This window comes from Devosia marina, from assembly GCF_009758415.1.
Taxonomy (GTDB): Bacteria; Pseudomonadota; Alphaproteobacteria; order Rhizobiales; family Devosiaceae; genus Devosia; species Devosia marina.
In genome coordinates, this window is record NZ_WQRF01000002.1 from 559,487 (window position 1) to 613,858 (window position 54,372).

The following is a 54,372-nucleotide window of genomic DNA, read 5'->3' on the forward strand; positions in this document are numbered from 1 at the left end:
TGGCCGGCGCCATGACCATCGGCCACGGGCTGCAGATCGCATTCCTGATGTGGCTGGGCTTTGTGCTGACCTCGATGATCCTTAACCACCGCTACCAGGGCAAGCCCTGGTCGCTGACCGCCATCGATAGCGGTTATATCCTGGCGGCCCTATTGGTGCAGGGGCTGGTGCTGGGCCTGTTCGGCTGAATGTCAGCTTTCGACCACGACCGGCGGGGCCTTTACCGGTTCCGCCGGCGGCGCATATTTGTTGAGCAGCGGAAGCTGGCTCATCGAGAAGATCACGGTCAGCGGCATGATGCCCCAGACCTTGAAGGCGACCCAGAAGTCGGTCGAAAAGCTGCGCCAGACCACTTCGTTGAGCACCGCAAGCACGATGAAGAACAGACCCCAATTCAGGGTCAGCTTCCACCAGCCCTCGGGCTTGAGCTTATAGACATCACCAAACACATATTTCAGCAGCGACTGCCCGAACAGCAGCCCGCCCAGTAGCACTGACGCAAACAGCGTGTTGGTGATGGTGGGCTTGATCTTGATGAAGGTGTCGTCCTGCAGCCAGAGCGTCAGGCCGCCGAAGACCAGCACCACGACGCCGGTGACCAGCGGCATGACGGCGATCTTTTTCAGGATCAGCCAGCTCAGCGACAGTGAAATGACCATAGCCGCCATGAACCAGGCCGTTGCGACGAAAATGTCGGCGCGGCCATTCATGATGAAGAACACCACCAGAGGCCCCAGTTCGAGCGCCAGCTTGATGATCTGAGGGCGTGTCTCGTCCCAATTGATTTCGGGTTCGGCTTTTTCGGTCATTCCAGCTTCCGTGTGTTGCCGACAATGTGAGGGGTGCGGCGCCCTGTTGCAAGGCGGTAGCGGACAAGAGTGGTCAGATTTTGTCGCGTCCAAATGTCTATTCCTCGCCCCATCGGAGAGAGGTGGCTCGGCGAAGCCGAGTCGGTGAGGGGCTCTCCGCGCCACTCGAGCGTAGCTCTCATTGCCTTCTCGCCTCAAATCGTTCCACTGGAACGATTTGCCGCTACGCGGACGGCTCGAAGCCCGCTATAGCCTTGGCAAAATCGGTCGCCTCGAACGGCTCTAGATCGCCCACGCCCTCGCCCACACCGATGAAATGCACCGGCAGGCTGAATTTTCTGGCGATGGCGACCAGGATGCCGCCGCGGGCCGTGCCGTCGAGCTTGGTCATGACCAGGCCAGTGACACCGGCGCGCTGGCCGAAGATTTCCACCTGCTTGAGCGCATTCTGGCCCGTGGTGGCGTCGAGGGTCAGCAGGGTCGCGTGCGGGGCCTCAGGATCGACCTTCTTGATGACGCGGATGATCTTTTCGAGCTCATTCATCAGCTCGTCCCGGTTCTGCAGGCGTCCGGCCGTGTCGATGATCAGCACGTCGCGCCCTTCGGCCCTGGCCTGAGTGACAGCGTCAAATGCGAGGCCGGAGGCGTCGGCGCCGGCCGGCTTGGCGATCACCGGGGCACCGGTGCGCTCGCCCCAGACCTGCAATTGCTCGATCGCTGCTGCGCGGAAGGTGTCACCTGCCGCCAGCATGACCGACTTGCCTTCAGCAGCAAATTTCTGCGCCAGCTTGCCGATCGTAGTGGTCTTGCCCGAGCCATTGACCCCGATCATCAGGACGATGAAGGGCTTTTTGCTGGTGTCGATCAGCAAGGGCTGGGCGACAGGGCGCAGGACCTGTTCGACCTCGGTGGCCAGCACGGCGCGCACATCTTCGCCCGACACATCCTTGTCGAAACGGTCACGGCGCAGGGTCTCGGTGATGGCGATGGCCGTATCTATGCCCAGATCGGCCTGGATTAGCACATCTTCAAGTTCGTCCAGCGTGGCCGCATCAAGCTTGCGCTTGGTGAAGACCGAGGTGATCGAATTGGTTAGATTGTCCGAGGAGCGCTTGAGGCCGGAGGCCAGGCGCGCAAACCAGCCTTTGGGCTGGTCCGGCTCGGCCACGGCCTGTGGCGCGGCAGCCAGATCGTCCTCGACATCTTCGATATAGTCGGGCGTGGATTCCGGCGGCCCGGGCGGCAAATCGTGTTCGGGCGCCTGGGGCGGTTCTGCCAGATCGGGTGGCTCGACCGGCGCTGGTGGCTCGGCCTCCGGCTCTGGCACATCAGGAATGGCGTCGGGCGTAACCGGGGTTTCCGGAACGGTTTCTCCGGGCGCGGGTGTCGGTTCGGGCTGATTGCCGCCAAACAGGCGCTGGAGAAAGCCGGGTTTCTTTTCGCTCATGCGATGTCCTTGATAATCACGCGGCGGCCTGCAAGGGGTCGCCGGCCAGTCCGTCATCGCTCAGGCCGGAAATCCGAACGCAGAGCAGATCGCCCGCCTTGGTTCCGGCAACGCGTACGGGAATGAAGTGTTCGGTCCGCCCCAGGCCGTTGCGTTCCATCAGGACAGATTCTGTCTGCCCGATGCGGCTGTCGCACAGGGCGCGGAACTGTTTGTCGCCCGCAGCGCGCAACTGGGCCGCGCGCCGCCTGGCCACGGCCTTGCTCACCTGCGGCATGCGGGCGGCGGGTGTGCCGGGGCGCGGCGAATAGGGGAAGGCGTGAATATAGGTCAAATTCGCCTCGCGGATAAACCGCAGCGAATTTTCAAACATGCGGTCTGTTTCTGTAGGGAAGCCGGCAATAATGTCAGCGCCGAACACCATATCGGGGCGGATGGAGCGTAATTTTTCGACCACAGACAACGCGTCATCGCGCAGATGGCGGCGCTTCATGCGTTTCAGAATCATGTCGTCGCCCGACTGCAGCGATAGATGCAAATGCGGCATGAAGCGCCTGTCGTCGACCGCCTCGTAGAGAGCCGGGTCAGCCTCGATGCTGTCGATGGAGGAGATGCGCAGACGCTGCAGGTCCGGGACATGTTTCAGGATCGACTGGGTCAGGAGGCCCAATGTTGGCTGTCCAGGCAGGTCGGGCCCATAGGAGGTAATGTCGACGCCGGTCAACACAACCTCTTGGTGGCCGTTCGCTACCAGTGCCTTGATTTGCTCGACCACTAGACCCATGGGCACTGAACGTGACGGGCCGCGGCCAAAGGGGATGATGCAGAAGGTGCAGCGGTGATCGCAGCCGTTCTGCACCTGTACAAAGGCGCGGGTGCGTCCATCCATGCCCTCGATGAGGTGCCCGGCGGTTTCACGCACGCTCATAATGTCGTTGACTTGCACCTTGTCGTTGAGTGGCGTGCCAAGGACCATGGGCGTGTAGCTCTCGGATTTGAGCTTGTCGGCATTGCCGATGATCAAATCCACTTCCTCCATGTCGCCGAATGACCGGGCCTCGGTCTGGGCGGCGCAGCCGGTGACGATGATGCGCGTCTCGGGGTTATCGCGGCGAGCTTTGCGGACGGCCTGCCGCGCCTGTTTGACCGCCTCGGCGGTGACGGCGCAGGTATTGATGATGATGGCATTGTCGAGACCGGCCTTCTCGGCCTCGGCCTTCATCACTGCGCCTTCATACGCGTTGAGGCGGCAGCCGAATGTCAGCGTTTCAATGGCCATCAGGCCGCCTCGCTGCGCGTCCAAGCGCCTGTCGTCGGGTTGAGGTCACCGCGCCATTCGAACTCGGCCGGGCCGGTCAGGATCACGTGGTCATTGTCCAACCATTCCACGATCAAGTCGCCACCGGGCACGGTGACCGTGGCCTTGCGTGCGGTGCGCCTGGTGCGAGCGCCATTGACCAGGGCGGCGCAGGCGGCAGTGCCACAAGCTTGGGTAAGGCCCGCGCCGCGTTCCCAGGTCCGGAGCACGATGTGGTTGGGCCGGGCCACCTGAGCGATGGAAATATTGGCCCGCTCGGGGAAGAGCGGGTGGTTTTCCAGCAGCGGACCGAAGCGGTCGAGCGCAAAGCTCCACACATCGTCCTTGACCCAGAAGGTCGCATGGGGATTGCCCATGGATACAACCGAAGGCGAATGCAGCACCGGCGCGTCGATGGGACCGATCTGCAGCTCGACATAGCGGGTATCGGCAAATTCCTCATTGAGGGGAATTTCGTACCAGGCGAATTTTGGCGTGCCCATATCGACCGTTATCTGGCCATCTTCGGCTTCTTCGCCGAACAGGATCCCGGCGATGGTTTCGAAGGTAAAGCGCTGGCGGCCCAGTTCGGCCGTCAGCGCCTGGACAACGCAGCGCATGCCATTGCCGCAGGCCTGGGCGCGCGAGCCATCGGAATTGATGATGTCGACATAGTTGATGGTGCCCGGCGTCCTGGGATCATGAATGGCCATGATCTGGTCGAAGCGGGTTTCGGGGCGTGCATTGATGGCATTGGCGGCCTCGGGCGCGATACGCGCATTGGTGCCGCGCAGATCGGCCACGATGATCTGGTTGCCCAGCCCGTTCATCTTCAAAAAGGGGACGTCGCTCAACTCGCAAATCCGTGCTGTTGCTGCCTTCGAGGCAGGGTTGTCGCCCTATATGGCGGAATTGGCCTTCAAATGCCAGTCCGGCGGCCTGCATACGGCTTATCCTGCAGGCTGGTACCTGTTTTTGACTGGCGCAATTTTCTATTCATCTTAACCACTTGGGTTAGGCCGGCTCTTAACCAGGCTGGCAAGTTTGAGGTGCTTCGGGACGGTGATGGGATAGTGTAGCCGGCGAAGATTATTGCTCGTGCCGCCTTTGGGGAGTTCCGACGATGAATATGCCGCTCATCTCCGACCAGATCATTACCGACTGGCAGCCGCACTATCCGCAGGTCTGGGGCAATCAGGCGCTGCGCCTGCAGCACCGCCTTGCCAGCTCGGATCTGTTTACCGATGAAGCGCTGGCAGCGTTGATCGAGAGCAGTCCGCGCGAGACTTATCACGTTAATTATTCGCAGAAGACGCCAGGCAATCCGCCCAAGCGACGCGAAGGCGAGATCAAAGGGCTTTCGGGCGCCGAAGTGATCGAGACGGTCAGACAAGGCAATATCTGGGTCAATCTGACGGCCCCCGCCAGGACCAACCCGGCCTATGGCGCATTGCTGGATAGCCTTTATGCCGAGTTCGAAGAGCGCGTGCCCGGCTTTGCGAGCTACAAGCGAAACCTGACCATTCTGATCTCTTCGCCCAATGTCTCTGTGAAATATCATTCGGACGTGCCGGGCCAGAGCCTGTGGCAGGTGCGGGGCACCAAGAAGGTCTATGTCTATCCCGCCCAGGCGCCGTTCATTTCACAGCCGGCGCTGGAAAAACTGATCCTGGGGCAGTTGCGCGAAACCGACATGCCGTTCGAACCCTGGTTCGATGATTTCGCCCAGGTCTATGATCTGGAAGCAGGACAGATGCTGCATTGGCCGCTTAATGGCCCGCATCGCGTGGTCAATCACGGCATGCTCAATGTCAGCTTTACGACCGAGCACTGGACTGACGATCTGCGCAAGCATTACGCGGTCAACTATGCCAATGGCATTCTGCGCAACACGCTGGGGATGCAAAAGCTCAGCCAGCAGGTGACGGGCCTGAGCTATATGGCCAAGCTGGGCATCGCCGGCGCGGTGAAGTTTTCGCCGCTCAATCCGCAAAAAAAGAAAGTCTATACTGTCGATTTCCAGGTCGACCCGGCGGCTCCCGAAGGCGTGCGGGATATCCCAGCGCATAGCTTCGCGAAATGACTGCGACCGGCGCGCTTGCCGGCCGGGAGAACCGCCGCGCCAGGGGAGCGGACGCGGTCAGCTATGGGCTGACCGCGTCCACCATCCGGGATCGCGCCGGAATCGAGGTAATCGCCGATTGCTGGCTTGGTCTGGAAGCACGCGGCACCGGCTTCAATCTGTTCCAGAGCTTGGGCTGGGCCCTCGCCATCTTCGATTTCGAGCGCGAGCGTGGGAACGCAGCCTTTGATCCGGTGATCGTCACGATCCTGGACGGACACCAGCTTGTCGGCGTTTTGCCGCTTGAACGCATCCGCACGGGGGTCCGATCTCTGCTTGTGCCGCTGGGAAACGGCTTTGCCCAAGCGACCGATGCCCTGCTCGATGCCGATCTTGATCCAGGCGCCGCGGTGACCCGGCTGTTGCGGGCGGCCGTGGCGGCTGCGCCCTGTGACGGGATCAGCCTGCTGAAGGTGCGCGATGGCTCGGCTTTGGCCCAAGGTCTGCCACGGGCCAGCTTCCAGACCGGAGAAAAGCAGGGCGCACCCTATGTGGCGCTTGATGCCTTTCCTGATTTTGCCGGCTATTTTTCGACAATTCGATCCAAGACCCGTAAAAACATCCGCAATGCCCGCAACCGGCTGGAGCGCGAGGGGCCAGTCGAACACCTGGTCGTCGCGGATGCCGCAGAGCGTCAGGCGTTGATCGAGCGCACGCTTGAGGCTCGCGCCGAGCGTCTCAAGGAGCAAGGGCTGACCTCGCGTGCCTTCCTTGATAGCGGGTTTCGCGATTTCTGCACGAGCCTTGTGGCACGCAACGACATCGATTTGCGGGCCTTTTCACTGCAATACCAGGGGCGCCCTTTGGCGGAGCAATGGGGCTTTGTGCATGGCGGGCGCTACTATGCCTATGTCGCCAGCCGCGATTTCTCCCATTCAGACGAGAGCCCGGGCAAATTGCACCTGAGCGACATTATCCGGAGCTGTGCCGAGCAGGGCATGAAGGGGTGCGACCTGGGTGTGCCAGCGATGCCGTACAAACTCACTTTTGCCACCGAAACCATGATAGTGCGCGACTATGCCTTGCCGGTCACCCTGCGCGGCCGGGTGTTGTTTCAGGCCTGGGACGTGTGGCTGCGGCCGTCATTGAAGCGGCTTGTGCTGGCCCTGCCGGCCGGTCTGCGATCAGCACTGATGCGGCTGGCCGGGCGCGGGCATTTGTCGCGCTCTTTCTTGACTCGGCCCCGGCTTTGACCTAAAGCCAGCGCGTTCATCAGGCTTTTTGCTCCTGACCAGCCGACCGGGACCCCCTGAGGTATAAACCGATCCCGGAGGCCAACACCCGCCAGCGCGTTGCGCCCGCGGGTGGGTTTTGCATTTGGCCTGCCGGACCCTATCTCTTGCGGGATTGGCCCGCGAGCGAAAAGGAAACAATATGTTTGAGAGCTTAAGCGACCGGCTTGGCAAGATTTTCGAAGGACTGCGTGGACGCGGCGCGCTGAACGCTGCCGATGTCGACGCTGCCATGCGCGAAATCCGCCGGGCGCTGATCGAGGCCGACGTTTCGCTCGAAGTGGTGCGCGCCTTTGTCGAGCAGGTGCGCGAGCGTGCCGTGGGCGCCGAAGTGACGCGTTCGGTGACGCCGGGCCAGCAGGTGGTCAAGATCGTCAATGACGAGCTTGTGCAGGTCCTGGGGTCCGACGCCGTCACCATCGACCTCAATGCGCCTGCGCCCGTGACCCTTTTGATGGTGGGCCTGCAGGGCTCGGGCAAGACCACGACGACGGCCAAGATCGCCAAGCGGCTCAAGGACCGACAGAAAAAGAAAGTCCTGCTCGCCTCGCTCGATACGCGCCGCCCCGCCGCCATGGAACAGTTGCGCGTACTGGGCGAACAGGTTGGCGTCGACACGCTGCCGATCGTGACCACGGAAACTCCAGTCGAGATTGCCCGCCGCGCCGAGCGCGAGGGTCGGCTGGGTGGCTATGATGTGCTCATTCTCGATACGGCGGGTCGCACCCATATCGATGAAGAGCTGATGGAAGAAACCGTTGCCATCAAGGACATCGCCAAGCCGCATGAAATCCTGCTTGTCGTCGATGCGCTGACCGGCCAGGACGCGATCAATGTAGCGCGCTCTTTTGACGGACGGCTGGACGTCACCGGCATTGTGATGACCCGCGTCGATGGCGATGGACGCGGCGGCGCGGCGCTGTCGATGCGCGCGGCCACCGGCAAGCCGATCAAGCTGATCGGTGTGGGTGAAAAGATGGATGCGCTGGAGGATTTCCATCCCTCCCGCATAGCCGACCGCATTCTGGGCATGGGCGATATCGTCTCGCTGGTCGAAAAGGCCGCCGAGCATGTCTCGGCCGAAGACGCCCAGAAGATGGCGAAGAAGCTCAAGAAGGGCGCCTTCGACTTCGAGGATCTGCGCAGCCAATTGCAGCAGATGAAGAAGATGGGCGGCATGGGCGGGCTGATGGGCCTGCTGCCCGGCGCCGGGCAGCTCAAAAAGGCCATGGCGGGGGCCAATGTCGATGAGAAGGTGTTTGACCGCCAGATCGCCATCATCAATTCGATGACCAAAAAGGAGCGGGCCAATCCGGACCTGCTCAATGCTTCACGCCGCAAGCGCATTGCTGCAGGCGCGGGCGTCGAAGTCTCGGAAATCAACAAGCTGGCCAAGCAGCACCGCCAGATGGCGGACATGATGAAAAAGGTCAGCAAGGGCGGCATGGGCTCTCTGGCCGGCATGTTTGGCGGCAAGATGGGTGGGATGATGGGCGGCATGCCCGATCTCTCCAAGATGGATCCCAAGCAGCTCGAAGCCATGGCCCGCCAGGCCGGCGTCGATCCCGAACAATTGAAGGGTCTGCCTTCAGCTGACGTGCCGGCACAGAAATCGCTGCCCAGCGACGTCAATGCGCTTCTCAAATCCTCCGGCGGACCGGCTCTGCCCGGTCTTGGCGGAGCGCCCCGTTTCCCTGGCCTGCCGGGCCTGGGCAAAAAGAAATAACCCGTTTCAACCTACTAACGAACTGACAGGACTGATAAAATGGCACTCAAGCTTCGCCTCGCCCGTGGCGGCACCAAGAAGCGTCCCTTCTACCACATCGTGGTTGCCGATGTGCGCTCGCCGCGCGATGGCCGCTTCATCGAAAAGCTGGGCACCTATAACCCGCTGCTGGCCAAGGATGCGGAAAACCGCGTCGTGCTGAACGCCGAGCGCGTGCAGCACTGGCTCTCGCATGGCGCGCTGCCGACCGACCGCGTGCTGCGTTTCCTTGATGCCGCCGGCATTTCCAAGCGCGCTGCTCGCAACAACCCGAACAAGGGTGTGCCCGGCGAAAAGGCCAAGGAACGCGCCGAAGAGCGTGCTGCCCGCGAAGCCGCCGCCAATGCCCCGGCAGAAGAAGCTGCTTCGGCCGAATAAACCGGTTTGCCGGTTCGAAAACAGAATATCCCCGGTCGCGAGACCGGGGATATTTTTTTGTTTGCCGTGATGGGCCCGCCATTCGCGCATAGCGCTCATGGCCTTGCCGCCTCAAATCGCTCCACCGGAGCGATTTGCCCTGCGGGACGCCGTCAAGCCTTCAGCTTCGCCAGGATCGCTGCGCCCATTTCCTCGGTGCCAACGGTCCTGCAGTTGTCCTGGGCGATGTCGCCGGTGCGCAGGCCGTCGCTGAGGACATCCGAAATGGCGTTTTCAACCTGGGTAGCCAGTTCGATCATGTTGAACGAATAGCGCAGCGCCATGGCAAAGGACGCGATCATGGCGATCGGGTTGGCAATGCCCTGGCCGGCAATGTCGGGGGCCGAGCCGTGGACGGGCTCGTAAAAGGCCTTGCGCTTGCCAGTGGCCGGATCAGGGGCGCCGAGGCTGGCAGAGGGCAGCATGCCCAGCGAGCCGGTCAGCATGGCCGCGACGTCGGAGAGAATGTCACCGAACAGGTTGTCGGTGACCATGACGTCGAATTGTTTTGGCGTGCGCACGAGCTGCATGGCGGCGTTGTCGGCCAGAATGTGGTGCAGCTCGACATCGGCATAATCCTTGGCGACATTGCGGACCACTTCGTCCCAGAGCACGCCGGATTTCATGACGTTCTTCTTGTCGGCCGAATGGACCTTGCCGCCGCGAGTGCGGGCCAGGTCGAAGGCGACGCGGGCGATGCGGTCGATTTCATAGGTCTCATAGACCTGGGTATCAATGGCGCGCTTCTGCCCGTCACCGAGATCGGTGATGGTCTTGGGCTCGCCGAAATAGACGCCGCCGGTCAGCTCGCGCACGATCAGGATATCGAGTCCTTCCACCAGCTCCTTTTTCAGCGAGGATGCCGAAGCCAGAGCCGGGTAGCAGATGGCGGGGCGGAGATTGGCGAAGACGGCCAGTTCCTTGCGCAGGCGCAGCAGGGCTGCTTCGGGGCGGTGCTCATAGGGTACGGCATCCCATTTGGGGCCGCCCACGGCGCCGAAGATCACTGCATCGGCGGCCTTGGCCTTTGCGACATCCTCATCGGTGATGGCCACGCCGTGCTTGTCATAGGCAGCACCACCGGCGAGACCCGTGTCGGTCGAGAAATCAGTCAGACCCTCGGCATTGGTCCAGGCGATGAGCTTTTCCACCTCGACCATGATTTCGGTGCCGATGCCGTCGCCGGGCAGAAGAAAAAGGGAATGGGTGGCCATATTGGGAAAAGCTCCTCGCCGTACTGGTGGGTACACCTGAATTTGGTGCCGACATACAAGGTTTTCGGGCGCTTGCGCAAGGCGGCTTCAGGCAAATCCGTTCCGCGCGAAGAGCACCCAGAAGGCAAAGACGTTGGTGAGCATGTGCGCCAGGCTCACATAGAACACCGAACCAGTCCGCCAGGCGACCCAGGCCCAGAAAAGACCCAGGGCTGATGCCCCGCCGACAAGGGCCAATGCCCCGCCATCGAAGACAATATCATGGCTGAGAGCCAGGGGGATATGCCAGGCGGTGAAAAGCACCCAGCCGAGCCAGAAGCCGAGACGCGGCTTGTCCCGAAATGTCCCCAGGAAACCACCGCGCCAGGCCATTTCCTCGAGCGGGCCGTTAATGGCGGCGATCAGCAGGGCGAGATACATGCTGCCCTGGGTGAGGATCGAGGTGTTGGGTACGAAATTGGCGAGCGCCACAATGCCGACCTGCACGAGCAAGAGCGGAATGATCCACCAGTCGCGCCAGCGCAGTTTCTCGGTGAAGAGCCGCCCGTCACTGCCCTCCAGGGCATGCCAACCGATGACGGGCAGGCAGAAGAACAGCCAGTAGAAGGTCAGGGAGAACAGATAGCCATATTGCGGGTGCCAGGCAGTCAGCGCCGGTACGATGAAAAACAGCGCCCCGATCAGGAGCGCTGCATGAGAAGTGAGGACGATCTGTTTTCTGTTCATCGCCCGGGCCGGAATCAGACGTGGCTGGTGGCCGCGCCGAGGCGGGCGGTAACCTCGATCTCGATCTTCATGCCCTCTTCGATCATCGCAACGATGAGCATGGAGGCGGCGGGCCGGATATCCTTGAAGACCGGACCAACGGCAGCGACGACTTCATCCACGTAAGAGCGGTCACCGACATTATAGACGACCCGAACGGTGTCGGCGATGGACGCGCCGGCTTCCTTGAGCGCCTTGTCGATGGTGGCCAGAGCATTCCTGGCCTGCTCGCCGACGCTCTCGGGCATTGTCATCGTGGCATAGTCATAGCCTGTCGTGCCAGACACATAGATAGTGTCCTCATGCCGCACAGCGCGGGAATAGCCGAAAGTGGCTTCAAACGGGGAGCCGGTGGAAACGCGCTGGACCAATTTTGTCTCTTTGCTTGTTGGGTTAGAGCCAGGGGCGCTCGGCCGCCATCTTGCTTTCGAAGGCGGAGATGGAGGGGTCGGATTTCAGCGTGCCGGCAATGTCGTCGAGGCCTTCGAGCAGGATCTGCTTGCGGGAAGGGTCGATGTCGAAATTGAGCGTGCCGCCGTCTGGGCCTTTGATCGTTTGGGCTTCGAGGTCGACTGTCAGCGTGGCATTGGAGCCGCGCTCGGCATCATCGAGCAGGAGCTTGAGTTGCTCGGGCGTCACAACCAGCGGCAGAATGCCGTTCTTGAAGCAGTTATTGTAGAAAATGTCGGCGAAGCTGGTGGAGATCACGCAGCGGATGCCGAAATCGAGCAGCGCCCAGGGGGCGTGTTCGCGGCTGGAGCCACAACCGAAATTATCGCCGGCGATGATGATCTGCGCGTTGCGATAGGCGGGCTTATTGAGCACGAATTCGGAGTTCTCCGAACCGTCCTCATTATAGCGCATCTCGGAAAACAGCGCGGTGCCGAGACCGGTGCGCTTGATGGTTTTCAGATATTGCTTGGGGATGATCATGTCGGTGTCGATATTGATGATCGGCAGGGGTGCCGCGACACCGGTCAGGGTGGTGAATTTATCCATGGGGCTGCTGGACCTCGCTGTTGACCACGGTCATTGCGCGAAAGCGGGGTTTCGGTCAAGCCTGAACCGTACCGAAGCGTACGGTTGGGGCCCGGGCACGCCACCTTGGTCCACAATTTGTGCGTGAAGGCGCGCCGGCCGGCATCGTCGCCTCCGGTTTTGCATTGGACGTATCCCGAGGCGCGTGCGTCTCAGTAAAACTAAGTAATAGAGACGTCGCCGCCCCATGGGCCATGCGCGCGTAGCGCTTATGGCCTTCTCGCCTCAAATCTCTCCACCGGAGAGATTTGCCCTTCGGGACGGGTCGAAGGATGCCGGGTTTCTCCTGCCGTCGTGGCCCCTATTGATCGCTCGTCGCAAGGTGGCCCGACTGGCAGGCGAGCCCTGGAGCGAATCCAGTCTCACCGGCTCCTCCCGCAACTGTTCGCTGCAGTCCGCCCATCGCGGGAGAGATGGGTGGGAGGATAAGGGCGGTTTTGGATGCGGGGATATCTTTTTGGCAGCGGGAGTAATCGACCCCTTATTGACCCCTTGATGCCCTGCCTCGCGTGCCCGATAACGGACACGGATTAAGCCCGTGGTATTGGTGATGAGCACGAGCGTAAGCGGACTAAACCATATTACCCTGGCGGTCGCTGACGTCGAGCGATCACCAGAGTTCTATCGTGACGTGCTCGGCTGTGCCGTCAGAGCGATATGGTCAGATGGTGCCTATTTGGAAGCAGGATCGCTTTGGCTATGCTTGTCTCGCGATGAGGAGGTGGGGTCTGCACTTCGCCCGGATTACACCCACATCGCGTTTAGCGTACCTGAAGAATCCTACAGTGAACTAAGCGCTCGGGTGTCTGCGACTGCTACAATATGGAAAGACAATCGGAGCGAAGGTGCTTCGAGTTATTTTTTGGACCCTGACGGGCATAAGCTCGAGTTGCACGTGGGGTCACTGCAATCGCGACTTGCCTATTATCGAGAGCACCCGGGTAAGGGCGTAACAATCCTCTAGCGGCGGCTTTATTATCTGCCAGGGCAAAAGCCGACTGACAGCAAGCCACCCCGCATCTGACAACTAACTAACTGCAGAACCCCCGGCCTAAAGCCGAGGGTGACGGCCGGTTGTGATGGTAGCGGCAGCGGCCAGACCGGATGTCCGGTCCGGTTGTTCCTCAGATCAGGCCGCCAGGCTTTCCCGTGCGCCGACGCCGAGCATGATGTTGAGGTTCTGGACGGCCGCGCCAGAGGCGCCTTTGCCCAGATTGTCATAGACCGCGCAGATCGTGGCCTGATTGAGTGCGTCATTGGCAAAGACGTGCAGGGTGAGCGTATTGGTGCCGTTATGGGCCTGCGGGTCGAGCGCTGCGGTCTTGCCCAGGCTTGGGTCGTAGGGCGCCACCTGGACGAAGCTGTCGGGGATGGCGGCGTAATAGTCGCTCAGGGCAGCGTGAAGATCCTTGCCTGTGGGGATCTCGGCCGACATGTCGGTGTGAATGGGCAGTGAAGTCGACATGCCTTGCGCGAAATTGCCCACGACCGGTTCGAACAGCGGCGCGCGGCCGAGCTTGGCGTAGTGCGCCATTTCGGGCAGGTGCTTGTGCTGGAAGGTCAGCGCATAGGGCATGTACTGGCTGGCGCCGGCGCCCTGAGCCTCATAATCCTCGATCATCTGCCGGCCGCCGCCGGAATAGCCCGAGACGCCGTGATAGGTGAGCGGAAAATCGGCCGGTAGCAGCCGCGCCTCGATCAGCGGGCGGGCAGCGGCAATCAGACCCTGCGGCCAGCAGCCGGGATTGGCGACAAAGCGCGCCTTGGCGATCTCGTCGGCCTGGTCCGGGGCCATTTCGGCAAAGCCATAGGCCCAGCCCTCGGCCACGCGATGGGCGGTAGAGGCGTCGATGACGCGGGTGGTGTCGTTCTCGATCAGGGCAACGCTTTCCCTGGCCGCGTCGTCTGGCAGGCAGAGGATGGCGACGTCCGCCGCGTTGAGCAGGCGCTTGCGCTCTTCGAGGTCCTTGCGCTTGTCATGGGCGATGGAGATGACTTCGAGGTCGCGCCGGCTAGCCAGGCGCTCGCGGATCTGCAGTCCGGTGGTGCCGGCTTCGCCGTCGATGAAGATTTTTGCGACCATGATACAGCCTCCAGTTGCGACGGGGAGTACATGAGGCCGCATGCAGCCTGCGTCAAGTTTTCTGGGCCAGGATGGCGTCGATCGCCTCAAGCATGTGTCGCCAGCCGCGTTCGGTCTGGGGCAGCGCCCCGGCCTGCGACTGATCCAGATCATCATAGAGGGTGACGATGCTGCCGGGGCCTTCCGGTTCGGGCTCGATGATGATGGTGATAATTGCCGGATCGTTCTTTTCGGCGATGTCGGTGATATGGGTGTGCCGGATGCGCGTGGGGCGGTCGAGGGCGAGGAAAGTGCCCCAGTTTTGTAGCGTCCTGCCATCCTCAAGGGTTTCGATGGCAAAGCGGCCCTGGACCTGTGGATCATAACTGAAGGCGGTGATCTTGCCGTTGTCGCAGCGCTGCGAAAGCCAGGCTTCCTGCCAGCGCCGCACCTGTTCAGGCTCGACGAAAGCGTCAAAGACGCTTTCGGGGGGCGCGGCGAACCTATGGGTAACCTTGGCTTCGAGCTTGTGCTGCATGAAGGGCCAGTCCTGTTGGGTCAAAGGAACAATGCACGATGGCCGCAGGCGTTCCCAGCCGCTGGTTGTCAACTGCCAGGCGGGGTGGCAAAGATCGGGGTCAAGGACAGACACAGGACAAGAAAAGAGTGCGCCCATGACCACGCCTCACAACCACGCCAAGCCGGGTGATTACGCCGAAGCGGTGCTGCTGCCGGGCGATCCCTTGCGCGCCAAATGGATTGCCGAGACGTTTTTCGATAACCCCAGACAAGTCAATTCGGTGCGCAATTGCCTTGGCTATACCGGCACGTGGAAAGGCAAGCCGGTTTCCGTGCAGGCCAGCGGCATGGGCCAGCCGTCGCTGGCAATCTATGTGCATGAGCTGATCAATCTTTATGGTGTCAAATCGCTGATCCGGGTTGGCACCTGTGGGGGACTGAACGCATCCGTGAAAGTGCGCGACGTGATCCTGGCGCAGGGCGCATCGACCGACAGTTCGATCGTCAAGGGCCGGTTCGGGGCGTTCAACTTTGCCCCGATAGCCGATTTCGGCCTGTTGCGCTCGGCGGCTGACAAGGCCGACGCCAAGGGGCTGCGCTACCATGCCGGAAACATGCTGTCCTCGGACATCTTCTATCATGCCGATGGCTTTGCTGGTTATGACAAGCTGCCCGAGCATGGGGTCATCGGGGTCGAGATGGAGGCGGCGGCGCTCTATGCGCTGGCGGCGCGGTTCGGGGTCAAGGCGCTAACCATCTGCACCATGACCGATTGCCTGATCACGCACGAGGAAATCGACGCCGAAGCGCGCCAGACTTCGCTCAAGGACATGGTCGAATTGGCGCTGGACGTGGCCGTGGAGGCCTGATGTCCAACCAACCCAGCATCGCTGATCGCCTGGCCGGGGCGATGGAGTGCCGCGACGAGGCCCCCAATATCGCCCTGGCCGAAGAAATTGCTGCGCGCAAGGACAAGGCGGCGGTGGGAGAGCTGGTGGAACTGGTGCGCGCGGGCACGACGCGGCAGCGCAATGACGCGATGAAGGTGCTCTACGAGATCGGCGCGCGGGACCCGGCGCTGATCGGTGGGCATTGCCCGATATTTCTCGAGGCGCTGGGCAGCCGAAGCAACCGGCAGGTCTGGGGCGCCATGCAGGCGTTGGACAGCGTGGCAGAACTCAGAGCCGACGAGATCGCGGCCGAATTGCCGAAGATCATCGCGGCAGCGGATCGGGGTTCGGTGATCGCCAAGGATCGCTGCACGTCGTTGCTGACCAAGCTGGCGCGCTCGGGCTATGCCGAAAAGGCGGTGCCGATCCTGGTCGAGCGGCTGCAAACGGCCGCGCCCAACCAGTTTCCGACCTATGCCGAGCAAACCGCCGGCGTGGTGACACAAACTGAAAAGCCGGGGCTGATAGAGATCATTCGCAATCGTCTGGACAAGATCACGCAGCGCGCCAAGCGTGAGCGGGTGGAGAAGCTGCTGCGCAAGCTCAACGGCTAGGCTTTCGGTTTCGGCATGGGCGCGGAGAAAACCGGGTTGCCTGCCGAAACGCAATGCGCATCTCTGCCGATCCCGTTTGCGCGCGTCCAACTGAAAAGGCAGGACATTGGTGACCCCGACAATCGACACAGCAGAAGGTGTAGCCTGGCATCTCGATGCACTGACGGCGCGGGTGCCGGCGCTGCGGCCGATGCGCGAAGCGGTCGGGGTGGTGTTGCCGCGGGTCAATCCCAAGGGCTTTGCCGGCATGGCCAAGGTGATCTGCGGCCAGCAATTGTCCGTGGCGAGCGCGGCGGCGATCTGGGGACGCTATCAAGTCCTGCCGGGCGCGCTGGCGCCGGAGAGTTATCTGGACCTGAGCGAAGAGGCGGTGCGGGCAACGGGTTTCTCGCGCGGAAAATATCTAGCCCTTCGGGTGGTGGCCGAAGCCATTGTGGGGGGTGAACTGGACCTCGCCCATATCGATACGCTGCCGGCGGAGGAGGCGAGTGCGCGGCTGGTGGCACTCAAGGGGATCGGGCCCTGGACAGCCGAGGTCTATCTGCTGTTCTGCGCGGCGCATCACGATATCTTTCCCGCCGGTGATCTGGCCCTGCTCAAGGCGGCTCATCACGGTCTTGGGCTTGACGCCCGGCCAACCATCAAGGAGATGATCGGGCTGGCGCAGGACTACGCGCCGCACCGTTCGGCGGCGGCGCTGTTGTTCTGGCGCTATTTTGCTGCGCTCAAGAACAGGGATTCGAGCCTTTTATGATCAAGCTTTCTGGCCCCATGCTTGCGCCCGCCAATGGCGGGGCTCCCGACAGTGCCGTGGTGTTGCTGCATGGCTATGGCAGCGACGGCAATGACCTGATCGGGCTGGCGCCGCATTGGCAAAAGGTGTTGCCGGGGGCGGTGTTCGTGGCGCCGCATGCACCGATCGGAACCGAAATGGGCGGCTTTCAGTGGTTTGCCATCGACTGGACCGGCGACCGGGTCGCCAGCCGGCAGACCGGAGTGCTTAGGGCTCGGCCGGTGGTGGAGGAATTCCTCGCCGATCTGTGGACCCAGACTGGTATCGTGCCGGACCGCACCATTCTGGGCGGGTTCAGCCAGGGCGCCATGATGGCGCTGCATGTGGGCACGGCCTTGCCAAAGAGCCGGCAATTGATGGGGATCGTCGGCTTTTCGGGCGCCTATCTGCCGCCCGATGGATTTGGCAATGGCGCATTGGCGCAGCCGCCGGTGTGCCTGGTGCATGGGGATATGGACGAAGTGGTCGATCCCAATCTCAGCGCCGAGGCCAATGCCGTGCTCGGTGAGGCTGGTTTTGACGTCAGCTATCATGTCAGCCGGGGGGTTGGACATGGTATTGCCCCGGATGGCCTGGGTTTTGCGACCGATTTCATTGCGAAGGTCAGTAGAAAATAAGCTTCGTGTTCCCGCTTCACACGCCCGACACAAAGGGCTTAGTATAAGAGGGCTATGGACTTACGCGATTCCCGCTTCGGGAGACTCAAGTGACTATCCATGTGTCGCCTGAGGCTTGTCCCGCCCTTGTACTGAACGCCGACTTCCGGCCGCTCAGCTACTATCCACTGTCTTTGTGGTCCTGGCAGGATGCGATCAAGGCGGTGTGCCTGGATCGCGTAAATATCGTGTCTCACTACGACACGGTCATCCATTCCCCCAGCTTCGAAATGCGGCTGCCCAGTGTCGTGTCGCTGCGTGACTACATCAAACCAGCGCGGCATCCGGCGTTCACGCGTTTCAATGTGTTCCTGCGGGATCGCTTCCAGTGCCAATATTGCGGCAGCACACATGACCTGACCTTCGATCATGTCATTCCGCGCTCCAAGGGCGGGCTGACGACCTGGGAGAATGTCGTAGCGGCCTGTGCCCCGTGCAATCTGCGCAAGGCCAATCGCCTGCCCAAAGAAATCAAGATGTTCCCGCACCAGACGCCCTATGCCCCGACGGTGCACGACCTGCACAATAATGGCCGGGCCTTCCCGCCCAACCATTTGCACCAGAGCTGGCTGGACTATCTTTACTGGGATATCGAACTGGAGCCCTAAGGGCGAGGCAACAGCCTATATTCCCTGCCTTGCTGTCGCTGCAACCAATAACTATTATTGGATCGTGCTGCGAATGAGGTTCGAGATGGCAATCAGTGCAGATCTGGGTGAAGTGCTCGAAAAGGTCGTGACGGATCTGGTCGAGAATGGGCGCTACAATTCCAAGAGCGAAGTGCTGCGCGAGGGCGTGCGCCTGGTGCAGGAGCGCGAGGCTCGGCTGCGGACGTCACTTGATCGCGGGACGACGGATAGCGAAGAGGGGCGCACCAAGACACTAGATGAAGTCGCTGATCGATTGATTGCCAAGTATCAGCGTATGGCGGACGAGCAGGCGCAATGACAGTAACGATCACTGCCGAGGCCGAGCAAGACCTTGAAGCGATCGCCAACTTTATCGCTGCGGACAGTCCGGTTCGAGCAGTATCATTTGTTCGAGAGCTGGTGGCCAATTGCAAAGTTCTTGCAAACCATCCTTTTCGTCACCCTATCGTCGCCGACTATGGCAGACGCTTGCGGCGATTTCCGTACAAGGGCTACTCCATATACTATCAGGTCAATAGCGCCGACGATGTCGTGGTGGTCCACATTCTGAACGATGCGATGGATCACCGCGGAACTTTCGACAGCTAGCATGACCGGGTTCCTCTGGCTGCCAAGTCCCCCTGCTTTCAGTTTCGCCGGCGACGGAACTGAAACGCCATTGCCATCAGGAGCAACCCGACGACTGCCGCCGAGATCAGCGCGTTGTAGCCGGCCAGCGAAATGCCCAGGAAGCGGAACTGCACCACGTCGCAGCCGATGACCGGCTGCAGATCGTTGAGCATGTCCATCGAGAGGTCAGTGCCGACGCCTGCGCAGGCGGTCGGGCCGGGCCAGAAGCCCCATTCCACGCCGGAATGGAAACCGCCCAAATAGGCGCCCCAGGCAAATAGCGCCGCAACAATGGCCATGGCGACATACCATACGGTGAGCGGTAGTCGGTTCCAGAGGATGAGCACCAGGGCCAGGAGCGGCAGGCCCCAGTAATAGGGCAGGCGCTGTTCAAGGCAGAGTTCGCAGGGTTGCAGGCCGCCGATGAATTGCGACCCCAATGCTGCCAGAATGGTGACCAGACCCAGCACAAAGGCCAGGCCGGCGGCGAACTTGTCGAGGGGACGCGAGGATGTCATGGCAAGTAACTCGGTGTGACGCTGTGTTGACTAGGCCATTAAGGGGCGATTGTGGCCTTGGCCAGAGCCAAACGGGCTCGTGATCAATCGCCGGGACGGAAAATGCCGAGTGCCTGACGCAAAACGAAAGCATTTGGGGGGGGCGCACATCATGGCAATGGGGACCCGCAGATTGAACACTGGTCGAAGCATGTCGGGACGGGCTAATCTTTTTTTGCCGCATTTGGGTGCATGGTGAATGTGAAGTTTCAAGGGGCTGTCTGCTTGCGCCGCACCGCTATTCTATCCGTGACTGCCGCCATGCTGGCCGGCCTGGGACCGGCCTCCGCGCAGGCCTGCGAGGCTTTGCGTGTGGTCAATGGCGGGGTCGTGGCCGCGGTCACCGACGGAGATACGGTGGTGCTTGATTCGGGGCTGGTCGTGCGGCTGATCGGCACCCAGGCGCCCAAACTGCCATTGGGGCGAGAAGGATTTCCCACCTGGCCGCTGGCGCCCGACGCCAAAAGCGCCCTGGAAAGGCTGGTGCTGAACCAGCCTGTACGACTGGGCTATGGGGGCGAAGAGGTGGATCGCTACGAGAGGGCCCTGGCGCACTTGTTTGTGCATGACGTGGCTGAAGAACCGGTCTGGGCGCAGTTGCATATGGTCAGAACCGGGCTGGCGCGGGTCTATTCCTTCCCGGACAATCGACAATGCCTTGATCAACTCTTTGCGGGCGAGGCCCAGGCCCGCGCGGAGCGGCTTGGCATCTGGGCCGATCCCTATTACAGCGTGCGGACGGCAGATCGTCCGGCCGAACTGGCAAAACTTGCGGGCAATTATGAATTGGTGGAAGGCCGGGTCTTGCTGGCGGACCGCAGCGGCTCCCGGGTCTATCTCAATATTGGCCGGATCTGGAAGGAAGACTTTACGATTGTCATCGAGGCGCCGGCGCTCAGACTGTTCGAACGCGATGGTCTGGATCCGCTGAGCCTGGATGGGGCGTTGATCCGCGTGCGCGGATGGGTGGACACCCGGGATGGTCCACGCATCGAGGTCACCCATCCCGAGCAGATCGAGGTCCTGGCAAGGTGAAGTCCGCGCGAATGGATAGCAAGTTTGTGCGAATAGGGGCGCTGGCCATCAGCCTTGTGGCGCTGACGGCCTGTTCGTCGCTGGTCGGCTCAGGCGTCAATGTGGCGCGCACCGGCGACAATCCGGCGCCGATTGTGGTGCCCGAGGGAACCGATCCGGACGATTCGGTGCTGGGCCTGCGCGAGCATCCGCGCATTGTGTCGGCCTATGGCGGCGTCTATGAGGACCGGCCGGCCGAGATCATGGTGGCCCGCATTGTCGGCCGGTTGCTGGCAGCAGCCAATCAGCCCGATGCCAAATATCAGGTGACCATTCTCGATACGTCCGAGGTCAATGCCTTCGCCCTGCCTGGCGGCTACATCTATGTGACGCGCGGCATTCTGGCGCTGGCATCCGATACCAGCGAACTGGCGGCGGTCCTGGCGCATGAGATTGCCCATGTGACCCTGCGCCACGCGCGGGCACGAACCGACCGGACGCGGCAGACACAAATCGTTGACCGGGTCATCACCGGCATTTTTGGCGGCGATACCTCGACCGATGCCACGGCCAATCGCACCCGCGAAGAGCTAGCGGCCTTTAGCCGGAGCCAGGAGCTGGATGCGGACAGGGAAGGCATCAAATTTGCTGGCAAGGCGGGATATGACCCGCAGGCGGCGGCCCGCTTCCTGGGGGTGATGAGCCGGTTTGCGGCTTTCTCCGCCGGCGCATCCAGTGGCAGCGATGGCTTCCTGTCCTCACATCCTTCTACCCCGGCCCGGATCGAGACGGCGATGAACACCGCCCGCGCGATGTTCGGCGCCACCGGCGTCGGGGAGTCCGACCGCGAGGGCTATCTCTCAGCCATTTCCGGGCTCAGCTTCGGGGACAGTCCGGCGCAGGGGTCGATCGTTGGGCAGCGCTTCATTCATCCGGCCAACAAGTTCACCTTCACCGTGCCGCAGGGCTACAGCCTGCAGACGTCGCAGAGTGCCGTGGTCGGGGTGGCCGGCGATGGCGAGGCGGTGCGCTTTGACAGTGCCCAGGTGCAACCGAGCATGTCGCTGACCGACTATCTGAAGTCGGGCTGGATAGCCGGGCTGAAGGCCGAGACGGTGACGGCCAGCGAGCACAATGGCATCGAAATGGCGTCGGGCCTGGCCCAGACCGATCAGTGGTTCTTCCGGGTGGCGGTGATGCGGCTCGATGGCGAGGTCTATCGCTTCATCTTTGCCGCCAAGAGCGACAGCCAGCGCTTTGCACAAGGGGCGCAGGCGACACTGGAAAGCTTCCGGCGCACCACTGCATCCGATCTCAGCCAGATCCGGCGGCTCGCGATCAAGCTGGTCACCGCCCGGGCGGGCGACACGGCCGACCGGCTGGCCGGGCAGATGGCCAATATCGGCAATGCGCGCGAGCTGTTCTACATCATCAACGATCTCTATCCCGGCGATCCGCTGGTGCCGGGACAGCGCTACAAGGTCGTGGCGCGGCCTTGAGTGCTGAACGCCGGGCAGCCTGTCTGCGGGCCGCGCGCGGCTAGAGCAGATCGCACAGGGCGGCGATCAGGGGTTCGTCGGCGGGGGGCATGGGGTAATCGCGCAGCGCCTGCGGGCGAACCCATTTGAGCGCCTTGTGCTCGGCGGTGCGCGGCGTGCCCTGCCATTTGCGGCAGACATAGAGCGGCATGAGCAGATGCATCTTCTCATAGGAATGGCTGGCAAAGGAGAGCGGGGCCAGGCACGCCTCCTTGGTTTCGATCTCCAGCTCTTCGGCCAGTTCTCGGATCAGCGCGGCTTCTGGAGTTTCGCCCGGCTCGACCTTGCCGCCGGGAAATTCCCACAAGCCAGCCATGGCCTTGCCCTCGGGGCGCTGGGCGATCAGCACCCGGCGGTCGGCGTCTACCAGGGCACAGGCGACCACGAGCAGCAGGGGTTTGTCGGTCACGCGGGGCCTCCGGGAATGCGGTATGAATAATCGTATTGGCGGGTAAAGCCGAGGGACGCATAGAGCGCCTTGGCGGCGGCATTGTCGGCCTGCACATTGAGTGCTGCAATGTTGGCGCCCTTGTCATGCGCCCAGGCCAGGCCGGTGCGCATCATGTCGGCGGCCAGACCCTGGCGGCGGCGCGCCGGATCGGTGATGACATTGCCCGTTATGAGGATGCCATCGGCAATGGCCATCAGGCCCGAGGCGACGACGTTGCCCTCCCGCTCGAGGACAATGCCGCAGGCCGGGACGGTCATGCTGGCGAGGAGGGCCTGCAGCTTGTGCATCTGGTCGGGCTGGTAGTGCTGCAGATTGCGTTGCGCGGCGAGAAACAGCGGGTCGGCGAGATCGAGAATGGTGCCGCTCGGATCAGGTTGCTTGGGGGTGAGCGGCATGGCGTAGAGGTGGCTGAGGTCGATGCGGCGCCAGTTGGCGGCATCAAGAGCCGCGGTCAGCGCCGGGCTTTCAAGCGGGGTGGTGCGCACGACCGGTGGCAGGTTGCGCCGGGTGAACCAGTCAACGGCCTCTGCCAGGCGTCTATCGGCTTCGTGGCCGTCCGCCGGATCGAAGCATTGCAGGGAATTGGCGCGCTTGGTGTAGCCATTGGCGGCGCGGCGCACCCAGGCGCCGTCCCATTCCACATCAATGCCGGGCCAGGCGAGCAGCCCGGCCCGCTCGAAGCTTTCTACCGCGGGCTGGCCCACATCAGCTCCGGTAGTCGCCATTGATGGTGATGTAGCCGTGGGTGAGGTCGCAGGTATAGACCGTCGCCGCGCCCTCGCCGAGATCGAGGGAAACGGTCAGTTCGAGTTCTTCGCCCTTCATATAGGCACTGGTGGCGGCCTCGTCATAGCCGTCGGCGCGCTCGCCATTGCGGGCCACGACCAGGTCGCCGAAGCGGATAGCGAGCTTGTCGCGGTCGGCCGGTTCGCCCGCCTTGCCCACGGCCATGACGACACGTCCCCAATTGGCGTCCTCGCCGGCAATGGCGGTTTTGACCAGAGGCGAGTCCGCAATGGCTTTGGCGATGCGAAAGGCGCTTTGGTCGGAAACCGCGCCTTCGACATGCACCGAGACCTGTTTTGTAGCGCCTTCGCCGTCTCGGACCACATGGATGGCGAGTTCGAACAGGACGTCGGACAGGGCCTGGCCGAAGATTTCCGCACGCGGATCTTCGAGGCTCAAAATGGGCTCGACCCGGGCTTTTCCGGTGGCGAAGGCCAGCAGCGTGTCGGAGGTGGAGGTGTCGCTATCGACGGTGATGGCGTTGAAGCTGGTCTGGTTGTGCTTGACCAGCAGGGCCTGGAGAACCTCGGCAGCAATCGGCATGTCGGTAACCACGAAGCTGAGCATGGTGGCCATGTCCGGCGCGATCATGCCCGAGCCCTTGGCGATGCCGTTGATTTTGACCTCGACGCCGTCGATCTCGAGCACGGCGCCGGACAGCTTGGGATAGGTGTCGGTGGTCATGATCGCCTTGGCCGGATCAATCCACGGGGTCGCGGCCATGCGGGTGGCGGTCTCGTCGAGCACGCCGGCAAATTTGGAGGCGTCGAGCGGTTCGCCGATGACGCCGGTTGAGGCGAGAAAAATCTGGTCGGTCGAGCAGCCCAGCGCCTTGGCGGCGATCTCGGCGGTCTGCTGAACGGACTCCTTGCCCTTGATCCCGGTAAAGGCATTGGCATTGCCCGAATTGACGACCAGGCCGCGCGCCTTGCCGCCCGGCAGGTTGGCGCGGCACCAGTCGACGGCGGCTGAAGAGCATTTCGAGCGGGTAAGGACCCCGGCAGCGACAGTGCCTTCAGCAAAGGCCATCAGCAGCACATCGGTGCGGTTCTTGTATTTGATGCCTGCTTCGGCGGTGGCAAAGCGCACGCCGTCAATTTCGGGCAGGTCCGGATAGGATTTGGGGGCGAGCGGAGAAACCGGATGGGCAGCCATGAACAGAAACCTTGAGCGGGGCAATTAGCTGACAAGGGTGTGCCCCAAAGCTGCGGCAGGTGCAAGCTTCGGCCCGTGCCGCAGGCCAAAAGGCTCCGGTGGAACCTTTCGAGGGGAGAAGGCCATGAGAGCTATGCTCTCATGGCGGCCTTCCGTGCTGCAGGTCCCTGGTGTTCCAATGCCACTTATGTCCCGCTGGGATGCTCGGGTGCGGCATGCAGGATTTGCGACTCCGTCGAATGGGTCAGGTGCAGATAGCGTTCGAACTGCACGAGGATGTCGGCGATGATCTGGTCACGATGCATACCCATGATGTCATAGCCCTTTCCGCCGCTGGAAAAATAGGTGCGCGCCTCATAGCGCAGCTCGGGCTTGCCGCCACTGAGGGGTGCGAGGATTGGCATGGGCTGGCTGGCCAGGCTCACGCCATAGACGAAGTCGCGCATGCCATCGGCGGGAGCACGCAGAGCGATGGCGCCGCCCTCCTCATTCATGACCTCAGCAGGGCGCCCCCCTTGGGTCAGTTCACTGGCAACCTGGGCGAGTGCCGGGCGCACTTCCTTTTCGAGGAACTGCTCGACTTCGCGCTGGCCCGGTGCCCGCAGCATCAAGCCCAGACGCCGTTGCCAGGTGACACCGGAGGCCGGCTGGGCCGGTGCGAAGGCTGGCACCGCGTGGGCGTCCTGCTGCGCGAGATCGGCCCGCATGCCAATGAACAGCGCCCAGACCAGGGCCAGCATGACAAAGGTGAAGGGCAAGGCACTGGCAATGGTTGCCGATTGCAGGGCACCCAGCCCTCCAGCCAGCAAGAGGCTGGCGGCGACCACACCCTCCATGACGCACCAGAAGACGCGCTGGCCGGTAGTGGTGGCGGTTTCCCCGCCTGCCGCGATGGAATCGACCACCAACGAACCGGAGTCCGAGGAGGTGATGAAGAAAATCGCCACCAGAAGAATGGCCAGGGTCGAGGTAACCGCGGGGAAGGGCAGGTAGGTGAAGAACTGGAACAGGCCCACCGACACGTCATTGGCAATGGCGTTGCCCAGTTCACCAGCGGCCACGCCGGTATCGATGAAGATGCCGGTATTGCCGAATACGGTCATCCAGAAAAAGGTGAAGCCGGCCGGGATGAAGAGCACGGCGGTGACGAATTCGCGTACGGTGCGGCCCCGCGAGATGCGCGCAATGAACATGCCGACAAAGGGCGACCAGGAAATCCACCAGGCCCAGTAGAACAGGGTCCAACCATCGACCCATGGGGTGGGTTCATAGGCGTAGATATTGAAGGTGCGCAGCACCAGGGTGTCGAGATAGAGCCCGAGATTCTGTACGAAATCGCGGAACAAGTCGGCGGTCGGGCCGACAAAGAGCACGAAGAACATCAGCAGGATCGCGACGACCAGATTGGTCTCGGAGAGGATGCGCACGCCCTTGTCCAGCCCGGTGACGACCGAAACCGTGGCGAGCGCGGTGATTGCCGCGATCAGTGGCAATTGCACCATTGGGCCAATCGGGACGCCGAGCAGATAGTTGAGGCCTGCATTGATCTGGCTGACGCCAAGGCCCAGCGAAGTGGCGATGCCGAACATGGTCCCGACAATCGCGAAAATGTCGACGGCATGGCCGATGGGCCCGTTGATCCGCTCCTTGAGCAGCGGATAGAGGCCAGACCGGATGGTCAGCGGCAGATTGTAGCGATAGCCGAAATAGGCCAGCGACAGGCCCACTACGGCATAAATACCCCAGGCATGAATGCCCCAATGGAAGAAGGTGACGCTCATGGCTTCGCGCATCGCCTCGACGGTGCGTGGTTCCGCCGTGGGCGGAGCCATGAAATGGGTCATGGGTTCGCCAACCGCATAGAACATCAGGCCGATGCCCATGCCCGCGGCAAAGAGCATGGCGATCCATGAGGTGAACTTGAAATCGGGGGTGGAATCATCCGGGCCGAGCTTGAGGCGTCCATAGCGGCCCAGGCAGAACAAGAGGACGGCGACCAGGAAAATGCCGACCGAGAGCAGGTAGAGCCAGCCGAAGCTGGTGAGGATGGATGATTGCAGGGCACTGAAGAAGGATCCGGCGCTGGCGGGGAAGATCACGCCAACGGCCAGGAACACGGCGATGATGAGTACCGATCCGAAAAAGACCGGCGGATTGATTACGAAGCTCTTGAACATGGCGCCCCCCTTTGGCCGTGAACAAGGAGTAAATCACAAAAGCCCAACAAGTTCCAAGGCGTGGGCGGTGGAGATGGCCATGCCGCCGTCGCCAAAGCGGTGTGGGTCAGGCCGTTGCTGGTTTGCGCCCGGCGATGAAGGCGGAAAAGCGCTTGTTGATGAAGGGCACGACGGCGAGGACGATTGTGGCCGACATCAGGGGCACCAAGATCAGGCTTCGCTGCCAGATGTCCCAGCCATTGGTCAGGGGCATCAGCAAATAGAGGTAAAGGGTCACCACCGGATAGACGGCCAGGGTCATCAACAGCGTGAGGCGAAGACGGGCGGGGAGGGACATGGATCAACTCCAATCGAAACGATACGTTTCGTTATATATCGAAACGAGCCGTTTCGTTCAAGTCTTTTCTCGCCTGGGGTTTTGCGCCATATAGAGAGCCATGAGCACCGAGCCGGATATCAGCGCCGACAATGACGAGATCGCCCGGCGGTCCATTGGTGCACGGCGCAATCCGGCCAGCCAGGAGGCGATCCTGGACGCGGCGCAGGCCGTGATGCAGGAAGGCGGCATTGCCGGCTTTTCCATCGAGGCGGTGGCACGGCGGGCGCGGGCCGGCAAGCCCACTATCTATCGCTGGTGGCCGCATCGCACGGCGCTGATGCTGGATGTCTACAAGCGTTTCAAGAATGCCCGGTCGTTTCCGGATAGCGGGAGCCTGAGGAGTGATCTCATCAGCTTTCTGGAAGACCACCTGCTCGGGTTCTGGCAGGGGAGCTTGTGCGGCACCGTCTATCGGGCGGTGGTGGCGGAAGCCCAGACCGATCCGGAAGCGGCCAAAGTGCTCAAGGCCTATCAGGCCGAGCGCTTGGCCTATTCGGCCCAGATGGTGGATCGCGCCAAGGCGCGGGGCGAAGTCCCGGCGGCAACCGATGGCGAGTTGATCGTTGATCTGGTGGTGTCCTATGCCTGGCATCAATTGCTGCTGGGCCAGATCGACGATGCCATAGCCCGGGTGCCGACGGTGATCGATACGATCCTTGGCGGCGTGCGGGGCTATCGGGAATAGGCCTGCGCCGGACTGCGTGCCTGTCGCTGGAATGAAAAAAGCCCGGCGCGACGGCCGGGCTTTCCTTGTTTTGGACGGGCAGGTCTACTGACCGGCGGCGGCGTTTTCGGCGGCTTCCTGGGCGTCGAACCTGGCCTTGAGATCAGCATCCTCGATGGTGACTTCGACGCCCGCCATCAGCTCGTCGACCTTTTCGGTAAAGGTGCGCATCAGCAACTGGTTCTGGATCTGCGGGGCCACCTGCTCGAAGGTCGGCGGGGCGGACTGGCGCTTTTCGTCCAGCCGGATGATGTGCCAGCCGAACTGGGACTGGACCGGCGCGGAAATGGCGCCTTCGTCCAGGGCAAAAGCGGCCTCTTCGAAAGGCTGCACCATCATGCCGCGGCCGAAAAAGCCCAGATCGCCGCCATTGGCCGCGCCGGGGTCAATCGAGTGCTCGCGGGCCAGCGTGGCAAAGTCGGCGCCGCCATCAAGTTCGGCCTTGAGGCTATTGGCCTCCTCTTCGCTCTCGACCAGGATGTGGCTGGCGCGAACTTCTTCGACCGGCTCGAATTGCTCGACAAAGGCGTCATATTCGGCCTGGATCGCTTCGTTAGTCACCGAGGCTGCGATGGCCTCGGCGAAATAGGCGCGGCGCAGGGCGCGTTCTTCGAGATAGTCACGGCGCTGGGCGAAGATCTCGGTCTGGTCCATGCCGGCATCGCGGGCCGCGGCGGACATGACCTTCATGTCGATCAGAATGCGTACGAGGAAAGCACGGCGCTCCTCGGGCGGCATTTGCGAGAGCTCCTGGGCCATGTCCTCGGCGGCAAAGCCCAGATCGCCCTCGGTGATGGTCTCATTGCCGACAGTGGCCACAACGGACGTGGGATCGACGGGCGCAGCGGCGTCCTGGGCCAGGGCGCCAAGGGCCGGGGCGGCAGTCAACAGGACGGCGAGGCTGGCGGCGCGCAGCAGGCGCTGGGGGGTAAAGGACATGGGAATCTTGTGTCTCCTTGGCGGGCCTGCAGGGGGCATGGCCAGCATGGTCAGAATTTTTCGGCTCCCCGCTTGCATGGCAAGGGGGCCAAAATGTGCCGGACCGGGGCGCGATCACCCAAGTGTCATCGGAGGGGCGCTTGTCGCCCGCCTGGCCGCACGGGTGCCGAAGGTGTGGCCCATTTCCGATACGTTGACAAGCCTGACCCCCACTCTTACATCTCAGCCGCTTTCATTGAGCATGGGACCGCCAGAAGCGCCCGAAAAGCAAGGCTGGAACCATGCGCGTAATCCGCAAGAGGGAACCGAGAAGGGTTCCCCAAGTTGTGACGAGGCGAAACGGGGCCCGCTAGCGCCCGCATTTATTGCAGGCCGCCCGCTCCACCAGCCCCGCCGCTCACGAACAAAGGACCTTAAAACAATGGCACTTGCTGCGCTTGCCCGTAAATTCTTCGGGTCAACCTCGGACAGGCAGGTCAAGCGGTACCAGGGGAAGGTCGCGGCGATCAACGCGCTGGAGCCGGACCTGGCCAAGCTCAGCGACGATCAGCTCAAGGCGCGAACGGCCGAGTTCAAGGCCCAGCTTGAAAAGGGCGCCAAGCTCGAGGATCTGATCGTGCCGGCCTTTGCCACGGTGCGCGAGGCCTCCAAGCGCGTCCTGGGCATGCGGCATTTCGATGTGCAGCTGATCGGCGGCATGGTGATGAACGACCGCTCAATTGCCGAGATGCGGACGGGCGAAGGCAAGACGCTGGTTGCGACGCTGCCGCTCTATCTCAATGCGCTGACCGGCAAGGGCGCGCATCTGGTGACGGTCAATGACTATCTGGTGCGGCGTGACGCAGCCTGGATGGGCCAGATCTACAATTTCCTGGGCCTTTCCTATGGCGTGATCGTGCATGGGCTGACCGATGCCGAGCGCAAGGCCGCCTATGCCGCCGACATCACCTATGGCACCAATAACGAGCTCGGCTTCGACTATCTGCGCGACAACATGAAATATACCCGTGCCCAGATGGTGCAGCGCGGGCATGAATTCGCCATTGTCGACGAAGTGGACTCGATCCTGATCGATGAGGCGCGCACGCCGCTGATCATTTCGGGCCCGTCCGAAGACCGCTCCGAGCTCTATGTGAAGATCGACAAGCTGATCGAGGTGATCGGCGAGGGCGATTACGAGCTGGACGAAAAGCATCGCGCCGCGACCTTTACCGATCAGGGCGTGGAAAAGCTCGAGGCGGCGCTGCGCGAAGCGGGGCTGCTGCGCGGCGAGTCCATGTATGACGTGGAAAATGTAGCGCTGGTGCATCACGCCAATTCGGCTCTGCGCGCCCACAAGTTGTTCCGCAAGGACAAGGACTATATCGTCCGCGACACGCCGGAAGGCGGCGAGGTGGTGATCATTGACGAGTTCTCGGGCCGCATGATGCCGGGCCGCCGCTATTCGGAAGGCCTGCATCAGGCCCTGGAAGCCAAGGAACAGGTCAAGATCCAGGCCGAAAACCAGACGCTGGCCTCGATCACCTTCCAGAATTATTTCCGCCTCTACACCAAGCTGGCCGGCATGACCGGTACGGCGGCGACCGAGGCCGAGGAATTTGCCGATATCTATAGCCTGGGCGTGACCACGGTACCGACCAATCTGCCGATCCAGCGGATCGACGAGGACGATGCGATCTATCGCACCGCTGAGGAAAAGTTCGAGGCCATCGCCGAATTGATCAAGGAATGCCAGGACCGCGGCCAGCCCGTGCTGGTGGGCACCACCTCGATTGAAAAGAGCGAGATGCTGGCCGAAATCCTGCGCAAGAAGAACGTGGGCCAAATGAACGTGCTCAATGCCCGTCATCACGAGCAGGAAGCCTTTATCGTGGCCGATGCGGGCCTGCCGGGCGCCATTACCATTGCTACCAACATGGCCGGTCGCGGTACCGATATTCAGCTTGGCGGTAATCTGGAAATGCGCATCCAGCGCGAGGCGAGTGAACTCGAGGGCGAAGCGCGCGAGAAAAAAATCGAGCAGATCAAGGCCAAGATTGCCGAAGACAAGGCCAAGGCGCTGGCCGCTGGCGGCCTGATGGTGATCGGCACCGAGCGGCATGAAAGCCGCCGCATCGACAACCAGCTGCGCGGCCGTTCGGGTCGCCAGGGCGATCCGGGGCATTCGAAGTTCTTCCTCAGCCTGCAGGACGACCTGATGCGGATCTTCCCGGTGGATTCGATGGATTCCATGCTGGGCAAGCTGGGGCTCGAACAGGGCGAGAGCATCACCCATCCCTGGGTCACCAAGGCCATTGAGCGGGCCCAGGGCAAGGTCGAGGCGCGCAATTTCGACATCCGCAAGAACATCCTGAAATACGACGATGTGATGAACGATCAGCGCAAGGTGATCTTCGAACAGCGTCTCGAATTCATGGATGCCGAGGACGTCAGCGAGACCATCACCGAGATGCGCCACGATGTCGTGGAGAACATTTCGGCCAAGGCCATGCCGCCGCGTTCCTATCCCGAACAGTGGAACACCGAACAGCTGGCCGCTGCCGCCAAGACCTATCTCAATATCGATATTCCCGCCGCCGAATGGGCCGGCGAGGAAGGCATTGATGCCGAGGCCATGGAACAGCGCATTCGCGAAGCGGCCGACGCGCATATTGCCGCCAAGACCGAGAAATATTCGCCCTCGGTCATGCGGCAGGTGGAAAAGTCGATCCTGCTGCAATCGGTCGACGGTCTCTGGCGCGAGCATCTGGTGATGCTGGACCACCTCTCCAAGGTGGTGGGCTGGCGCGGTGTCGCCCAGCGCGATCCGCTCAACGAATACAAGCAGGAAGCCTATGAACTGTTCCAGGCGCTGCTGGGCAATCTGCGCGAGCTGGTGACCACCCAGATCAGCCATGTCGAATTGCAGATCCGCCAGCCGGAAACGCCACAGGCGCCCGATCCGGCCAAGCTGACCCAGACCCATATCGATCCGCTGACCGGCGAGAATGATGCGGCGGGCGATGCTGCGGCCAGCCGGGACGGGTTGCCGCCGGTGGATCCCAAGCTGCTGGTCGGCGTGTCGCGCAATGCACCCTGCCCCTGCGGGTCGGGCAAGAAGTTCAAGCATTGCCACGGCGCCTTCGCCTGAGGCGGGGCGGTGACCAATCTGCTGGATAGCGATTGGATCGCCATTGACGGAACGCTGGACGCCATCGACTTTAGTGGCTTCGCCGATGATCGCTCACCGGCGGAGCTGGCGCGGCTGGTGTTGAACGCCTATTCACGTCCCGGCGACTGGATGCTGGACCCGTTTGCGGGTCTGGGCACCGGCCTGATCACCGCACAGGCCATGGGCCGGCATTGCGTCGGCTTTGAGCCCAATACCGCGCGAGCCGATTGGGTACGCGAAAGGCTGTGGCCGCCCAACCGGATCATCCAGGCGCCGATCCAGGAATTGGAGGCGCACGAGCTTTCCCGTTTTGCGCTGGTCTATACCAGCCCGCCTTATCCTACGGTGAACCTGGACGACGACCCGTGGGGGCCTAGCTATTTTGCGGATATGAAGGCGATCTTTGCCAGCATTGCGCCCCATGTGGCACCGGGCGGCAGGCTCGTGGTGGAAGTGTCCAATATCCTGACCGAGGACGGCTTTCGTCCTTTGGTGGGACAGATGGCCGAGGCGATCGGCGCAGTTTTGCGGCTGGAACGCGAAGTGGTGCGGATCAACACATCCGGCTGGCCAGCGGGGCCGGGGGTGCAGCACAGTTCATTGCTGATTTTCGGGGCCTAACAGCTCACGCGGATTTCAGCGTAGCCGGTGACACCCTCATCGCCGCCCGAGGTGACCGCGATCATGCAGGGGCTGCCCGGCAGAGGCATGGAGCCGCCCGAGGGCACGGAGGTGCCGTCGGAAAGGGTGATATAGCCATTGTCCACGACGCTGACCTCGACCGTGCCGGGCTGATCGCAGACGGCATAGGCATCGCCCGAGGCCACCAGCAGGCGCATGCCGACCGGGAGGCAATCTTCCTGATTACTGCCGGTAGGGGACACTGCGGGGGGGGCGGAGGCGGTCGTGGGCACCGTTACGTTGGTGTCGGCCAGGGTAGCTTCAAGCTCGGAGAGCCGCTCTTCCAGCGCGGCAAGGCTGCCCTCTTGCCCGCCATTGCGGGTATAAAGATCCAGGCTGACGCGCAGCTCGGCAAGCTCGGTGGAGAGGCGCAGGATCTCCTGCCGGTTCTGGCTGTAGATCCAGCCGGAAAAGGCAAAGGCGGCAATGCCGAACAGCACGGCGCCGAAAGCAAGCAGCCCCGGCAGGCGTGGTGCATGGTGCGGTGCTGCAGGCTCGTGAGTGCGGGCTGGGCGGCCAGCCGGTGTGGATGGCGCAGCCGGGCGCACTTCATCGATGACCACGGCCGCGGAGGCACTGTCAGATTTGGCGCTGTCCGGCTGATCCATCAGGGCCTTCCATGCTCTTGCGGCCCGCAGTCGGCCTCAACTGGGGCAGAACTTTGACCGCCGCATGATCCTGCCGCGGCAGGTTCTGTCAATCAAGGGCGCTGGGTGTCCGGGGTCGGCATGCCGGTTGTCGCCTGGCCGTCGGGTTGGCCACCCGGTTTGCCGCCGAACAGCCCGCCGATATTTTCGCCAATACCGGAGAAGAAACCGGTCACAGCCTGACCGCGAGCCTGGAGCGCTGCCTCTTCGGCTGCCTTGCGCTCGGCTGCGAGCCGGGCGGCTTCCGCCTTGGCGGCCAGATCGGCCTCGTCGGCCTTGAGCTTGGCGGTCAGGGCCGGGCTCTGCACCGAAGGGGGACAGGCGCCGGCGGCGTCGAGCGGGCCGGACCCGGCCGGGTTGAAGATGTATTGCTTTTCGCAGACGTCCCAGACCGGCGGGGTCTTGGTCAGCTCGAAATAATCATGGCCTTCCTTGATGTCCTTCCAGAAGTCCAGATGCGGGCTGGTGGCGTGCCTGGCCATGTTTGCCGTGGTCATGCGGAAGGGGAAGATCTGGAGCTGGAAGCTGGAATTGCCGCCCTTGAAGGTTTCGCGGGCCAGCGCATAGATCTCGGCAATGCCGGCATCGGTCATGGCGTAGCAGCCGCGCGATGAGCAGTCACCATGCACCATCAGGTCCGAGCCGGTGCGGCCATGGGCGCGATCGAACTTGTTGGGAAAGCCGGTGTTGAAGGCGAGATAATAGCTTGAGCGCGGATTCATCAGGCCCGGCGTGATGGTATAGAACCCTTCGGGGCTCTGCCGGTCGCCTTCCTTGAACTTGGGGCCAAGATCGCCCGAATAGGCGCAAATCTCATAGGTCTTGAAGAGGTTGTAGGTGCCCGAGCTGGTCTTCTTCCAGACCTCAAGTACGGATTCTTCCTTGAAGATGCGCACCACCATGCCCTGATTGGGGGCGGAGCCCATATTGCGCAGGCCCTGCACGACACTGCCGGCAAGCGGCACATTGTGGCGGTTGTCGCCGCCCTTGACGAAATTGGAGCAGGCGGCGAGGCCCAGGCTCAGCCAAACAAGGATAACGATGGCGCCGAGGCGATGAATGAAGGTGGCAGTCAAGGATGTCCAGCCCGTCACGAGAACAGCCCGCAGCCGGGCCAATGGTTAGCGCAGTATGACCCGTTGCGGTGAACGAAGCCTTTATCATGGGCGGGTGAAGGGCGGAAGCGGGCGGCGATCACGCGGATGTGTGGATGGCGCCGAGCGTGGCTCGGGTCCACGCTACCCAGCGCTATGCAAAGCCGTTTGCACGGCCCTATTGGTCCGTACCGGCTGGACGATACCTAAAGGCTCGTCCCAATCGCCAGGAACTTCTCGCGGCGGTGTTCGCGGGCCTCGAGACGCGACTTGCCGGCAAAATCCTTGAGGAAGGCGCTGAGGGCGGCGCGCGTGGAATCCATGATGGTTCCGTGGTGGCGGTGGGCGCCGCCGGCCGGCTCAGGGATGATGGCGTCAATGACCCCAAAGCCAAGCAGGTCCTGAGCGGTGATCTTCTGGGCCGTGGCCATGTCCTGCGCCTTGGCGGCGTCGCGGAACAGGATCGAGGCGCCGGCCTCGGGCGAAATCACCGAATAGATGGCGTTTTCGAGCATCAGCACGCGATTGGCCGTGGCAATGGCGATGGCGCCGCCCGAGCCGCCTTCACCAATGATGATGGCAATATTGGGCACACCCAGTTCGAGGCTTTTTTCGGTGGAACGGGCAATAGCCTCGGCCTGGCCGCGTTCCTCGGCGCCGATGCCGGGATAAGCGCCGGAGGTATCGACAAAGGAAATCACCGGAACCGAGAAGCGGTCGGCCATGTCCATGATGCGGACAGCCTTGCGGTAGCCCTCGGGATTGGCCATGCCGAAATTGTGCTTCAAACGCGTTTCGGTGGAATTGCCCTTTTCCTGGCCCAGCACGGCAACTGGTGTGCCGTTGAAACGGCCGAAGCCAGCCTGCAGCGCCGCGTCTTCCCCGAATTTGCGATCGCCGGCCAGCGGGGTCCATTCGGTGATCAGCGCGCGTACATAGTCGGAAAAATGCGGACGCTGCGGATGGCGCGCCACCTGAGTCTTCTGCCAGGGGGTCAGCTTGCGATAAATCTCGACCAGCGCCTCGTCGGCGCGGGCGGACAGCCGGTTCACTTCCTCGTCGATTGACACGGCCTGATCGCTCTGGGCCATCGACTTCAGTTCGGCGATCTTGGCTTCGAGATCGGCAACCGGTTTTTCAAAATCGAGATAAGACTGCATCCCACCGCCCAAAAGGGTCATTGTTCTGGCACGAGGCTCGTTTGCGGCCCATGCATTCTGGCCCGCTGCTCTTGCGCCTTAAAGTGGCCGGAAAGTGGCGACGGAGCAATGCCGAGTCAAGCTCTGGACGCGAAATGGTTGGGATTTGGTGAGCAGAACTCAGCCATTGGCCAGCGGATGGTGGCTTTCGACCAGCTTGCGCAGTTTCTCATCCAGCACATGAGTGTAGATCTGGGTTGTGGAAATGTCGGCATGGCCGAGCAGCATCTGCACCACGCGCAGATCGGCGCCGCCGGCCAGCAAATGACTGGCAAAGGCGTGGCGCAGAACATGCGGGGCGACGCGCGCGGTGGAAATGCCGGCGCGGGCGGCCAGGGCTTTCAGGTCGCGCGCGAAGACCTGGCGGGTGAGATGACCATCCTCCCCCTTGGCAGGAAACAGGAAAAGGCCGGGCTCAAGCATGCCGATCCAAAAGCGCACGGCGTCGCGCGCGCGATCGTTCATGGGCACCACGCGGTCCTTGTTGCCCTTGCCGGTGACGGTGATGAATGCGGCGTCGCGCATCACGGCGGCGCGTTTCAGGCTGACGAGCTCGGAGACACGCAGGCCGGTGGCATAAAGCATTTCGAGCAGCACGTAGAGGCGCTGCGCCGCGACCTGCTTTTGCGGGCTGGCGGGCGTGTTGGCTTCGGTTTCGGCCAGGGTCAGCAGGCGATCGACCTCGGCAAGGGACAGCACCTTGGGTAAAGCGCGGCGGGATTTGGGGCTGGCAACGATGCGGGTGGGATCGTCGCTGCGGATCCCGTCGGCACAGAGAAACTTGTGGAACTGGCGAATGGCCGAAAGGCGCCGGGCGCTGGAGGAAGCTGAAAGCCCCTCGGTCTTGAGATCATCGAGCCAGGCGGTCACGGTGTCGCGCGTGGCGTTCAGCAGGGTCTGGTGCTGTGCCGAGACGAAGGCGGCGTAATGGGTGAGATCGCGCCGATAGGCTTCAATCGTGTTGGCCGCGGCGCCGCGCTCGGCGCTCATCATCTCAAGGAAACTACCGATCAGATGCCCGCCACTCATTGGCCGGTGCCGGGCTCAGAGGTGACATTGGGCCGGGGCAGATTGCCGCCGGGGCGGTTGGTCTCGGTTTCGCCCAGCAGTTCACGGGTCGGAATGCGCTGGCTGACTTCCTTGGGCGTGGGCTCGACAAAGGCGACCAGGGCGAACATGCCTGCATAGACCAGGCCGCCCAGGAAGATCAGGGTGATAAGAAGGCGGATCAGGGAGGGCATGAAGGGTCCTTGCGTGCCGGAACGGCCTGAACACTATGAGCAAAAGGTTGCGGTTGTCTTGTTTTTCCAGCTTCGCCGAAACCGGGCCTCGCGATCAACCCGGGGGTCGGTATGCTTGACAGGCCGGGCCGGGACCGGTTGATAGCGGCCATGATCGGAGGGCGCGGCAGTTGAGCAGAACGGATGGCGGTGGACGGCAGGGCCGGGCCCGGGCATTGGCCAGCCGGCTGAATGGCCGACCACTGGTGCTGGTGGGCATGATGGGGGCCGGCAAGACCACCGTGGGCCGGCGCCTTGCCGCTCGTTTGGGCCGCCAGTTCATCGACAGCGACGAGGAAATCGAACGCGCTGCGCAAATGAGCATCCCGGAAATCTTCGAGCAGCGCGGCGAGGGCGAGTTTCGCGCCGGGGAAATGCGGGTGATTGCCCGGCTGCTCAAGGAAAAGGATATTGTCTTGGCCACCGGGGGCGGCGCTTTCGTCAATGCCGACACCAGGGCGCTGGTCAAGGCCGGTGCAGTGTCAGTTTGGCTTAAGGCCGATCTCGATGTGCTGTTCGAGCGGGTTTCGCGCCGCTCAAACAGGCCCCTGCTCAAGACAGCCGACCCCAGGGGTACGCTCGAAAAACTGATAGAAGATCGCTATCCGATCTATGCCGAAGCGGATCTGACCGTGGTCAGCCGCGATGTGCCACAGGACAATGTTGCGGGGGATGTCATTGTCGCCCTGCTCGACCACTTCAAGAAAGAGCAAGCCTAATCCCATGGCCCAGATCGACCACACAGTTCATGTTGCCCTGGGTGAGCGCGCCTATGACATTCTGATCGGCCCGAAATTGATCGAGGAGGCCGGGGCGATCCTCAAGGAAAAATTCCCGGGCCGGCGCTATGGCATCGTTACCGACGAGATGGTTGCGGCAGCCCAATTGCCACGACTGACCGCGGGCCTCGATGCGGCAGAGCTTTCCTATGACACCATAGTGCTGCCGGCCGGTGAGAGCACCAAGAGCTATGCCATGCTCGAAAAGGTGGTCGAGGGGCTTCTGGCGGCCAAGCTGGAACGCGGCGATCTGGTGATCGCGCTGGGTGGCGGCGTTATTGGCGATCTGGCCGGGTTTGCCGCTGCGGTGACGCGGCGTGGCATGGATTTCGTGCAGGTGCCGACCTCGCTGCTGGCGCAGGTGGACTCCTCTGTGGGCGGCAAGACAGGCATCAATTCACCACATGGCAAGAACCTGGTCGGGGCGTTTCATCAACCCAGGCTGGTGCTGGCGGACCTCTCCGCGCTCGATACGCTCGATCCGCGCCAATTTGCCGCCGGCTATGCCGAAGTGGTCAAATATGGGCTGATCGACGACGCAGAATTTTTTGAATGGCTTGAAGCCAACCGCATGGAAATCTTTGCCGGCGGGCCGGCGCGGGGCGAGGCGATTGCCCGCTGTTGCGCCCATAAGGCGCGGGTGGTGATCGCGGACGAGAAGGAAACCGGCGTCCGGGCCCTGCTCAATCTGGGGCACACCTTCGGCCATGCGCTGGAAAAGGATACCGGCTATTCGAGCCGCCTGCTGCATGGTGAAGGCGTGGCCATCGGCATGGTGCTGGCGCATGGTTTTTCCAACCGGCTCGGGCTGGCGCCGGGGCAGGATGGCGGCCGGGTGAAGGCGCATCTGGTGGCTGCGGGCCTGCCGACGCGCCTTGGTGATATTCCGGGCGAACTCGGCTCAACAGATAAACTGATGGCGGCCATCGCGCAGGACAAGAAGGTGTCGCGCGGCGCGCTGACCTTTATCCTGACCCGCGGCATTGGCCAGGCCTTTATCGAAAAGAATGTCGACCCGCAGGCCGTTCGGGCCTTTCTGGAGGAGATGCGCACAAAATGAGCCTCACCCTTTGGCTAACTTCTGGCGGCATCCTCTTGCTGCTGGCGATGAGTTTTTTCTTTTCTGGCTCGGAAACCGCGCTGACGGCGGCTTCGCGGGCGCGCATGCACCAGCTTTCGCGCGCTGGCGACAAGAGGGCAGCGCTGGTTGAGCAATTGTCCAGCCAGAAGGAGCGGCTGATCGGGGCGATCCTTCTGGGCAACAACATCGTCAATATTCTGGCCTCGACCCTGGCTGCCAGCGTGCTGATTGCCCTGTTCGGCGAGGCCGGCATTGCCTATGCCACGATCGCCATGACGGCGGCCGTGGTGGTGTTTTCCGAGGTGCTGCCCAAGACACTGGCACTGATGCGGCCCGATGGTTTCGCGCTCACTGTCTCGCCGGTGATCCGCGTGGTGGTGATCGTGTTTGCGCCGGTGACCCTGGCAGTGCAGGCCATCGTCAATGCCATCCTCAGGCTCTTCGGGCTCGATGCGAGCAATGTCAGTGCGATCTCGGGGCATGACGAAATCCGCGGTACGCTGGACCTGCTGCATTCGGAAGGCGAAGTGGTCAAGGGTGACCGCGACATGCTGGGCGGCCTGCTGGACCTGCGCGACCTGGTGGTCAGCGATGTGATGGTGCATCGCACCCAGATGCTGGCGCTCGACGCCACCATGAGCGCCGATGAGCTGGTCAAGGCGGTACTGGAAAGCGCCTATACCCGCATACCGCTCTATCAGGGCGAAACCGACGATATTGTCGGCATCATTCACGCCAAAGACGTGCTGCGCGCGCTGATTGCGGTGGATGGGGACGCCTCACGCGTCGATATCCGACAGATCATGACCAAGCCCTGGTTCATCCCCCAGTCCACCGCCGTGCAGGTTCAGCTCTCGGCGTTCTTGAAACGCCATTCGCATATGGCGCTGGTGCTGGACGAATATGGCGTGCTCGAAGGGCTGGTGACGCTTGAGGACATCATCGAGGAAATCGTCGGCGACATTTCCGACGAGCATGACGAGCCGGACGACGAAGCCGTGTTCGGCATCGACAAGCAGGACGATGGCAGCTTCATCGTCGATGCCAGTATCGCCATTCGTGATATCAATCGCCTGCTGGACTGGGACCTGCCGGACGAGCACGCCAACACCGTGGCCGGCATTGTCATCAACGCCGCAAAGCTCATTCCCGAGCCGGGCCACCAGGTGGAAGCGCATGGCTTTTCCTTCCTGGTGCTGGAGCGGGACCGGCAGCGGGTGTCCAAAGTGCGGATCACCCCCCGAATGGAGGGTGGCGACGCGCCGGCGGATTGACTATATGGAAGACGTCGGCAGCACCTCGATGGCGAGGGCATGCACGCTGGACTTCAATTCATCGTCAAGCGCTTCGTTCACCGCACGGTGTTGCGCTACGCGGCTTAGCCCGTCAAAATTGCGGGTCGCGATTCTGACACGAAAATGGGTTTCACCGCCCTCGCGCCAACCGGCATGACCGTGGTGAGACTGGGATTCATCGATCACCTCCAGATGGAGGGGAGCGAATTTTTCGGTGAGCTTGGCGTGGATCGTGTCCGTCATGGACATGGTGTCGGCTCCGATATCTGACTGAAGACACAACTAGGCACAATGAAACAGCAATCCAAGCTCTTCGATAACATTCGCATTCGGCCGCGGCGGGAAGAAAAGCCCGAACCGGTCGAGGTGCAGTGCGACTGGGAAGGCTGTGAAGCGGCCGGCGAGTTCAGGGCGCCCAAGGGTGCGGGCTCGGAGGGGCAGTATCACAATTTCTGCCTCGAACATGTTCGGCACTACAACAAGGCGTTCAACTATTTCGCCGGCATGAGCCCTGATGAGCTGGACGAGGCGCTGCATACCCCGCCCAAGGCCGAATCACGATCAAGCTTTGCCACCGGCAATCCCGGTGCAGTCCGTGCAGCCGGGCGCAATGCGGCCAAGCCGGGCGACAAATATGGTGATCCGTTCGGCGTTTTCGCGCGCTATCGCTATCAGCAGTCCAAGCGCCCGGCGACCGAGCGGGTCAAGCCGCTCAACGAGCCGGACCGCCGGGCGCTCGAAGTGCTGGGCTTTACCGCTCATGCCAAATCCGACGAGATCAAGCGGGCCTATAAGGACCTGGTCAAGAAGCACCATCCGGACGTCAATGGGGGTGACGCTTCTTCGGAAGAACGCCTGCGCTCGGTGATCGCGGCCTATACCCATCTGAAGAAGCAGGGGTTCGTGGTGCGCTAGCATCACCCCGGCCTCACTATCCCGAGGCTACCCGCGCCGTCACATTGCTGCTATAGAGCCCCCGCCTTCGCAGAATTTTTCCTTGCATTTCCAAGAGCCCGACCATGACTGAATTCGCCAATTTGCCCGATACCGAATACCAGGCGCGGGATCTGTTCGGGATCGACACGGACATGGTGGTCAAGGGTTACAAGGAACGCACCGACCACGTGCCGCCGATTGATCCGGACTATCTGTTCGACCGCAATACCACGCTGGCGATCCTGGCCGGCTTTGCCTATAACCGCCGCGTCATGGTGCAGGGCTATCACGGCACGGGCAAATCCACCCATATCGAGCAGGTCGCTGCCCGGCTGAACTGGCCTTTGGTGCGCGTGAACCTGGACAGCCACGTGTCGCGCATCGATCTGGTCGGCAAGGACGCCATTGTCCTCAAGGATGGCAAGCAGATCACCGAATTCCGCGACGGCATTCTGCCCTGGGCCGTGCAAAACAATATCGCGCTGGTGTTCGACGAATATGATGCCGGTCGCCCGGACGTGATGTTCGTGATCCAGCGCGTGCTGGAGCAGTCGGGCCGGCTGACCCTGCTCGACCAGAACCGGGTGATCATTCCGCACCCTTCCTTCCGCCTGTTCTCGACCACCAATACTATTGGTTTGGGCGATACTTCCGGCCTCTATCACGGCACGCAGCAGATCAATCAGGGGCAGATGGACCGCTGGAGCATCGTGACGACGCTCAACTATCTGCCGCATGACAAGGAAGTCGGCATCGTCCTGGCCAAGAACAAGGCTTATGGCGAAACCGAAAAGGGCAAAAAGCAGATCGCCAATATGGTGCGTCTGGCGGATCTGACCCGTTCGGCTTTCATCAATGGCGATATTTCGACGGTCATGTCGCCCCGCGGTGTCATCACCTGGGCCGAAAACGCTGTCATTTTCGGTGGCGATATCGGCTTTGCCTTCCGGTTGACCTTCCTGAACAAATGCGACGAGCTCGAACGCCCGGTGGTGGCCGAGTTCTACCAGCGCGTGTTCGGCGAAGACCTGCCGGAAAGCTCCGCAAATCTCGCGGTGATGGCTTAATCCAGCGCGCACGACCTCGCCCTTCGGCAGGCTCAGGGCGAGGCCTACTGTGAATTCTGCGTCGTCTCGTGGACCTCATGGTGAGCTTGTCGAACCATGAGGTCGCGGCCACCAAGGCAAATGATTCATGGCAAACCCACCACCGCGCAGCAAAGCCAACAAGCCCGACCAGACCCAGGCGTTCAAGAGCGCCATGGGCGCGACGGTGCGCGCAATCGGGGCGAAGCCGGAGCTTGAGGTGAGCTTTACCGCTGACCGGCCGCTGCTGACCTCGGACAAGGCGCGGCTGGCCAATCTGCCGCGCCTGCCGACCCGGCGCGATATCGCCATTGCCCGCGGGCAGGGCGATGCCATGGCCATGCGGCTGGCCAGCCATGATCCAGATTCCCATCGCAAGCGGGCGCCCATGGACCCGCAGGCGCGGGCGGCCTTTGACGCGCTCGAACAGGCGCGGGTGGAATCGCTGGGCTGCATTCGCATGCCGGGCATGGTGGGCAATATCCACGAAATGCTGGAAGACCGGCTGTTCCGCGCCAATTTCGCCGAGGTCAACGACAAGGGCGATGCGCCTTTGGCCGAGGCGCTGGGGCTGATGCTGCGCGAGAGACTGGCCGGGGTCGAGGTGCCGCCCTCGGGCCATGCGCTGGTGGATCTGTGGCGCAAGGAGATCGAGGCCAAGGCCGGTTCCTCGATTGAAAAGCTGCTTGAGACCTATGAGAGCCAGGAGGATTTCTCGCGGGCGGCGCGTGCCGTGCTGCGTGACCTCAACCTGATCGCCGAGAGCGATATGGAAGACCCGTCGGACAGCGATGAGGACGCGGCCGAGGACAATCAGCCCGAGCAGGCGCAGGGTTCCGAAAAGGACCAGGAGCAGGGCGAGGGCGAGAACGAACAGTCCGAGAGCGAGGACGATCAGCAGGCGGGCGAAAGCGAAGAGAGCGGCGATGTCGAGGGCATGGAAGCCGACATGGCCGATAGCGACGAGGACGCCGAGGCCGAAGCGGGCGAGGATGCGCCCATGCCACCGCCCGCCAAGGATGGTGGCGAGCGGCTGTCCAACCAGTTTAACTACAAGGTTTTCACGCAGAAATATGACGAGATCGTCAAGGCGGCCGAGCTGTGCCCGCCCGACGAGCTTGATCAGTTGCGTGCCCTGCTCGACAAGCAGCTCGAAAACCTTGCCGGCGCCGTGGCGCGGCTGGCCAACAAGCTGCAGCGCCGGCTGATGGCCAAGCAGAACCGGAGCTGGCAGTTCGATCTCGAGGAGGGGCTGCTCGATACGGCGCGCCTCACCCGCGTGGTCACCGATCCGCTGCAGGCGCTCAGCTTCAAGGTCGAGAACGACACCGAGTTCCGCGACACCGTGGTGACGCTGCTGATCGACAATTCGGGTTCGATGCGCGGCCGGCCGATCACCATTGCGGCGATCTGTGGCGACATTCTTGCGCGCACGCTCGAGCGATGCGGGGTGAAGGTCGAGATTCTGGGCTTTACCACCCGCGCCTGGAAGGGCGGCAAGAGCCGTGAAGCATGGCTGGAGGCCAATCGCCCGCCCAATCCGGGCCGGGTCAACGACATTCGCCACATCATCTACAAGGCGGCTGATGAGCCATGGCGCCATGCGCGGCGCAATCTGGGCCTGATGATGCGCGAGGGGCTGCTGAAGGAAAACATCGATGGCGAAGCGCTTGAATGGGCGCGCAAGCGCTTGATGGCGCGGCCCGAGCAGCGCCGCATCATGATGGTGATTTCCGATGGCGCGCCGGTGGATGACTCGACCCAGTCAGTCAATGCCGGCAATTATCTCGAGGCCCATCTGCGGCAGGTGATCGAGGATATCGAGACCCGCTCGCCGATCCAGTTGGTGGCCGTGGGCATTGGCCACGACGTGACGCGCTATTACCGGCGTGCCGTGACCCTGCTCGATGCCGAGGAACTGGCCGGTGCGCTGACCGATGAACTGGCGGCGCTGTTCGACGAGGAACTGCCGGCCCAGACGCGACGGCGGGCCCGGGGATGATGCTGCGGGCCGCAACTGCCGTGGCAATGTTGGTTCTGGCCTTGCCGGCCGGGGCGATGGAGTTGATGGTCAGTGCCGCCCCCGTCACACGGTTCAAGGGCGCAGAACTGGACCAGCCGGTCGACCGGCTGATCTTTCGCGGTGGCCTCACACTGCAAAGTCCGGTCGATACTTTTGGCGGCTTGTCGAGCGTGACCGTCACTGGACCGGACCAGCGCATTGCCTTCGTGTCCGACCGGGGCAACTTCATTTCCGGACGATTGGCCTATGACGAGGCGGACCGGCTGATCGGGTTGATCGGGGTCACGATCGAGCCGATGCAGAATTCGGGCGGCACCGTCCTGCCGCGCCAGTTTGCCCGCGATGCCGAAGGCATGGACACCGTCTGGCGCGACGGCGAGCCCTATGCGGTGCGCGTGGGGTTTGAACATCTGACGCGGGTGGCCGATTTTGTCATCACCGATGGGCGGCCGGGTGGTGCGGCGCGGGAAGTCAGCATTCCGCAATGGCTGACCGATCTGAGGACCAATGAAAGTCTGGAATCGGTCTGCATTGCCCCAGAGGCATCGCCCATTGCCGGCTCCACCCTGCTGCTGACCGAAGAAGCGCTGGACAGCAATGGCAATCATCGCGGTGAGTTGCTTGGCGTCAACGACAAGGGACCGATCGGCTATACCAACAGCCCAATCGTCAATCCAACCGACTGCAAATTCCTGCCCAATGGCGATCTGCTGGTGCTCGAGCGCGGTGTGTCGCTGTTTGCCTTCGTAATGAATTTGCGGCTGGTGCCCGCCGATCACGTGCGGCCGGGCAATCTAATGCGCGGCGAATTGCTGGTTTCGGCGCAAGGCGGCGAAATTGACAATATGGAAAGCCTGCTGGTGCACGAAACGCCTGGCGGCGAGACGCGCATCCTCATCGGCTCTGACAATAATTTCAACGATTGGCAGCGCAATCTCATTCTGGAGTTCGCGCTGCCACAGGACTAGCTCGGCCTTCGGTCAGGTATCAGGCCGCCACGGGCATCTTGCGCAACACCAGGTCGCGGATGGTCTTGTAGGGCGCCAGCATCAGCACCGCCATCACCAGCTTGACCAGGAAGTCGCCCAGTGCGAGGGACTGCCAGAGTTCGACTTCCGGGCCGATGCCGAGCAGCGGGGCGGGGAAGGCGAGCGAAGAGTCTTCCATGCCGAACAGCGCATCGATGCCGGCAAAGGCCGGGGCCATGGCGAGGCCGAAGAACAGCACCGTGTCGAGCGCCGAGGAAACCAGCGAAGAGAACATCGGGGCATGCCACCAGGCGCCGTTGCGCAGCCGGTGGAATATCGAGATGTCGAGCAATTGAGCGACCAGGAATGCCGAACCCGAGGCGACGGCGATGCGCGGGGTGGCCAGCCAGATCGAGAGGATCACTGCCACGGCAAAGCCGGCCACCACGACGAGCCGGGCACGCTGCGGGCCAAAGGCGCGATTGGAGAGGTCGGTGACGAGGAATGCCACGGGATAGGTGAAGGCACCCCAGGTGAGGATGTCACCAAGGTTGACGCCACCGAGCATGGCGTCGACGGGGAACTGGACCAGGAAATTGGAGGCGGCGACGACGGCCACCATGGCGGCAATGGCCACCAGGAAACGAGACAGCATTGGACTACCTTCATCATGTTCCGCAGACCGGCATCAGACCGGGGCGGGCGTTGATGGTGGGCCGAACGGGCGGCGACACCGGATTTTTGCCATGCCCGACTGGGGCGGCAGGGGAAGCCAGGCTTCCTAAAAAACAAGACCGCGTGGCAGTTGCCCACCACGCGGCCGAAAACTACAGGTGGAAATCGCTTAGCCAGCGAGCGTGGCGCGGATTTCCTTCTTCAGGCCCAGAGCCAGCGGGGACAGGTCGGCGTCGTCCTGCTTGAGCAGGAAGGCGTCCAGACCACCGCGATGCTCGACGGTGCGCAGAGCGGAGGTGGCGATACGAAGCTTGACCGGACGATTGAGTGCGTCCGAAAGCAGGGTGACGTTCACCAGATTGGGGAGAAAGCGGCGGCGGGTACGGTTGAGGGCGTGCGAAACATTGTTGCCCACCATAACACCCTTGCCGGTCAGTTCGCAGCGACGTGCCATTGGTTCGATCCTGTTTGTGTAAAGGTCCTGCGTGGCGGGGACGTCCCGCTACGGGCCTCGATTGTGATGAAATCTCGCGGGTCTTTAGAGAATTGGGGGGCATCCGTCAAGCAAAGAGGCCCGACAAAGCGGCGCGAGCGCCTTGCTTGTGCCCGGTATGGACGGCAGTTTGGCGTTAAACAGTGATTCGTTTCGCCCGGCCAGCGTCTCGCGCGGGCATTTGCAGCCGAGAAGACCACACGTGATCCGCACTGCCCTTGCTCTAGTTGCCGCCCTCGCCCCGCTTAGTCTTTCCGCCGCTCAGGCCGCACCGGTCGATGCGCGTGCCAGCTATGTGGTGACGGTGGGTGGGATCAATGTGGCGATGGTCGATATTGATCTTGATGATGATGGCGCGCGCTACGGACTGGAATTGTCGGCGCGGGTGGCGGGGCTGGGGAGCGTGGTGGCCAGCGGCACGGCAAGCGCCACGGTCTCGGGGGCGTCCACTGGTACGAGCCTGCAATCACAGAGCTTTGCACTGGAGACCCGAGCCAATGGCGACGTGTTCACCGCCAATGTCGGCTATGAGGGGCGCAATGTCAGCGCCTTCCAGGTGCAGCCACCTGTAACCGACTCCAATGATCGTGTGCCGCTGGAGCGCGCGCATCTGACGGGGGTGGGCGACTTCCTTTCGGCCTTCATCCTCAAGGGTGACGGGCTGGAGCCGGGCCTGTGCCAGCGCACGCTCAGGATCTTTACCGGGGTCGAGCGCTTCGACATCGCGCTTGGCTTTCTGGACACTGACGAGGCGACCTCGCCGCGCACCGGCTATCAGGGGCCGCTGGTGGCCTGCTCGCTCGACTATCGGCCGATCTCGGGGCATTTCGAAAGCTCGGAGATGACCAATTACCTGGCCCAGACCAGCCGGATGATCTTGTGGTATGCGCCGCTCGGCCAGACCGGCTATTTTATCCCCTATCGCGTGATTATCGGCACCTCGATGGGCGACCTCTCCATGGTGCTGACCCGCGCGGAGAGCTGAGGCACCTGTCCCGATTTCGGACGGTCAAAAGCTTTTTTGACAATTTTACGACGATTGCGGCCCTGCAATGCACGACTTCCCGGTTAACGGGGTGCATTGCCATGTCGGCCGGCGCGCTAAGCGCCTGTCAGGAAAAGGCCGAAGGCGACCGGAATTAACCCGGAATTCACCGTTGTAAACGGGACTTGTGATTATTCAGCCATAGGTTAGTGCTTCTAGTGGATCACATTCACCCTACCCACCAGATCTGGTGGAGAACAAAGGGGCAGCGGTGACTTCGGCCCGATTCTGTCCCTGTTCGTTCCGGGTTTGGACCAGATCTTAAGGCCGGCCGGATGCACCGGACGGCCCTGTACCGGGATGAGACAATCAAAGCGTTTCGAGGCTGGCGATGCGCTGCTGGGTATCGAAGGTGAAGGCCTGGCGCAGCACGGCAGGGCTGCCCGGAAAGGTGCCCGACACCTGAAAGGTGACGATGGTGCGATCCGTGTCGGCTTCGACCTGCCGCTATTGATAGCGTGGACGATAGCGCTCTTCGACGCTGCGCAGCCAGAGCGCGATTGCGGCCTGCCCGCGGTGCAATGCGCCTTCGTCCCGAACCGAGGCGTTCGGTGCAAACAGGGCGGCGGCATCGAGAGGGTCGGTGCGTTTGAAATACTGCGAGAGCGGATCGGGAAGGGTCGCTGGATCAAATGCGGACATTTGATTGAACTCCGGGGTGGTTGTTGCACCCACCAATGCGCCAGCGTTCCGACAGAGTGTGTCAGTGGCCACTGTCCCATCCCGGCACGTCAACTCAGCTTTTTCTCAAGCCTGTGCCCGAAAACCCCAGGACTCATGGGTGTGGCGCTCTGAAGACAGAAAGAATATGGAAAAAACAAGCGTTTACGCTCTGTTCAGGAATGGCCGGTTCTGATGCAAATTAACCGCCTGCTAAGCAAGTTGAACGGTTTTCGGGCCGGATCGGGCCGGTTCGCGGCCCGCAACGCCCACCGGCTCCAGTTTTAGTGTTGAATCGCCCAAGGGCGCCACCACATCTAGCCGTGAACAAAGCCAGACTCACTGAGTCGCGCCGATTCGGTTCTGTTTCGTTCTGTTTCCGTTCTGTCGGTTAAGTGGCGTGACAAATCCATGACAAATCTGTCCTTTGCTGGGACAAGTGCTGCATGCCTCTCGCAAGCGGGGCAGGGACCGCTTACATAGGGGGCGATGAGCTTTTCCCCTTCCCATTCGGTCAAGGCGATCCTTGGCCCGACCAATACCGGCAAGACCTATTTCGCCATCGAGCGCATGCTGGCCCATCCCACCGGGATGATCGGCCTGCCCCTACGGCTGCTCGCGCGCGAGGTCTATCACCGCGTCGTCGAGCGGGTGGGCGAGCAGGCCGTTGCGCTGATTACCGGTGAAGAGCGCATCGTGCCGACCAAGCCGCGCTATTGGGTGGCGACTGTGGAAGCCATGCCAATGGACATCCACGTCGATTGCGTGGCGGTGGACGAAATCCAGACCGCCATCGATTTTGACCGCGGCCATGTGTTCACCGACCGAATCCTGAAGGCGCGCGGCCTGCATGAAACGCTGCTGCTGGGCTCGGCGACCATGGCGGGCGTGGTGAAAAAGCTGATCCCGCATGCCGAGATCATCGACCGGCCCCGATTCTCCCAGCTTACCTATGCGGGTTCGAAAAAATTATCCCGCCAGCCGGCGCGTTCGGCCATTGTCGCGTTCTCGGCCCGGCAGGTCTATGCGATTGCCGAGCTGATTCGGCGCGAACGCGGCGGCGCGGCGGTGGTGATGGGGGCGCTAAGCCCCCGGACGCGCAATGCCCAGGTCGAACTCTATCAAAATGGCGATGTGGATTTTCTGGTGGCCACCGATGCCATCGGCATGGGACTGAATCTGGACATCCATCATGTGGCCTTTGCCGATGATACCAAGTTCGACGGGCATCAGAGCCGGCCGCTAACGCCGTCCGAACTAGGACAGATTGCCGGTCGCGCCGGGCGGCACAAGCACAACGGCACCTTCGGCGTGACCGGGGGCACTGAAGGGTTTGACGAAGAACTGGTGGTGGCGCTGGAAACCCATGATTTCCAGCCCATCCGCCAAGTGCAATGGCGCAATTCTGACCTCAGGTTCAGCTCCGTCGAGGCGCTGCGCAACTCGCTTGAAGTGGCGCCGCAGGACAAAACGCTGACCCGCGTGCCGATTGCAACCGATCAACACGCGCTCGAGTTTCTCATGCGCAATGAGGCCGGGGCCTTGGCGCGCGGCCACGATGCGGTCAAACTGCTCTGGGAGTGTTGCCAGATTCCGGATTATCAGGGGATCTCACCGGCTGCGCATGGCGAGATCATTACGCGTATCTATTCGGATTTGAGACGAATTGGATCGGTTAGGGCAGACTGGATTGCCGAGCAGGTCCGGTTTTGCGACAATGCGGAGGGCGACATTGACACACTCAGTAATCGGATCAAGCAGATCCGGACCTGGACCTTTGTCGCCAATCGTAAAAACTGGCTTGAAGACCCCACCTATTGGCGCGAAAAGACTCGAGACATTGAGGACCGCCTGAGTGACGCTCTGCACGAGCGGCTTACCCAGCGCTTCGTGGACCGGCGCACCAGCGTGTTGCTCCGCCATCTGAAAGACAAACGTATGGTATCTCCCGAAATCAATGAGCGCGGCGAAGTGCGGCTGGAAGGCCACCTCATCGGCACGCTTGAAGGCTTCCGTTTCACCCTGGCCCGCAATGGTGGCGACACAGACGCCAAAGGATTGCGCGGCGCGGCCGATTCGGTTGTCGCCCCGGAGATCCATAATCGTGCCGAGAGATTGGCCGGTTCGCCAAATGAAGAATTCGTGTTGGCCACCGATGGGCGCCTGCGCTGGCGTGGCGAGGTGGTGGCAGAGCTGGCGGAAGGCGACAGCCTTTACCGCCCCCGCATCCTGCTGCTGGCCGATGAGACGCTGACCGGGCCGGACCTGGAAAAAGTGCAGGACCGCCTTTCGCTCTGGCTGCGCCACCATATCAACACCGTGCTTGAACAGGTCATGGCGCTCGAAGCGCCAGCCGATCTCGAAGGCAGTGCGCGGGGCCTGGCCTATCAGCTGTTCGAACATATCGGTCTGCTGCCGCGCGCAATGGTGGCCGATGAGGTCAAGGCGCTCGACCAGGACGTGCGCGGCAAGCTGCGCAAGCTCGGCATCAAGTTCGGCGCCTATCACATCTATCTGCCGCTTTCCCTCAAGCCCGCGCCGCGCGAGCTCGCTCTGATCCTGTTTGCGCTGAAAAATGGTGGCGTGCGCCAGCCGGGCGTCACCGATATTCCCCATATCGTGCTCTCGGGCCGCACCTCCTTCGTGGTCGATCCGGAAGTCGATACTCGGCTTTACGAGATCGCCGGCTTCAAGGTGGCCGGCAGCCGGGCGGTGCGGGTCGATATTCTTGAGCGCCTGGCCGATATCATCCGGCCGCTGGTGGCGCTGGATGCCAGCCGCCCCTATCAGGGCGAACTGCCCGCTGGTGCCGCCGAGGGCAATGGTTTCCGCGTGACCGTGGAAATGACCAGCCTGTTGGGCTGCTCGGGCGATGATTTCTCCTCCATCCTGTCGTCGCTGGGCTATCGGGTCCGCCGGACGCCCAAAGTGGTCGAGACGCCGGCACCGGCTGAGGCTTCGGCCGAAACCCCGGCGCTCGAACAGGTGCTGGAGGACAATGCGCCCAGCGCCGAGGCGAACAATGAGGCCGCTGCGCCAGAAAATGCCGAAGCGCCTGTGGTGGCAGAACCGGGCGAAGGTGCCGTGCCGGATGCAGCTCCGGCTGAGGTGGAAGCCGCAACAGAACCAGCCGCGCCGGCCGAGCCGGAATTTGACGAGGTCTGGTTCCCCGGCGGGCGTCGCCACAACGAAAACCGCCGTCACGAAGGCCGCAGTCGCCGCGATGGTGAAGAGGGCCCACGGCAGAACAATCGTCCGCGCCATGGCAAGGGGCCGCGCCGCCCCGAGGGCGAAGGCCAGCAGGCGCGTCCCAATGGCAAGGGCCGTCCCGACAAGACGGAACGGGGCGACCGCAAGGATCGCCGTCCGCCACGCGAGGAGCGCAAGCCGGTATTCGATCCGGACAGCCCGTTCGCGGCGCTGGCGGCTCTGCGCGGCAAGTCGGAATAGCAATTGGTAGGGCCGGAGCAGACGCCGCTCCGCAAGGAGCGGCTCGACCGGTTCCTGTTCTTTTCGCGCGCCGTCAAATCGCGCACCCTGGCCCAGAAAATCATCGAGAGTGGCGCTGTTCGCGTCAACTCGGAAAAGACCGAGCGCACCGATCTCAAGGTTGGTGCAGGGGATGTGCTGACCATGTCACTGCACAACCGCATCGTGGTCTGGCGCATTCTCGATTGCGGCACACGGCGCGGCCCGGCCAGCGAGGCGCAAGGATTGTACGAGGATATTTCGCCGCCGCCGGTGCCAAGGGCAGAGCTGTCGCCCTATGATGCCGCCATTGCTGAAAGACCGGCCGGAGCAGGGCGCCCCACCAAGAAAGAGCGGCGTGAAACGGACCGGTTGCGCGGAGGCGACGCCGATTAGGCAAGTCTTTCCCTGTGGCTGCCTGATGCGCCAAACCGTCCCCCCTGACGGCCTTGCGATACGCAAGAAAACGGTTTAGCACCGGACGCGTTGAGACAGGCGGGCTGACCTGCCCCAAGGGGTCGGGCCGCAACGAGATGGGATCGCCTCCTAGATGACTTATATCGTCACCGATAATTGCATTGCCTGCAAATATACCGACTGCGTGGAAGTGTGTCCGGTGGACTGCTTCTATGAAGGCGAGAACATGCTGGTGATCCATCCGGACGAATGTATCGACTGCGGCGTTTGCGAGCCCGAATGCCCTGCCGAGGCGATCAAGCCGGACACTGAAAGCGGGCTCGACGAGTGGCTCGAACTCAACCGCAAGTTCTCCAACAGCTGGCCCAACCTGACCGAGCGGCGCGAACCATTGCCAGAGGCAAAAGAACGTGATGGTGAGGACGGCAAGCTCGCCAAATACTTCTCGGAAGAACCGGGCGAAGGCGACTAGGCGCTTCGTGGGCTCAATGCAAGCATCAAATCCCTGAGGCGTGGCAAGGGTTTGTCATGGTTTCGTCACATCCGGCCGATCCCCAGTCGGTGGGGATGCGCGCTGCTGATTCGTTCCTTTTGATTCTGCTGAAAAATTGTGCTATGGTGTGACCATATGCAGTTGAGCCCATCACCCAGCCGTGCCGCAAGGCACGATTTTTTTGACACCACACAAAGCTGATACATGGCGTTCCGGCAAGCGGATCCGGAGCGACGTGGGGGTTGACTGCGCATATGCGTCCGGATTGTCGGGCGCCAAACAAGTAGGATGGCTGACCTTGCCGCAAGGAACCAGCCATTGGGGCGTCAACAAGGAGTTCCAGCATATGGTAGCCAAGAAGCAGCAGCAGCGGCTTGGGTTCAAGACAGGCGAGTACGTCGTCTATCCTTCCCACGGCGTCGGCATTGTCGTCGCCATTGAAGAGCAGGAAGTCGCTGGGCTGACCCTGGAGCTGTTCGTCATCAGCTTTGAACAGGACAAGCTGACCCTGCGCGTTCCCGTCGCCAAGGTCAAGTCCGTCGGCATGCGCAAGCTGGCCGAAGACGAAGAGGTCAAGCGCGCGCTCGACACCGTCACCGGCCGTGCCCGCGTCAAGCGCACCATGTGGTCGCGCCGCGCCCAGGAATATGAAGCCAAGATCAATTCGGGCGATCTGATCGCGATTTCCGAAGTGGTCCGCGATCTGTACCGCTCTGAGGAACAGCCCGAGCAGTCCTATTCGGAGCGCCAGTTGTTCGAGCAGGCCATGGATCGCATGAGCCGGGAAATCGGCGCCGTGCGCAAGCTTACCCTCACCGAGGCAGTGCAGCTTATCGAAAAGCAGCTCGCCAAGAGCCCCAAGCGCACCAAGACCGACGCGGCTGAAGCCGATAGCGACGAGGAAGCTGCTGCGTAAGCCCTTGCGGCAGATTGAATGGAAATGGCCGGCGGAGACGCCGGCCTTTTTTGTGTCCGGGCAAACAAAGTGCACCCTCGGGGTGACTCGGGTCTCGTGATCTGGTCAAAGCCGGTGAACGCGAACTTTCCGGTGATCCCATGCCCAGCTATGCCTTTCTTGCCGTTGCCATTGTTGCCGAAGTGATCGCAACGACCGCGCTCAAGGCGTCCGAGGGGTTCTCCAACCTCTTGCCATCGGTCCTGGTGGTGGTGGGCTATGGCGTGGCATTTTACTGCCTGTCGATGACCCTGCGCACGCTGCCGGTCGGGATTGCCTACGCCATATGGTCTGGCGCCGGCATCGTTCTGGTGTCGTTGCTGGGCTGGCTGGTCTATGGCCAGAAGCTCGACCCCTGGGCCGTTCTGGGCATCGGCCTGATCATGTCCGGTGTGCTGGTCCTGAATCTTCTGTCGAAGTCGACGGCGCATTGAGCCGATAGCGGCCCGAAGCCAGGGCGGCCTGCAGGACGGCCATGGTATCGGGGCGGTTGAGGCCGCCCACATTGAGGGCATGGTCCTCATGGGCTCCGAGATCGGCGAATTCGGCATGCAGGGCCGCCACCACGGCAGGGTCGGTCAGGCTGTCGCCACCGCGGGCCTGGCAACGGCCCACGGCCTCTTCGGCGCCGGTACGCAGGACGATATAGTGCAGCGACAGGCCAAGCTCTGCGAAAGTGGGTAGGGCCCAGGGGCGGATCACCCCATCCAGGGCGACAAAATAGCCATTGCCGGCATAGACGCCAGCCACGCTCGCGGCGATCTGCATGATCATCTGGTTCTGCGCGTGCGACTCGGGCAGCCAGGGGTCGATCTTGCCGGTCTTGATATAGCCCCAGAAATCGTCCGAGTGCAGGTGCACCTTGGGCCCGCCGGGGAGATGAGCCAGTGCCTCGGCGCAGGTGGTCTTGCCCGAGCCCGGATGGCCGGAAAGGACCAGGATATGGCCGGCAGGCAGGTCCATCAGCTTTTTCCCAGCACATCTTTCATGCTGACCTTTGCGCTGCCGGGCCGCAAGGGCTTCTGCTGGCTTTCATGTGGAACCCAGCCTGCCAGCCAGATGATTTCCAGTGTCGCGCGCACCCGGCCATCGGGGTCGGCGTCGCGTTCGGCATAGGCCTGGGCGGCGGTTGTGAGCAGCGTGCGGGTGGCAAAGCGCCGGGGGCGATCGGCCAGCGGATTGGCGGCGCCCAGGGCCTTGAGTTCGGCCATCAGGGTAAAGGGTGTGGCGTAGCGGACGCGATGGGTTTCGACATCGGCCACCGGCAGCGCAAAGCCGGCCCGCTGCAACAGGGCGCCGGCATCGCGCACCTGGGCCATTGGGGCAAC

59 protein-coding genes (2 of these 59 only partly in view) are annotated in these 54,372 nt (G+C 62.3%); 31 read left to right on the top strand and 28 right to left on the bottom strand.

Annotated features, from left to right (window positions below; genetic code table 11):
* Positions 1-188, top strand: partial view of a DUF1761 domain-containing protein gene (locus GO014_RS10595; protein ID WP_157290283.1) — the 3' end only. It extends 217 nt beyond the left edge of the window; only the last 188 of its 405 coding nucleotides appear in the window; its start codon lies off the left edge, out of view; its stop codon occupies positions 186-188.
* Positions 189-191: 3 nt separating this feature from the next.
* Here GO014_RS10595 and GO014_RS10600 read toward each other — a convergent pair whose 3' ends face one another.
* The 4 genes from GO014_RS10600 to dapF form a co-directional block, all read right to left on the bottom strand.
* Positions 192-809 (bottom strand): septation protein A, encoded by a 618-nt coding sequence (locus tag GO014_RS10600; protein WP_157290284.1) that lies wholly within the window; start codon positions 807-809, stop codon positions 192-194.
* Positions 810-1,032: 223 nt separating this feature from the next.
* Positions 1,033-2,256: a signal recognition particle-docking protein FtsY gene (gene ftsY / locus GO014_RS10605; RefSeq protein WP_157290285.1), complete on the bottom strand. Its 1,224-nt coding sequence runs from the start codon at positions 2,254-2,256 to the stop codon at positions 1,033-1,035.
* A gap of 16 nt (positions 2,257-2,272) precedes the next feature.
* Positions 2,273-3,535, bottom strand: a complete 1,263-nt coding sequence (mtaB, locus tag GO014_RS10610) for a tRNA (N(6)-L-threonylcarbamoyladenosine(37)-C(2))-methylthiotransferase MtaB (protein ID WP_157290286.1) — start codon at positions 3,533-3,535, stop codon at positions 2,273-2,275.
* Positions 3,535-4,383 carry a diaminopimelate epimerase gene (gene dapF / locus GO014_RS10615; RefSeq protein WP_157290378.1) on the bottom strand — a complete coding sequence of 283 codons (849 nt, stop codon included), beginning with the start codon at positions 4,381-4,383 and terminating at the stop codon, positions 3,535-3,537. The genes mtaB and dapF overlap by 1 nt, the downstream gene beginning before the upstream one ends.
* Before the next feature lie 293 nt (positions 4,384-4,676).
* Between dapF and GO014_RS10620 the strand changes: the two genes are divergently transcribed.
* From GO014_RS10620 to rpsP, 4 genes are all read left to right on the top strand, one after another.
* Positions 4,677-5,636: a hypothetical protein gene (locus GO014_RS10620; protein WP_157290287.1), complete on the top strand. Its 960-nt coding sequence runs from the start codon at positions 4,677-4,679 to the stop codon at positions 5,634-5,636.
* Positions 5,633-6,868 (top strand): GNAT family N-acetyltransferase, encoded by a 1,236-nt coding sequence (locus tag GO014_RS10625; protein ID WP_157290288.1) that lies wholly within the window; start codon positions 5,633-5,635, stop codon positions 6,866-6,868. Before GO014_RS10620 ends, GO014_RS10625 begins: the two co-directional genes overlap by 4 nt.
* Positions 6,869-7,049: 181 nt before the next feature.
* The gene (gene ffh, locus GO014_RS10630) at positions 7,050-8,633 is read left to right on the top strand and encodes a signal recognition particle protein (protein WP_157290289.1); all 1,584 of its coding nucleotides are present in this window, start codon (positions 7,050-7,052) and stop codon (positions 8,631-8,633) included.
* Positions 8,634-8,672: 39 nt separating this feature from the next.
* The gene (gene rpsP / locus GO014_RS10635; protein WP_157290290.1) at positions 8,673-9,050 is read left to right on the top strand and encodes a 30S ribosomal protein S16; all 378 of its coding nucleotides are present in this window, start codon (positions 8,673-8,675) and stop codon (positions 9,048-9,050) included.
* Between the two features lie 152 nt (positions 9,051-9,202).
* Here rpsP and leuB read toward each other — a convergent pair whose 3' ends face one another.
* The 4 genes from leuB to leuD form a co-directional block, all read right to left on the bottom strand.
* The gene (gene leuB / locus GO014_RS10640; protein ID WP_157290291.1) at positions 9,203-10,303 is read right to left on the bottom strand and encodes a 3-isopropylmalate dehydrogenase; all 1,101 of its coding nucleotides are present in this window, start codon (positions 10,301-10,303) and stop codon (positions 9,203-9,205) included.
* An 87-nt stretch (positions 10,304-10,390) separates the two neighbouring features.
* Positions 10,391-11,029 (bottom strand): CPBP family intramembrane glutamic endopeptidase, encoded by a 639-nt coding sequence (locus tag GO014_RS10645; protein ID WP_157290292.1) that lies wholly within the window; start codon positions 11,027-11,029, stop codon positions 10,391-10,393.
* Positions 11,030-11,043: 14 nt separating this feature from the next.
* Positions 11,044-11,439 (bottom strand): RidA family protein, encoded by a 396-nt coding sequence (locus tag GO014_RS10650; RefSeq protein WP_157290293.1) that lies wholly within the window; start codon positions 11,437-11,439, stop codon positions 11,044-11,046.
* A gap of 22 nt (positions 11,440-11,461) precedes the next feature.
* Positions 11,462-12,067 carry a 3-isopropylmalate dehydratase small subunit gene (gene leuD / locus GO014_RS10655; RefSeq protein WP_157290294.1) on the bottom strand — a complete coding sequence of 202 codons (606 nt, stop codon included), beginning with the start codon at positions 12,065-12,067 and terminating at the stop codon, positions 11,462-11,464.
* 589 nt (positions 12,068-12,656) lie between these two features.
* On the opposite strand from leuD, the gene GO014_RS10660 reads away from it, so the two are divergent.
* Entirely contained in the window at positions 12,657-13,070 is a 414-nt protein-coding gene (locus tag GO014_RS10660; protein ID WP_157290295.1) for a VOC family protein, read from the top strand.
* A 165-nt stretch (positions 13,071-13,235) separates the two neighbouring features.
* Here GO014_RS10660 and argC read toward each other — a convergent pair whose 3' ends face one another.
* Positions 13,236-14,189, bottom strand: coding sequence for an N-acetyl-gamma-glutamyl-phosphate reductase (gene argC / locus GO014_RS10665; RefSeq protein ID WP_157290296.1), 954 nt, complete (start codon positions 14,187-14,189; stop codon positions 13,236-13,238).
* A gap of 52 nt (positions 14,190-14,241) precedes the next feature.
* Positions 14,242-14,706 (bottom strand): SRPBCC family protein, encoded by a 465-nt coding sequence (locus tag GO014_RS10670; protein WP_157290297.1) that lies wholly within the window; start codon positions 14,704-14,706, stop codon positions 14,242-14,244.
* A gap of 136 nt (positions 14,707-14,842) precedes the next feature.
* Here GO014_RS10670 and deoD point away from each other — a divergent pair, with 136 nt between their 5' ends.
* The 7 genes from deoD to GO014_RS10705 all read left to right on the top strand — a co-directional run bounded on the left by deoD (position 14,843) and on the right by GO014_RS10705 (position 18,878).
* Positions 14,843-15,556, top strand: a complete 714-nt coding sequence (gene deoD, locus GO014_RS10675) for a purine-nucleoside phosphorylase (RefSeq protein WP_157290298.1) — start codon at positions 14,843-14,845, stop codon at positions 15,554-15,556.
* A complete protein-coding gene (locus GO014_RS10680) occupies positions 15,556-16,191 on the top strand; it encodes a hypothetical protein (protein WP_157290299.1) in 636 nt (211 codons plus the stop codon). Before deoD ends, GO014_RS10680 begins: the two co-directional genes overlap by 1 nt.
* Positions 16,192-16,300: 109 nt before the next feature.
* On the top strand, positions 16,301-16,945 hold the full coding sequence (locus GO014_RS10685; RefSeq protein WP_343030901.1) for a DNA-3-methyladenine glycosylase family protein: 645 nt from the start codon (positions 16,301-16,303) through the stop codon (positions 16,943-16,945).
* A complete protein-coding gene (locus GO014_RS10690) occupies positions 16,942-17,601 on the top strand; it encodes an alpha/beta hydrolase (RefSeq protein WP_157290300.1) in 660 nt (219 codons plus the stop codon). The genes GO014_RS10685 and GO014_RS10690 overlap by 4 nt, the downstream gene beginning before the upstream one ends.
* 89 nt (positions 17,602-17,690) lie before the next feature.
* Entirely contained in the window at positions 17,691-18,248 is a 558-nt protein-coding gene (locus tag GO014_RS10695) for an HNH endonuclease (protein ID WP_343030902.1), read from the top strand.
* Positions 18,249-18,333: 85 nt separating this feature from the next.
* Positions 18,334-18,588, top strand: coding sequence for a type II toxin-antitoxin system ParD family antitoxin (locus GO014_RS10700; protein ID WP_157290301.1), 255 nt, complete (start codon positions 18,334-18,336; stop codon positions 18,586-18,588).
* On the top strand, positions 18,585-18,878 hold the full coding sequence (locus GO014_RS10705; RefSeq protein WP_157290302.1) for a type II toxin-antitoxin system RelE/ParE family toxin: 294 nt from the start codon (positions 18,585-18,587) through the stop codon (positions 18,876-18,878). Before GO014_RS10700 ends, GO014_RS10705 begins: the two co-directional genes overlap by 4 nt.
* A gap of 38 nt (positions 18,879-18,916) precedes the next feature.
* On the opposite strand, the gene GO014_RS10710 is transcribed toward GO014_RS10705, so the two are convergent.
* Positions 18,917-19,417 carry a disulfide bond formation protein B gene (locus tag GO014_RS10710; protein ID WP_157290303.1) on the bottom strand — a complete coding sequence of 167 codons (501 nt, stop codon included), beginning with the start codon at positions 19,415-19,417 and terminating at the stop codon, positions 18,917-18,919.
* A gap of 264 nt (positions 19,418-19,681) precedes the next feature.
* On the opposite strand from GO014_RS10710, the gene GO014_RS10715 reads away from it, so the two are divergent.
* Both GO014_RS10715 and GO014_RS10720 read left to right on the top strand, forming a co-directional pair.
* Positions 19,682-20,491: a thermonuclease family protein gene (locus tag GO014_RS10715; RefSeq protein ID WP_246204542.1), complete on the top strand. Its 810-nt coding sequence runs from the start codon at positions 19,682-19,684 to the stop codon at positions 20,489-20,491.
* Between the two features lie 11 nt (positions 20,492-20,502).
* Positions 20,503-21,969, top strand: coding sequence for a M48 family metalloprotease (locus tag GO014_RS10720; RefSeq protein ID WP_157290304.1), 1,467 nt, complete (start codon positions 20,503-20,505; stop codon positions 21,967-21,969).
* 40 nt (positions 21,970-22,009) lie between these two features.
* On the opposite strand, the gene GO014_RS10725 is transcribed toward GO014_RS10720, so the two are convergent.
* The 5 genes from GO014_RS10725 to GO014_RS10745 all read right to left on the bottom strand — a co-directional run bounded on the left by GO014_RS10725 (position 22,010) and on the right by GO014_RS10745 (position 26,914).
* A complete protein-coding gene (locus tag GO014_RS10725) occupies positions 22,010-22,417 on the bottom strand; it encodes a (deoxy)nucleoside triphosphate pyrophosphohydrolase (protein ID WP_343030904.1) in 408 nt (135 codons plus the stop codon).
* The gene (locus GO014_RS19555) at positions 22,414-23,163 is read right to left on the bottom strand and encodes a GNAT family N-acetyltransferase (RefSeq protein WP_157290305.1); all 750 of its coding nucleotides are present in this window, start codon (positions 23,161-23,163) and stop codon (positions 22,414-22,416) included. The genes GO014_RS10725 and GO014_RS19555 overlap by 4 nt, the downstream gene beginning before the upstream one ends.
* Before the next feature lies 1 nt (position 23,164).
* The gene (argJ, locus tag GO014_RS10735; RefSeq protein ID WP_157290306.1) at positions 23,165-24,400 is read right to left on the bottom strand and encodes a bifunctional glutamate N-acetyltransferase/amino-acid acetyltransferase ArgJ; all 1,236 of its coding nucleotides are present in this window, start codon (positions 24,398-24,400) and stop codon (positions 23,165-23,167) included.
* A 185-nt stretch (positions 24,401-24,585) separates the two neighbouring features.
* Entirely contained in the window at positions 24,586-26,577 is a 1,992-nt protein-coding gene (locus tag GO014_RS10740; RefSeq protein WP_116587272.1) for a BCCT family transporter, read from the bottom strand.
* A 106-nt stretch (positions 26,578-26,683) separates the two neighbouring features.
* Positions 26,684-26,914, bottom strand: a complete 231-nt coding sequence (locus tag GO014_RS10745; RefSeq protein WP_116587271.1) for a putative antibiotic biosynthesis monooxygenase — start codon at positions 26,912-26,914, stop codon at positions 26,684-26,686.
* Positions 26,915-27,014: 100 nt separating this feature from the next.
* Here GO014_RS10745 and GO014_RS10750 point away from each other — a divergent pair, with 100 nt between their 5' ends.
* Positions 27,015-27,641 carry a TetR/AcrR family transcriptional regulator gene (locus GO014_RS10750; RefSeq protein ID WP_157290307.1) on the top strand — a complete coding sequence of 209 codons (627 nt, stop codon included), beginning with the start codon at positions 27,015-27,017 and terminating at the stop codon, positions 27,639-27,641.
* A gap of 84 nt (positions 27,642-27,725) precedes the next feature.
* On the opposite strand, the gene GO014_RS10755 is transcribed toward GO014_RS10750, so the two are convergent.
* Complete coding sequence (locus tag GO014_RS10755) at positions 27,726-28,619, bottom strand: peptidylprolyl isomerase (RefSeq protein WP_157290308.1); 894 nt, start codon at positions 28,617-28,619, stop codon at positions 27,726-27,728.
* A gap of 421 nt (positions 28,620-29,040) precedes the next feature.
* Between GO014_RS10755 and secA the strand changes: the two genes are divergently transcribed.
* Entirely contained in the window at positions 29,041-31,749 is a 2,709-nt protein-coding gene (gene secA / locus GO014_RS10760) for a preprotein translocase subunit SecA (protein ID WP_157290309.1), read from the top strand.
* A 9-nt stretch (positions 31,750-31,758) separates the two neighbouring features.
* Positions 31,759-32,391 (top strand): DNA methyltransferase, encoded by a 633-nt coding sequence (locus GO014_RS10765; RefSeq protein WP_157290310.1) that lies wholly within the window; start codon positions 31,759-31,761, stop codon positions 32,389-32,391.
* On the opposite strand, the gene GO014_RS10770 is transcribed toward GO014_RS10765, so the two are convergent.
* The 5 genes from GO014_RS10770 to GO014_RS19565 all read right to left on the bottom strand — a co-directional run bounded on the left by GO014_RS10770 (position 32,388) and on the right by GO014_RS19565 (position 36,632).
* Complete coding sequence (locus GO014_RS10770; protein WP_157290311.1) at positions 32,388-33,059, bottom strand: hypothetical protein; 672 nt, start codon at positions 33,057-33,059, stop codon at positions 32,388-32,390. The genes GO014_RS10765 and GO014_RS10770 overlap by 4 nt on opposite strands.
* A gap of 92 nt (positions 33,060-33,151) precedes the next feature.
* Complete coding sequence (locus GO014_RS19560; protein WP_179952952.1) at positions 33,152-34,174, bottom strand: L,D-transpeptidase family protein; 1,023 nt, start codon at positions 34,172-34,174, stop codon at positions 33,152-33,154.
* 224 nt (positions 34,175-34,398) lie between these two features.
* Positions 34,399-35,352 (bottom strand): acetyl-CoA carboxylase carboxyltransferase subunit alpha, encoded by a 954-nt coding sequence (locus GO014_RS10780; RefSeq protein WP_157290312.1) that lies wholly within the window; start codon positions 35,350-35,352, stop codon positions 34,399-34,401.
* 159 nt (positions 35,353-35,511) lie between these two features.
* Entirely contained in the window at positions 35,512-36,420 is a 909-nt protein-coding gene (locus tag GO014_RS10785; protein WP_157290313.1) for a site-specific tyrosine recombinase XerD, read from the bottom strand.
* Positions 36,417-36,632: a histidine kinase gene (locus tag GO014_RS19565; RefSeq protein ID WP_343030906.1), complete on the bottom strand. Its 216-nt coding sequence runs from the start codon at positions 36,630-36,632 to the stop codon at positions 36,417-36,419. Before GO014_RS19565 ends, GO014_RS10785 begins: the two co-directional genes overlap by 4 nt.
* Positions 36,633-36,802: 170 nt before the next feature.
* Here GO014_RS19565 and GO014_RS10795 point away from each other — a divergent pair, with 170 nt between their 5' ends.
* Genes GO014_RS10795 through GO014_RS10805 form a run of 3 tightly spaced genes read left to right on the top strand, consistent with a single transcriptional unit; the run spans position 36,803 to position 39,805 of the window.
* Entirely contained in the window at positions 36,803-37,390 is a 588-nt protein-coding gene (locus tag GO014_RS10795) for a shikimate kinase (RefSeq protein ID WP_116587264.1), read from the top strand.
* A gap of 4 nt (positions 37,391-37,394) precedes the next feature.
* Complete coding sequence (aroB, locus tag GO014_RS10800) at positions 37,395-38,510, top strand: 3-dehydroquinate synthase (protein ID WP_157290314.1); 1,116 nt, start codon at positions 37,395-37,397, stop codon at positions 38,508-38,510.
* Positions 38,507-39,805 carry an HlyC/CorC family transporter gene (locus GO014_RS10805; RefSeq protein WP_157290315.1) on the top strand — a complete coding sequence of 433 codons (1,299 nt, stop codon included), beginning with the start codon at positions 38,507-38,509 and terminating at the stop codon, positions 39,803-39,805. The genes aroB and GO014_RS10805 overlap by 4 nt, the downstream gene beginning before the upstream one ends.
* On the opposite strand, the gene GO014_RS10810 is transcribed toward GO014_RS10805, so the two are convergent.
* The gene (locus tag GO014_RS10810; RefSeq protein WP_104892967.1) at positions 39,806-40,075 is read right to left on the bottom strand and encodes a BolA family protein; all 270 of its coding nucleotides are present in this window, start codon (positions 40,073-40,075) and stop codon (positions 39,806-39,808) included.
* 42 nt (positions 40,076-40,117) lie between these two features.
* Between GO014_RS10810 and GO014_RS10815 the strand changes: the two genes are divergently transcribed.
* The 4 genes from GO014_RS10815 (at position 40,118) to GO014_RS10830 (ending at position 44,838) form a co-directional block, all read left to right on the top strand.
* Positions 40,118-40,741, top strand: a complete 624-nt coding sequence (locus tag GO014_RS10815) for a J domain-containing protein (RefSeq protein WP_157290316.1) — start codon at positions 40,118-40,120, stop codon at positions 40,739-40,741.
* Between the two features lie 104 nt (positions 40,742-40,845).
* On the top strand, positions 40,846-41,829 hold the full coding sequence (cobS, locus tag GO014_RS10820; RefSeq protein ID WP_157290317.1) for a cobaltochelatase subunit CobS: 984 nt from the start codon (positions 40,846-40,848) through the stop codon (positions 41,827-41,829).
* Positions 41,830-41,956: 127 nt separating this feature from the next.
* Positions 41,957-43,849, top strand: coding sequence for a cobaltochelatase subunit CobT (cobT, locus tag GO014_RS10825; protein ID WP_116587259.1), 1,893 nt, complete (start codon positions 41,957-41,959; stop codon positions 43,847-43,849).
* Positions 43,849-44,838, top strand: a complete 990-nt coding sequence (locus GO014_RS10830) for an esterase-like activity of phytase family protein (protein WP_179952953.1) — start codon at positions 43,849-43,851, stop codon at positions 44,836-44,838. The genes cobT and GO014_RS10830 overlap by 1 nt, the downstream gene beginning before the upstream one ends.
* Before the next feature lie 19 nt (positions 44,839-44,857).
* Here GO014_RS10830 and GO014_RS10835 read toward each other — a convergent pair whose 3' ends face one another.
* Positions 44,858-45,493, bottom strand: coding sequence for a VUT family protein (locus tag GO014_RS10835; protein WP_116587257.1), 636 nt, complete (start codon positions 45,491-45,493; stop codon positions 44,858-44,860).
* 189 nt (positions 45,494-45,682) lie between these two features.
* The gene (gene rpmB, locus GO014_RS10840) at positions 45,683-45,967 is read right to left on the bottom strand and encodes a 50S ribosomal protein L28 (RefSeq protein WP_104892973.1); all 285 of its coding nucleotides are present in this window, start codon (positions 45,965-45,967) and stop codon (positions 45,683-45,685) included.
* Positions 45,968-46,208: 241 nt separating this feature from the next.
* On the opposite strand from rpmB, the gene GO014_RS10845 reads away from it, so the two are divergent.
* The gene (locus tag GO014_RS10845) at positions 46,209-46,991 is read left to right on the top strand and encodes a DUF3108 domain-containing protein (RefSeq protein ID WP_157290319.1); all 783 of its coding nucleotides are present in this window, start codon (positions 46,209-46,211) and stop codon (positions 46,989-46,991) included.
* A gap of 507 nt (positions 46,992-47,498) precedes the next feature.
* Here GO014_RS10845 and GO014_RS10850 read toward each other — a convergent pair.
* Positions 47,499-47,693: a hypothetical protein gene (locus GO014_RS10850; protein ID WP_157290320.1), complete on the bottom strand. Its 195-nt coding sequence runs from the start codon at positions 47,691-47,693 to the stop codon at positions 47,499-47,501.
* Between the two features lie 507 nt (positions 47,694-48,200).
* On the opposite strand from GO014_RS10850, the gene GO014_RS10855 reads away from it, so the two are divergent.
* The 5 genes from GO014_RS10855 to GO014_RS10875 all read left to right on the top strand — a co-directional run bounded on the left by GO014_RS10855 (position 48,201) and on the right by GO014_RS10875 (position 53,478).
* On the top strand, positions 48,201-51,161 hold the full coding sequence (locus GO014_RS10855; RefSeq protein ID WP_157290321.1) for a helicase-related protein: 2,961 nt from the start codon (positions 48,201-48,203) through the stop codon (positions 51,159-51,161).
* A 3-nt stretch (positions 51,162-51,164) separates the two neighbouring features.
* Entirely contained in the window at positions 51,165-51,575 is a 411-nt protein-coding gene (locus tag GO014_RS10860; RefSeq protein WP_157290322.1) for an RNA-binding S4 domain-containing protein, read from the top strand.
* Between the two features lie 154 nt (positions 51,576-51,729).
* Positions 51,730-52,068, top strand: coding sequence for a ferredoxin FdxA (gene fdxA, locus GO014_RS10865; protein ID WP_116587252.1), 339 nt, complete (start codon positions 51,730-51,732; stop codon positions 52,066-52,068).
* Between the two features lie 367 nt (positions 52,069-52,435).
* Positions 52,436-53,005 carry a CarD family transcriptional regulator gene (locus GO014_RS10870; protein ID WP_116588086.1) on the top strand — a complete coding sequence of 190 codons (570 nt, stop codon included), beginning with the start codon at positions 52,436-52,438 and terminating at the stop codon, positions 53,003-53,005.
* A 140-nt stretch (positions 53,006-53,145) separates the two neighbouring features.
* Entirely contained in the window at positions 53,146-53,478 is a 333-nt protein-coding gene (locus tag GO014_RS10875; protein WP_157290323.1) for a DMT family transporter, read from the top strand.
* Here GO014_RS10875 and GO014_RS10880 read toward each other — a convergent pair.
* Entirely contained in the window at positions 53,426-54,007 is a 582-nt protein-coding gene (locus GO014_RS10880) for a phosphotransferase-like protein (protein WP_157290324.1), read from the bottom strand. The genes GO014_RS10875 and GO014_RS10880 overlap by 53 nt on opposite strands.
* Positions 54,007-54,372 carry the 3' end of a methyltransferase domain-containing protein gene (locus GO014_RS10885; RefSeq protein WP_157290325.1) on the bottom strand. 462 nt of this gene lie beyond the right edge of the window, so the window shows 366 of its 828 coding nt (coding positions 463-828); its start codon lies off the right edge, out of view — the gene reads right to left on this strand; it ends in the stop codon at positions 54,007-54,009. Before GO014_RS10885 ends, GO014_RS10880 begins: the two co-directional genes overlap by 1 nt.

Excerpts from the sequence above, each read along its gene's own strand:
- GO014_RS10830 (WP_179952953.1), top strand. The coding sequence starts at position 43,849 with ATGCTGCGGGCCGCAACTGCCGTGGCAATGTTGGTTCTGGCCTTGCCG.
- GO014_RS10745 (WP_116587271.1), bottom strand. The coding sequence starts at position 26,914 with ATGTCCCTCCCCGCCCGTCTTCGCCTCACGCTGTTGATGACCCTGGCC.
- rpmB (WP_104892973.1), bottom strand. The coding sequence starts at position 45,967 with ATGGCACGTCGCTGCGAACTGACCGGCAAGGGTGTTATGGTGGGCAAC.
- GO014_RS10645 (WP_157290292.1), bottom strand. The coding sequence starts at position 11,029 with ATGAACAGAAAACAGATCGTCCTCACTTCTCATGCAGCGCTCCTGATC.
- GO014_RS10815 (WP_157290316.1), top strand. The coding sequence starts at position 40,118 with ATGAAACAGCAATCCAAGCTCTTCGATAACATTCGCATTCGGCCGCGG.
- GO014_RS10690 (WP_157290300.1), top strand. The coding sequence starts at position 16,942 with ATGATCAAGCTTTCTGGCCCCATGCTTGCGCCCGCCAATGGCGGGGCT.
- GO014_RS10660 (WP_157290295.1), top strand. The coding sequence starts at position 12,657 with ATGAGCACGAGCGTAAGCGGACTAAACCATATTACCCTGGCGGTCGCT.
- GO014_RS10720 (WP_157290304.1), top strand. The coding sequence starts at position 20,503 with ATGGATAGCAAGTTTGTGCGAATAGGGGCGCTGGCCATCAGCCTTGTG.
- GO014_RS10620 (WP_157290287.1), top strand. The coding sequence starts at position 4,677 with ATGAATATGCCGCTCATCTCCGACCAGATCATTACCGACTGGCAGCCG.
- leuD (WP_157290294.1), bottom strand. The coding sequence starts at position 12,067 with ATGGATAAATTCACCACCCTGACCGGTGTCGCGGCACCCCTGCCGATC.
- GO014_RS10625 (WP_157290288.1), top strand. The coding sequence starts at position 5,633 with ATGACTGCGACCGGCGCGCTTGCCGGCCGGGAGAACCGCCGCGCCAGG.
- GO014_RS10855 (WP_157290321.1), top strand. The coding sequence starts at position 48,201 with ATGAGCTTTTCCCCTTCCCATTCGGTCAAGGCGATCCTTGGCCCGACC.
- GO014_RS10755 (WP_157290308.1), bottom strand. The coding sequence starts at position 28,619 with ATGTCCTTTACCCCCCAGCGCCTGCTGCGCGCCGCCAGCCTCGCCGTC.
- GO014_RS10880 (WP_157290324.1), bottom strand. The coding sequence starts at position 54,007 with ATGGACCTGCCTGCCGGCCATATCCTGGTCCTTTCCGGCCATCCGGGC.
- leuB (WP_157290291.1), bottom strand. The coding sequence starts at position 10,303 with ATGGCCACCCATTCCCTTTTTCTTCTGCCCGGCGACGGCATCGGCACC.
- GO014_RS10680 (WP_157290299.1), top strand. The coding sequence starts at position 15,556 with ATGTCCAACCAACCCAGCATCGCTGATCGCCTGGCCGGGGCGATGGAG.
- GO014_RS10740 (WP_116587272.1), bottom strand. The coding sequence starts at position 26,577 with ATGTTCAAGAGCTTCGTAATCAATCCGCCGGTCTTTTTCGGATCGGTA.
- deoD (WP_157290298.1), top strand. The coding sequence starts at position 14,843 with ATGACCACGCCTCACAACCACGCCAAGCCGGGTGATTACGCCGAAGCG.
- GO014_RS10710 (WP_157290303.1), bottom strand. The coding sequence starts at position 19,417 with ATGACATCCTCGCGTCCCCTCGACAAGTTCGCCGCCGGCCTGGCCTTT.
- ffh (WP_157290289.1), top strand. The coding sequence starts at position 7,050 with ATGTTTGAGAGCTTAAGCGACCGGCTTGGCAAGATTTTCGAAGGACTG.
- GO014_RS19565 (WP_343030906.1), bottom strand. The coding sequence starts at position 36,632 with ATGCCCTCCCTGATCCGCCTTCTTATCACCCTGATCTTCCTGGGCGGC.
- GO014_RS10805 (WP_157290315.1), top strand. The coding sequence starts at position 38,507 with ATGAGCCTCACCCTTTGGCTAACTTCTGGCGGCATCCTCTTGCTGCTG.
- GO014_RS10785 (WP_157290313.1), bottom strand. The coding sequence starts at position 36,420 with ATGAGTGGCGGGCATCTGATCGGTAGTTTCCTTGAGATGATGAGCGCC.
- GO014_RS10870 (WP_116588086.1), top strand. The coding sequence starts at position 52,436 with ATGGTAGCCAAGAAGCAGCAGCAGCGGCTTGGGTTCAAGACAGGCGAG.
- GO014_RS10780 (WP_157290312.1), bottom strand. The coding sequence starts at position 35,352 with ATGCAGTCTTATCTCGATTTTGAAAAACCGGTTGCCGATCTCGAAGCC.
- aroB (WP_157290314.1), top strand. The coding sequence starts at position 37,395 with ATGGCCCAGATCGACCACACAGTTCATGTTGCCCTGGGTGAGCGCGCC.
- GO014_RS10750 (WP_157290307.1), top strand. The coding sequence starts at position 27,015 with ATGAGCACCGAGCCGGATATCAGCGCCGACAATGACGAGATCGCCCGG.
- GO014_RS10875 (WP_157290323.1), top strand. The coding sequence starts at position 53,146 with ATGCCCAGCTATGCCTTTCTTGCCGTTGCCATTGTTGCCGAAGTGATC.
- dapF (WP_157290378.1), bottom strand. The coding sequence starts at position 4,383 with ATGAACGGGCTGGGCAACCAGATCATCGTGGCCGATCTGCGCGGCACC.
- GO014_RS10700 (WP_157290301.1), top strand. The coding sequence starts at position 18,334 with ATGGCAATCAGTGCAGATCTGGGTGAAGTGCTCGAAAAGGTCGTGACG.
- GO014_RS10835 (WP_116587257.1), bottom strand. The coding sequence starts at position 45,493 with ATGCTGTCTCGTTTCCTGGTGGCCATTGCCGCCATGGTGGCCGTCGTC.
- cobT (WP_116587259.1), top strand. The coding sequence starts at position 41,957 with ATGGCAAACCCACCACCGCGCAGCAAAGCCAACAAGCCCGACCAGACC.
- secA (WP_157290309.1), top strand. The coding sequence starts at position 29,041 with ATGGCACTTGCTGCGCTTGCCCGTAAATTCTTCGGGTCAACCTCGGAC.
- GO014_RS10705 (WP_157290302.1), top strand. The coding sequence starts at position 18,585 with ATGACAGTAACGATCACTGCCGAGGCCGAGCAAGACCTTGAAGCGATC.
- fdxA (WP_116587252.1), top strand. The coding sequence starts at position 51,730 with ATGACTTATATCGTCACCGATAATTGCATTGCCTGCAAATATACCGAC.
- GO014_RS10670 (WP_157290297.1), bottom strand. The coding sequence starts at position 14,706 with ATGCAGCACAAGCTCGAAGCCAAGGTTACCCATAGGTTCGCCGCGCCC.
- cobS (WP_157290317.1), top strand. The coding sequence starts at position 40,846 with ATGACTGAATTCGCCAATTTGCCCGATACCGAATACCAGGCGCGGGAT.
- mtaB (WP_157290286.1), bottom strand. The coding sequence starts at position 3,535 with ATGGCCATTGAAACGCTGACATTCGGCTGCCGCCTCAACGCGTATGAA.
- argJ (WP_157290306.1), bottom strand. The coding sequence starts at position 24,400 with ATGGCTGCCCATCCGGTTTCTCCGCTCGCCCCCAAATCCTATCCGGAC.
- GO014_RS10850 (WP_157290320.1), bottom strand. The coding sequence starts at position 47,693 with ATGTCCGCATTTGATCCAGCGACCCTTCCCGATCCGCTCTCGCAGTAT.
- argC (WP_157290296.1), bottom strand. The coding sequence starts at position 14,189 with ATGGTCGCAAAAATCTTCATCGACGGCGAAGCCGGCACCACCGGACTG.
- GO014_RS10600 (WP_157290284.1), bottom strand. The coding sequence starts at position 809 with ATGACCGAAAAAGCCGAACCCGAAATCAATTGGGACGAGACACGCCCT.
- GO014_RS10810 (WP_104892967.1), bottom strand. The coding sequence starts at position 40,075 with ATGTCCATGACGGACACGATCCACGCCAAGCTCACCGAAAAATTCGCT.
- GO014_RS10770 (WP_157290311.1), bottom strand. The coding sequence starts at position 33,059 with ATGGATCAGCCGGACAGCGCCAAATCTGACAGTGCCTCCGCGGCCGTG.
- rpsP (WP_157290290.1), top strand. The coding sequence starts at position 8,673 with ATGGCACTCAAGCTTCGCCTCGCCCGTGGCGGCACCAAGAAGCGTCCC.
- ftsY (WP_157290285.1), bottom strand. The coding sequence starts at position 2,256 with ATGAGCGAAAAGAAACCCGGCTTTCTCCAGCGCCTGTTTGGCGGCAAT.